Origin of the sequence: Pseudomonas sp. CFBP 8771, from assembly GCF_014841695.1 — a bacterium.
Classification (GTDB): domain Bacteria; phylum Pseudomonadota; class Gammaproteobacteria; order Pseudomonadales; family Pseudomonadaceae; genus Aquipseudomonas; species Aquipseudomonas baltica.
In genome coordinates, this window is the sequence record NZ_JACYUJ010000002.1 from 114,625 (window position 1) to 172,295 (window position 57,671).

General features: G+C 61.1%; 50 protein-coding genes, 5 tRNA genes and 1 pseudogene (2 of these 56 only partly in view). 29 read left to right on the top strand and 27 right to left on the bottom strand.

The annotated features are described in order from the left end of the window. Both fadD1 and fadD2 read right to left on the bottom strand, forming a co-directional pair. On the bottom strand, window positions 1-56 hold the 5' portion of the coding sequence (fadD1, locus tag IFT80_RS05045) for a long-chain-fatty-acid--CoA ligase FadD1 (protein WP_122479235.1). The gene continues 1,642 nt to the left of window position 1, outside the view; the window shows 56 of its 1,698 coding nt (coding positions 1-56); the start codon lies at window positions 54-56; its stop codon lies beyond the left edge, outside the window. A gap of 270 nt (window positions 57-326) precedes the next feature. Next, window positions 327-2,012, bottom strand: coding sequence for a long-chain-fatty-acid--CoA ligase FadD2 (gene fadD2 / locus IFT80_RS05050; RefSeq protein ID WP_192136913.1), 1,686 nt, complete (start codon window positions 2,010-2,012; stop codon window positions 327-329). Window positions 2,013-2,176: 164 nt separating this feature from the next. Between fadD2 and IFT80_RS05055 the strand changes: the two genes are divergently transcribed. Continuing rightward, window positions 2,177-2,647 carry a MaoC family dehydratase gene (locus tag IFT80_RS05055; RefSeq protein ID WP_043187336.1) on the top strand — a complete coding sequence of 157 codons (471 nt, stop codon included), beginning with the start codon at window positions 2,177-2,179 and terminating at the stop codon, window positions 2,645-2,647. A gap of 7 nt (window positions 2,648-2,654) precedes the next feature. Here the strand turns inward: IFT80_RS05055 and IFT80_RS05060 are convergent, their stop codons facing one another. Both IFT80_RS05060 and IFT80_RS05065 read right to left on the bottom strand, forming a co-directional pair. Further along, window positions 2,655-2,825 carry a hypothetical protein gene (locus IFT80_RS05060; RefSeq protein WP_192136914.1) on the bottom strand — a complete coding sequence of 57 codons (171 nt, stop codon included), beginning with the start codon at window positions 2,823-2,825 and terminating at the stop codon, window positions 2,655-2,657. Window positions 2,826-2,885: 60 nt separating this feature from the next. Further along, a complete protein-coding gene (locus IFT80_RS05065; RefSeq protein ID WP_122479237.1) occupies window positions 2,886-3,212 on the bottom strand; it encodes an aspartate-semialdehyde dehydrogenase in 327 nt (108 codons plus the stop codon). Between the two features lie 190 nt (window positions 3,213-3,402). Between IFT80_RS05065 and metG the strand changes: the two genes are divergently transcribed. From metG to IFT80_RS05085, 4 genes and pseudogenes are all read left to right on the top strand, one after another. Beyond that, a complete protein-coding gene (metG, locus tag IFT80_RS05070) occupies window positions 3,403-5,454 on the top strand; it encodes a methionine--tRNA ligase (protein ID WP_192136915.1) in 2,052 nt (683 codons plus the stop codon). Between the two features lie 107 nt (window positions 5,455-5,561). Further along, window positions 5,562-6,380, top strand: a pseudogene (locus IFT80_RS05075) (RnfABCDGE type electron transport complex subunit B); the annotation flags it as partial. Between the two features lie 34 nt (window positions 6,381-6,414). Continuing rightward, window positions 6,415-7,053 (top strand): endonuclease III, encoded by a 639-nt coding sequence (gene nth / locus IFT80_RS05080; RefSeq protein WP_122479240.1) that lies wholly within the window; start codon window positions 6,415-6,417, stop codon window positions 7,051-7,053. A 106-nt stretch (window positions 7,054-7,159) separates the two neighbouring features. After that, window positions 7,160-7,339 carry a PA3496 family putative envelope integrity protein gene (locus IFT80_RS05085; protein WP_192053803.1) on the top strand — a complete coding sequence of 60 codons (180 nt, stop codon included), beginning with the start codon at window positions 7,160-7,162 and terminating at the stop codon, window positions 7,337-7,339. A 21-nt stretch (window positions 7,340-7,360) separates the two neighbouring features. On the opposite strand, the gene IFT80_RS05090 is transcribed toward IFT80_RS05085, so the two are convergent. Beyond that, on the bottom strand, window positions 7,361-7,987 hold the full coding sequence (locus tag IFT80_RS05090; protein ID WP_122479241.1) for a response regulator transcription factor: 627 nt from the start codon (window positions 7,985-7,987) through the stop codon (window positions 7,361-7,363). A 470-nt stretch (window positions 7,988-8,457) separates the two neighbouring features. On the opposite strand from IFT80_RS05090, the gene IFT80_RS05095 reads away from it, so the two are divergent. Then, complete coding sequence (locus IFT80_RS05095; RefSeq protein ID WP_122479242.1) at window positions 8,458-9,006, top strand: hypothetical protein; 549 nt, start codon at window positions 8,458-8,460, stop codon at window positions 9,004-9,006. A 52-nt stretch (window positions 9,007-9,058) separates the two neighbouring features. Here the strand turns inward: IFT80_RS05095 and IFT80_RS05100 are convergent, their stop codons facing one another. Together IFT80_RS05100 and IFT80_RS05105 are read right to left on the bottom strand one after the other, a co-directional pair. After that, window positions 9,059-10,276: an argininosuccinate synthase gene (locus tag IFT80_RS05100; RefSeq protein WP_122479243.1), complete on the bottom strand. Its 1,218-nt coding sequence runs from the start codon at window positions 10,274-10,276 to the stop codon at window positions 9,059-9,061. A 96-nt stretch (window positions 10,277-10,372) separates the two neighbouring features. After that, window positions 10,373-11,296: an OmpA family protein gene (locus IFT80_RS05105; RefSeq protein ID WP_192057554.1), complete on the bottom strand. Its 924-nt coding sequence runs from the start codon at window positions 11,294-11,296 to the stop codon at window positions 10,373-10,375. Window positions 11,297-11,426: 130 nt separating this feature from the next. On the opposite strand from IFT80_RS05105, the gene pyrC reads away from it, so the two are divergent. The 4 genes from pyrC to bfr all read left to right on the top strand — a co-directional run bounded on the left by pyrC (window position 11,427) and on the right by bfr (window position 14,195). Then, on the top strand, window positions 11,427-12,473 hold the full coding sequence (gene pyrC, locus IFT80_RS05110; RefSeq protein WP_192136917.1) for a dihydroorotase: 1,047 nt from the start codon (window positions 11,427-11,429) through the stop codon (window positions 12,471-12,473). Further along, complete coding sequence (rnt, locus tag IFT80_RS05115; protein ID WP_122479246.1) at window positions 12,470-13,144, top strand: ribonuclease T; 675 nt, start codon at window positions 12,470-12,472, stop codon at window positions 13,142-13,144. Before pyrC ends, rnt begins: the two co-directional genes overlap by 4 nt. Window positions 13,145-13,297: 153 nt before the next feature. Then, window positions 13,298-13,519: a bacterioferritin-associated ferredoxin gene (locus tag IFT80_RS05120; RefSeq protein ID WP_122479247.1), complete on the top strand. Its 222-nt coding sequence runs from the start codon at window positions 13,298-13,300 to the stop codon at window positions 13,517-13,519. A gap of 199 nt (window positions 13,520-13,718) precedes the next feature. Continuing rightward, the gene (gene bfr / locus IFT80_RS05125) at window positions 13,719-14,195 is read left to right on the top strand and encodes a bacterioferritin (protein ID WP_122479248.1); all 477 of its coding nucleotides are present in this window, start codon (window positions 13,719-13,721) and stop codon (window positions 14,193-14,195) included. Between the two features lie 102 nt (window positions 14,196-14,297). On the opposite strand, the gene grxD is transcribed toward bfr, so the two are convergent. Then, the gene (gene grxD, locus IFT80_RS05130; protein WP_043187303.1) at window positions 14,298-14,639 is read right to left on the bottom strand and encodes a Grx4 family monothiol glutaredoxin; all 342 of its coding nucleotides are present in this window, start codon (window positions 14,637-14,639) and stop codon (window positions 14,298-14,300) included. A 134-nt stretch (window positions 14,640-14,773) separates the two neighbouring features. Further along, window positions 14,774-15,067, bottom strand: a complete 294-nt coding sequence (locus IFT80_RS05135) for a hypothetical protein (protein ID WP_122479249.1) — start codon at window positions 15,065-15,067, stop codon at window positions 14,774-14,776. A gap of 279 nt (window positions 15,068-15,346) precedes the next feature. Between IFT80_RS05135 and argF the strand changes: the two genes are divergently transcribed. Both argF and IFT80_RS05145 read left to right on the top strand, forming a co-directional pair. After that, a complete protein-coding gene (gene argF / locus IFT80_RS05140) occupies window positions 15,347-16,267 on the top strand; it encodes an ornithine carbamoyltransferase (protein WP_192136918.1) in 921 nt (306 codons plus the stop codon). Then, a complete protein-coding gene (locus IFT80_RS05145; protein ID WP_192136919.1) occupies window positions 16,264-17,349 on the top strand; it encodes an ABC transporter ATP-binding protein in 1,086 nt (361 codons plus the stop codon). The genes argF and IFT80_RS05145 overlap by 4 nt, the downstream gene beginning before the upstream one ends. Window positions 17,350-17,419: 70 nt before the next feature. Here IFT80_RS05145 and IFT80_RS05150 read toward each other — a convergent pair whose 3' ends face one another. From IFT80_RS05150 to uvrB, 9 genes are all read right to left on the bottom strand, one after another. Continuing rightward, window positions 17,420-17,866 (bottom strand): Hsp20 family protein, encoded by a 447-nt coding sequence (locus tag IFT80_RS05150; RefSeq protein WP_122713242.1) that lies wholly within the window; start codon window positions 17,864-17,866, stop codon window positions 17,420-17,422. A 151-nt stretch (window positions 17,867-18,017) separates the two neighbouring features. Further along, the gene (locus tag IFT80_RS05155; protein ID WP_122479253.1) at window positions 18,018-18,962 is read right to left on the bottom strand and encodes a tRNA dihydrouridine synthase; all 945 of its coding nucleotides are present in this window, start codon (window positions 18,960-18,962) and stop codon (window positions 18,018-18,020) included. A 118-nt stretch (window positions 18,963-19,080) separates the two neighbouring features. After that, on the bottom strand, window positions 19,081-19,518 hold the full coding sequence (locus tag IFT80_RS05160; RefSeq protein WP_192136920.1) for an acyl-CoA thioesterase: 438 nt from the start codon (window positions 19,516-19,518) through the stop codon (window positions 19,081-19,083). A 122-nt stretch (window positions 19,519-19,640) separates the two neighbouring features. After that, window positions 19,641-19,716 (bottom strand) — tRNA-Glu (locus IFT80_RS05165). A 43-nt stretch (window positions 19,717-19,759) separates the two neighbouring features. Continuing rightward, window positions 19,760-19,835 (bottom strand) — tRNA-Ala (locus IFT80_RS05170). 53 nt (window positions 19,836-19,888) lie between these two features. Continuing rightward, window positions 19,889-19,964 (bottom strand) — tRNA-Glu (locus IFT80_RS05175). Between the two features lie 69 nt (window positions 19,965-20,033). After that, window positions 20,034-20,109 (bottom strand) — tRNA-Ala (locus tag IFT80_RS05180). Window positions 20,110-20,351: 242 nt separating this feature from the next. Beyond that, window positions 20,352-21,830: a glutamate--tRNA ligase gene (gltX, locus tag IFT80_RS05185; protein WP_192057558.1), complete on the bottom strand. Its 1,479-nt coding sequence runs from the start codon at window positions 21,828-21,830 to the stop codon at window positions 20,352-20,354. A 219-nt stretch (window positions 21,831-22,049) separates the two neighbouring features. After that, complete coding sequence (gene uvrB, locus IFT80_RS05190) at window positions 22,050-24,065, bottom strand: excinuclease ABC subunit UvrB (RefSeq protein ID WP_122479256.1); 2,016 nt, start codon at window positions 24,063-24,065, stop codon at window positions 22,050-22,052. Window positions 24,066-24,353: 288 nt separating this feature from the next. On the opposite strand from uvrB, the gene IFT80_RS05195 reads away from it, so the two are divergent. The 13 genes from IFT80_RS05195 to IFT80_RS05255 all read left to right on the top strand — a co-directional run bounded on the left by IFT80_RS05195 (window position 24,354) and on the right by IFT80_RS05255 (window position 38,322). Continuing rightward, window positions 24,354-25,550, top strand: a complete 1,197-nt coding sequence (locus IFT80_RS05195; RefSeq protein ID WP_192057559.1) for an amino acid aminotransferase — start codon at window positions 24,354-24,356, stop codon at window positions 25,548-25,550. Between the two features lie 60 nt (window positions 25,551-25,610). Beyond that, window positions 25,611-25,686 (top strand) — tRNA-Asn (locus IFT80_RS05200). Window positions 25,687-25,830: 144 nt separating this feature from the next. Then, window positions 25,831-26,841, top strand: a complete 1,011-nt coding sequence (locus IFT80_RS05205) for a ligase-associated DNA damage response exonuclease (protein WP_122479258.1) — start codon at window positions 25,831-25,833, stop codon at window positions 26,839-26,841. After that, complete coding sequence (locus IFT80_RS05210; protein WP_192136921.1) at window positions 26,838-28,547, top strand: ATP-dependent DNA ligase; 1,710 nt, start codon at window positions 26,838-26,840, stop codon at window positions 28,545-28,547. Before IFT80_RS05205 ends, IFT80_RS05210 begins: the two co-directional genes overlap by 4 nt. A gap of 256 nt (window positions 28,548-28,803) precedes the next feature. After that, window positions 28,804-29,586, top strand: a complete 783-nt coding sequence (locus tag IFT80_RS05215) for a transporter substrate-binding domain-containing protein (RefSeq protein WP_122479260.1) — start codon at window positions 28,804-28,806, stop codon at window positions 29,584-29,586. Window positions 29,587-29,655: 69 nt separating this feature from the next. Continuing rightward, window positions 29,656-30,384, top strand: coding sequence for an ABC transporter permease (locus tag IFT80_RS05220; protein ID WP_192053784.1), 729 nt, complete (start codon window positions 29,656-29,658; stop codon window positions 30,382-30,384). Further along, on the top strand, window positions 30,381-31,091 hold the full coding sequence (locus tag IFT80_RS05225; protein WP_122479262.1) for an ABC transporter permease: 711 nt from the start codon (window positions 30,381-30,383) through the stop codon (window positions 31,089-31,091). The genes IFT80_RS05220 and IFT80_RS05225 overlap by 4 nt, the downstream gene beginning before the upstream one ends. Window positions 31,092-31,100: 9 nt before the next feature. After that, window positions 31,101-32,216: a succinylglutamate desuccinylase/aspartoacylase family protein gene (locus tag IFT80_RS05230; protein ID WP_192136922.1), complete on the top strand. Its 1,116-nt coding sequence runs from the start codon at window positions 31,101-31,103 to the stop codon at window positions 32,214-32,216. Window positions 32,217-32,229: 13 nt separating this feature from the next. Then, window positions 32,230-32,994, top strand: coding sequence for an ABC transporter ATP-binding protein (locus IFT80_RS05235; RefSeq protein WP_192136923.1), 765 nt, complete (start codon window positions 32,230-32,232; stop codon window positions 32,992-32,994). A gap of 171 nt (window positions 32,995-33,165) precedes the next feature. Further along, window positions 33,166-34,938, top strand: coding sequence for an N-acetylglutaminylglutamine amidotransferase (locus tag IFT80_RS05240; RefSeq protein ID WP_192136924.1), 1,773 nt, complete (start codon window positions 33,166-33,168; stop codon window positions 34,936-34,938). A gap of 3 nt (window positions 34,939-34,941) precedes the next feature. Then, window positions 34,942-36,684, top strand: a complete 1,743-nt coding sequence (gene ngg / locus IFT80_RS05245) for an N-acetylglutaminylglutamine synthetase (protein WP_192136925.1) — start codon at window positions 34,942-34,944, stop codon at window positions 36,682-36,684. Between the two features lie 107 nt (window positions 36,685-36,791). Beyond that, the gene (locus IFT80_RS05250) at window positions 36,792-37,982 is read left to right on the top strand and encodes an osmoprotectant NAGGN system M42 family peptidase (RefSeq protein WP_122479267.1); all 1,191 of its coding nucleotides are present in this window, start codon (window positions 36,792-36,794) and stop codon (window positions 37,980-37,982) included. Window positions 37,983-38,094: 112 nt separating this feature from the next. Further along, window positions 38,095-38,322, top strand: a complete 228-nt coding sequence (locus IFT80_RS05255; RefSeq protein WP_122479268.1) for a YheU family protein — start codon at window positions 38,095-38,097, stop codon at window positions 38,320-38,322. Window positions 38,323-38,325: 3 nt separating this feature from the next. Here IFT80_RS05255 and csrA read toward each other — a convergent pair whose 3' ends face one another. Next, entirely contained in the window at window positions 38,326-38,523 is a 198-nt protein-coding gene (gene csrA, locus IFT80_RS05260; RefSeq protein ID WP_043187251.1) for a carbon storage regulator CsrA, read from the bottom strand. A 218-nt stretch (window positions 38,524-38,741) separates the two neighbouring features. Continuing rightward, window positions 38,742-39,074, bottom strand: coding sequence for a YnfA family protein (locus tag IFT80_RS05265; protein WP_122479269.1), 333 nt, complete (start codon window positions 39,072-39,074; stop codon window positions 38,742-38,744). Between the two features lie 168 nt (window positions 39,075-39,242). Between IFT80_RS05265 and IFT80_RS05270 the strand changes: the two genes are divergently transcribed. Further along, entirely contained in the window at window positions 39,243-39,401 is a 159-nt protein-coding gene (locus IFT80_RS05270) for a DUF3309 family protein (protein ID WP_122479270.1), read from the top strand. A gap of 101 nt (window positions 39,402-39,502) precedes the next feature. Here the strand turns inward: IFT80_RS05270 and IFT80_RS05275 are convergent, their stop codons facing one another. The 5 genes from IFT80_RS05275 to IFT80_RS05295 form a co-directional block, all read right to left on the bottom strand. Further along, complete coding sequence (locus IFT80_RS05275; RefSeq protein ID WP_185793918.1) at window positions 39,503-41,161, bottom strand: cation acetate symporter; 1,659 nt, start codon at window positions 41,159-41,161, stop codon at window positions 39,503-39,505. Further along, the gene (locus tag IFT80_RS05280) at window positions 41,158-41,469 is read right to left on the bottom strand and encodes a DUF485 domain-containing protein (protein WP_122479272.1); all 312 of its coding nucleotides are present in this window, start codon (window positions 41,467-41,469) and stop codon (window positions 41,158-41,160) included. Before IFT80_RS05280 ends, IFT80_RS05275 begins: the two co-directional genes overlap by 4 nt. Before the next feature lie 267 nt (window positions 41,470-41,736). Then, window positions 41,737-42,591 (bottom strand): glycine betaine ABC transporter substrate-binding protein, encoded by an 855-nt coding sequence (locus IFT80_RS05285; protein WP_122479273.1) that lies wholly within the window; start codon window positions 42,589-42,591, stop codon window positions 41,737-41,739. 154 nt (window positions 42,592-42,745) lie between these two features. Continuing rightward, window positions 42,746-43,525 carry an ABC transporter permease gene (locus IFT80_RS05290; protein ID WP_122479274.1) on the bottom strand — a complete coding sequence of 260 codons (780 nt, stop codon included), beginning with the start codon at window positions 43,523-43,525 and terminating at the stop codon, window positions 42,746-42,748. Continuing rightward, complete coding sequence (locus IFT80_RS05295) at window positions 43,522-44,454, bottom strand: ABC transporter ATP-binding protein (protein WP_122479275.1); 933 nt, start codon at window positions 44,452-44,454, stop codon at window positions 43,522-43,524. The genes IFT80_RS05290 and IFT80_RS05295 overlap by 4 nt, the downstream gene beginning before the upstream one ends. 383 nt (window positions 44,455-44,837) lie before the next feature. Here IFT80_RS05295 and IFT80_RS05300 point away from each other — a divergent pair, with 383 nt between their 5' ends. Beyond that, window positions 44,838-47,285, top strand: coding sequence for an acyl-CoA dehydrogenase (locus IFT80_RS05300; protein WP_192136926.1), 2,448 nt, complete (start codon window positions 44,838-44,840; stop codon window positions 47,283-47,285). Between the two features lie 72 nt (window positions 47,286-47,357). Further along, complete coding sequence (locus tag IFT80_RS05305; protein ID WP_192136927.1) at window positions 47,358-47,768, top strand: PA2817 family protein; 411 nt, start codon at window positions 47,358-47,360, stop codon at window positions 47,766-47,768. 77 nt (window positions 47,769-47,845) lie between these two features. On the opposite strand, the gene IFT80_RS05310 is transcribed toward IFT80_RS05305, so the two are convergent. After that, window positions 47,846-51,952, bottom strand: a complete 4,107-nt coding sequence (locus tag IFT80_RS05310; RefSeq protein ID WP_342214333.1) for a Tc toxin subunit A-related protein — start codon at window positions 51,950-51,952, stop codon at window positions 47,846-47,848. Between the two features lie 48 nt (window positions 51,953-52,000). Beyond that, window positions 52,001-57,238 carry a Tc toxin subunit A gene (locus IFT80_RS05315; protein WP_192136929.1) on the bottom strand — a complete coding sequence of 1,746 codons (5,238 nt, stop codon included), beginning with the start codon at window positions 57,236-57,238 and terminating at the stop codon, window positions 52,001-52,003. Between the two features lie 371 nt (window positions 57,239-57,609). Between IFT80_RS05315 and IFT80_RS05320 the strand changes: the two genes are divergently transcribed. Next, window positions 57,610-57,671, top strand: the start of a protein-coding gene (locus IFT80_RS05320) for an aliphatic sulfonate ABC transporter substrate-binding protein (protein ID WP_192136930.1). It continues 904 nt past the right edge of the window; the window shows 62 of its 966 coding nt (coding positions 1-62); its start codon is at window positions 57,610-57,612; its stop codon lies beyond the right edge, outside the window.

A 57,671-nucleotide genomic window follows, 5' to 3' on the forward strand; every position in this document is an offset into this window, starting at 1 on the left:
TCGATATCCGCCGCGATTCCAGCCGGATACTTATCCTTCCAGAAATTTTCGATCATGGAAGCCCACTCCTCCAGCGCCAGCGAATCTTCACCGCATTCGATGCGATTATTATTGATATGTCAGCACGACCGCTACAGGTCCGAATGCCGAAAAGCGCGCCGAGAGTAGCAGCTTTGCCATAAGGCGACTAGAGGCCGAAGGTGGCTCGCCGGTAACCATTGTGACCGGATCGTCAATTCCGGTCACACCCGATTTCACAGGACGCAGGCCAGCAGGCCTCAGCGTTCGCGGGCTGTGACACCAAGGCCTGGCGCCTGCATTGCGCGTCACTCGTCGCGCAGCTCACGCCGCAGGATCTTGCCCACGGGCGTCATCGGCAGGGCATCGCGCAGGACAATTTCCCGTGGCAGCTTGTAGCCGGTGAAATTGGCCTTGCAGTAGGCCATCAGCTCGGTCGTGGTCAGTTGCGGATCCCGAGCCACGACGAACAGCTTGACCGCCTCGCCTGAGCGCGCGTCCGCCACGCCAATGGCCGCGCAGTTGGCCACTTGCGGATGGGCCATGACCACGTCCTCGATCTCGTTGGGATAGACGTTGAAACCGGACACGATGATCAGGTCTTTCTTGCGATCGACGATGCGCACGTAGCCATCGGGATCTATGACGGCGATGTCGCCGGTCTTGAACCAGCCTTGCGCGTCCAGCGCCTCGGCGGTTGCCTCGGGCTGCTGCCAGTAGCCGCGCATCACCTGGGGCCCCTGGATGCACAGCTCGCCCCGCTCGCCCAACGGCAACTCGCAGCCCTGCTCGTCGATCACCTTCAACGCCGTGCCAACCACAGGAATACCCACGCTGCCGATGCGCGCGCTCTGGCCATACGGGTTGGTGCAGGCCACCGGCGATGTCTCGGTCAGGCCATAGCCTTCGACGATGCGGCAACCGGTAAGGCTTTCCCAGCGTTCGGCAGTGGCCTTGACCAAAGCCGTGCCGCCGGAGTTGGTCACTTTGAGGCGGGAGAAGTCCAGCGAACGGAACTGCGGGTGCTCCATCAATGCCACGAACAGCGTGTTCAGGCCCAGCAGCGCGGTGAACCGCCATTTTTTCAGCTCCTTGATGAAGGCACCGATATCGCGGGGGTTGCTGATCAGCACGTTATGGTTGCCGGTGACCATCATGCACAGGCAGTTCGCGGTGAACGCATACACGTGGTACAGCGGCAGCGGCGCGATCATCACCTCGTGGCCTTGCTGCAGGATCGTCTGCCCCTGTTCGTCGAGCTGATGGAAACACGCCCGTACCTGCTGCATGTTGGCGACCAGATTGCCATGGGTGAGCATGGCGCCCTTGGCCAGGCCAGTGGTGCCGCCGGTGTACTGCAGCACCGCGAGGTCCTCGAGGGTCGGCGCTACCGGACGTGGCGCAAGCTCTGCGCCTCGCGCCAGAACCGTCTTGAACGACGCCGCCTGGGGTAGATGGTAGGCAGGCACGCGCTTCTTCACCTTGCTCACCAGCGTGTTGACCAGCCAACCCTTGGCAGTGGGCATCAGATCGCCCAGGCGGGCTTCGATCAGGTAGTGCAGCGTGGTGTCCGGCAGCACCTGTTCGACCTTGTCGCCGAACAGGTTGAGGTAGACCAGCGCCCGCGCGCCGGAATCGCGGAACTGATGGCGCATTTCCCGCACGGTATATAGAGGGTTGGTATTGACCACGACCAGGCCCGCGCGCAGCGCGCCGAACACCGCGATCGGGTACTGCAGGACATTGGGCAACTGCACGGCGATGCGGTCGCCGGGGACCAGATCGGTGTGCTGCTGCAACCAGCTGGCAAACGCGCTGCAGTGCCGGTCGAGCTCGGCGTAGGTCAGGGTAACGCCCATGTTGCTGAAGGCCGGACGATCGGCAAAGGTGCTGCAGGAGCGGTCGAACACATCGACAATGGACGTGAATTCATCGACGGGGAGCGTGTGGGGCACGCCCGGTGGGCGCTTGTCGTTCCAGAAATCAGGATGCATTATTATTGTCCTCTGATTCGAAGCCCGCCCGGCCATTGCGCCTGCGGTATGCTGCCGACGTTAGCAGCTGCCGCAACCCACGCAAATGCGCACGACCCCGCTGTTAACATCGTGAATCTATTTGACGCGGCCACGACCGTCGCCAAGCCAAGGACCCACCGCTCATGACCCAAGTCACCAATACCCCGTACGAAGCGCTCGAGGTCGGCCAGACCGCCAGCTTCAGCAAGACCGTGCAGGAACGCGACATCCAGCTGTTCGCCGCCATGTCGGGCGACCACAACCCGGTGCACCTCGACGCAGAATTCGCCGCCAGCAGCATGTTCAAGGAACGCATCGCCCATGGCATGTTCAGTGGTGCGCTGATCAGCGCCGCAGTGGCATGCGAGCTGCCAGGGCCCGGCACCATCTACCTGGGCCAGCAGATGAGCTTCCAGAAGCCGGTGAAACTGGGCGACACCCTGACCGTGCGCCTGGAAATCCTCGAGAAACTGCCCAAGTTCCGCGTCCGCATTGCCACTCGCGTGTTCAATCAGCGCGATGAACTGGTGGTCGACGGCGAGGCGGAAATTCTTGCGCCACGCAAGCAGCAGACCGTGACCCTGGTCAGCCCGCCACCCATCAGCATCGGCTGAAGGGCCTTCAGCGCTTCTTAGGCTTCTTGGCTTTCTTCCCGGCCTTGGCCTTGGCCTGGGCCAGTGGCAGCGCCTGTTCGAATGCCTGACGCATTTCGTTGAGGCGCTTGTCCTTGAGGTCATGGATGCGCTTGCCGCGTTCGCTGGCAAAATCGATCAGGTTGTCGTCTTGGCTCATGGCAGTGTCGGGTCGGATGGCGAAAGGATGGTCCATGATGCAGCGCGCGAACGGCTCTGACTAGACCTGGATATCGACCCACAGCCCCTGGCGCGGCGGGTCCTCGACCAAAGGCGCCACCGGAACCGTATTGTCGGCGTTGAGCGAGTCACCCGGCACCGGCGTGTGCTCGTCGGGGTCTGGCTGCCGGCCCTCACGCTGGCGTCGTCGCTGCTCCTCGCGCAGGAGCAGGGCGGTCTGGTCGGCATCGTGATGGCGCAGGTCGATGGCGGTTTCGTTCGAGCCGGGCTGGGCTGGCGCGACCGGCGCGATGCTGGGCGTGGACTTGACCGGGTCCAGTTGCGAGGTCACCGGCACGACGCTGATCGGGATCAGGGGCGGAATCATGAGGGAAGTCTCCTAATCTCAGGTTGTCGGCCGTCCTCGCAGCGACTTGAGGCATTTTGTCGCACTGGCATGATCGCACTGACGCGGACGGATCACCGAACGCTGCTCGCAAGCCCTGACAACAGGTGAAAAAATCCCTTGGCCCCTTTATAGTGTTCGGTCTTCGTTTCACTTCCAGTAGCCGAGCCCCATGTCCGAGCCACGCAAGATTCTCGTCACCAGCGCCCTGCCCTATGCCAACGGTTCCATCCACCTTGGCCATATGCTGGAGTACATCCAGACCGATATGTGGGTGCGCTTCCAGAAGCATCGCGGCAATCAGTGCGTCTATGTCTGTGCAGATGACGCCCATGGCTCGGCCATCATGCTGCGCGCGGAAAAGGAAGGCATCACGCCGGAACAGCTGATCGCCAACGTCAAGGCCGAGCACAGCGCCGACTTCGCCGACTTCCTGGTGGACTTCGACAATTTCCACTCCACCCACTGTGAAGAAAACCGCGAGCTGTCGAGCGAGATCTACCTGAAACTGCGCGAAGCCGGTCATATTGCCCAGCGTTCGGTCACCCAGTACTTCGACCCGCAGAAGCAGATGTTCCTGGCCGACCGCTTCATCAAGGGCACCTGTCCCAAGTGCGCGGCAGCCGACCAGTACGGCGACAACTGCGAAAAGTGCGGCGCCACCTACGCACCCACCGAGCTCAAGGATCCGAAGTCGGCGATCTCGGGTGCCACGCCCGTACTCAAGGATTCCCAGCACTTCTTCTTCAAGTTGCCTGACTTCCAGCAGATGCTCGAAGGCTGGACTCGCAGCGGCACCTTGCAGGACGCAGTGGCCAACAAGATCGCCGAGTGGCTCGATGCCGGCCTGCAGGAGTGGGACATTTCCCGCGACGCGCCGTATTTCGGCTTCGAGATTCCCGGCGAGCCAGGCAAGTATTTCTACGTGTGGCTGGATGCGCCGATCGGCTACATGGCCAGCTTCAAGAACCTCTGCGCCCGCCGCCCCGAACTCGACTTCGATGCGTACTGGGGCAAGGATTCGACGGCCGAGCTGTACCACTTCATCGGCAAGGACATCATCAACTTCCATGCGCTGTTCTGGCCAGCCATGCTCGAAGGCGCCGGCTACCGCAAGCCGACCGCGCTGAACGTGCACGGCTTCCTCACGGTCAATGGCGAGAAGATGTCCAAGTCGCGCGGCACCTTCATCAAGGCCCGTACCTACCTGGATCACCTGGCACCCGAATACCTGCGCTACTACTTCGCATCGAAGCTGGGCCGTGGCGTGGACGACCTGGACGTCAACCTCGATGACTTCGTGCAGAAGGTCAACTCCGACCTGGTGGGCAAGGTGGTCAACATCGCCAGCCGCTGCGCCGGTTTCGTCCACAAGGGCAACGACGGCGTGCTGGTCACAGCCAATGCCGCGCCGGAGCTGACCCAGGCGTTCCTCGATGCGACGCCAAGCATCGCCGAAGCCTATGAAGTGCGTGACTTCGCACGTGCCATGCGCGAAATCATGGCACTGGCCGACCGTGCCAACGCCTGGATTGCCGAGAAAGCGCCCTGGTCGCTGGCCAAGCAGGAAGGCCGCGGCGACGAGGTGCAGGCCGTCTGTGCGGTGGGCATCAACCTGTTCCGTCAGCTGATCATCTTCCTCAAGCCGGTATTGCCCGAGCTGGCCCGCGAAGCCGAACGCTTCCTCAATGTCGAACCCCTGAGCTGGGACGACCATGCCACATGGCTCGCCGACCATCGACTCAACCCGTTCCAGGCCTTGATGACCCGTATCGACCCGGTCAAGGTGCAGGCGATGACCGATGCCTCCAAGCAAGACCTCGCCGCTGCCCAGGATCCTGTCGCACCTGCGCCCGCCACCGGCAACGGCGAGCTGACCAAGGAACCACTGGCCGCCGAGATCGACTTCGACGCCTTTGCCGCGGTCGACTTGCGCGTCGCGCTGATCCTCAAGGCCGAAGCGGTGGAAGGCGCGGACAAGCTGCTGCGTTTGACCCTGGACATCGGCGATGAACAGCGCAACGTCTTCTCCGGGATCAAGAGTGCCTATCCTGACCCGGCCGCGCTGGAAGGTCGATTGACCATGATGATTGCCAATCTCAAGCCTCGCAAGATGCGCTTCGGCATCTCCGAAGGCATGGTCATGGCAGCGGGCCCTGGCGGCGAGGAAATCTACCTGCTCAGCCCCGACAGCGGCGCCAAGCCCGGCCAGCGCATCAAATAGGTCCGCGGCTCGCGCACCCTGCCCGTCATCTTCAGCGCATGACGACGGGCCAGGCTGCTGCCAACGTCACCCTTGCCATCTGCCCTCATCCGCACTCCGGCCGGCCCATGACCCTGATCCAACGCATCGACGCATTGCTGCCGCAGACTCAATGCGGCAAATGTGGCCATGCCGGCTGCAAGCCCTACGCGGCCGGTATTGCCGCCGGTGAACCGATCAACCGTTGCCCGCCAGGGGGTGATGCGACCATCGTCGCCCTGGCGCAGTTGCTGCAGTTGCCGGTACTGGCACCGGACCCGGAACGCGGCACGGCACCCGCCCAGGTCGCCTACATACGCGAGGCGGAATGCATCGGCTGTACCAAATGCATTCAAGCCTGCCCGGTGGACGCCATTCTCGGCGCGGCCAAGTTGATGCACAGCGTACTGGCAGACGAATGCACGGGTTGCGACCTGTGCGTGGCGCCCTGCCCCGTCGACTGCATCGAGATGCGCCCGGCGCCGACATCGGCTTTCACGTCGCTGGCGAGCGACCCTTCGTGCGGTCCCGAACAGCAACGCGCTCGGCTGCGAAAGCGCGATCAGGCCCGACAACGCTACCAGGCCCGCAACGAGCGCTTGCAAAGGATCGAGACTGCCCGACAGGCCGAGCGAGCGCCAAGGCCCCTGCGTTCAGCGACCGTTGCGCTAGCGCAGGGCCCAGCCCTGTCGGCACTCGAACGGATCAAGGCAGCGAAGGCGGCCAAGGCCAGCGGTGGCGATAGCGCCCTGAAACAGGCGAAGATTGCCGTGGCCATGACCCGCGCACAGCTGGTGAAAACCCGGAAGGCTTTCGTGACCCCGCCAACATTCGAGCAATTCCTCGTGCTCGACACTTTGGGCCGCGAGCATGAGGCCGCCGAACGTCAGCTCGCCGCACTGCAAACACTCTAGCTCGGCCTGCCAAGGATCTATTCACCCGATGAACGCGACGAAACGCCAGGAAATCTTCCGTCGGCTGCACGAAGACAATCCAGAGCCCAAGACGGAACTGGCCTATGGGTCTGCCTTCGAGCTGCTGATCGCCGTCATTCTCTCTGCACAATCCACTGACGTGGGCGTGAACAAGGCCACCGCGAAATTATTCCCCGTCGCACCGACTCCCCAGGCGATGCATGCGCTGGGCGTCGAAGGGCTGTCGAGCTACATCAAGACCATTGGCCTGTACAACAGCAAGGCGCGCAATGTCATCGAAACCTGCCGCCTGCTCGTGGAACGGCACGACGGCCAGGTGCCGCAGACCCGCGAAGCTCTCGAAGCGCTGCCTGGCGTTGGACGCAAGACCGCCAACGTGGTGCTCAATACGGCGTTTCGGCAACTGACCATGGCCGTCGACACTCACATATTTCGTGTCAGCAACCGCACCGGGATCGCGCCGGGGAAAAACGTGGTCGAGGTCGAGCAGAAACTGATGAAGTTCGTGCCCCGCGCGTACCTGCTCGACTCGCACCACTGGCTGATCCTGCACGGACGCTACGTTTGTCAGGCGCGAAAGCCCCGCTGTGGTAGCTGTCGCATCGAAGACCTGTGTGAATACAAGCACAAGACCAGCGACGATTGAGGTTGCCTGTAAGAGCTCAGCTCTCGATTGAAAAAATCTTTTTTACGCCGTCTTCGAATATCGCTATAAGGTCCGCCATTGGCAGCACATGCCTGGAGCTGACATCATGAGTACCGATAACGAAGTGCTGGAAACGGAAGACGACTTCACCACCGTAGAAAGTGAAGAAGCCGAGCCCGTCGTCGAGCCCGTCAAGAGCAATCTGAGCAAGCGCCGTACGATCGATAACCTGCTCGAGGAAAAACGTCTGCAACGGCAGTTGGCTGACTACGATTTCGATATATAGGCCACATGGCTTGCCTGCAGATCAGGCCAACCCATTGCGCTGAGCCAACTCGATCAGGTCGACGAGCGAGCGAGCATTGAGTTTCTGCAGCAGGCGCGTCTTGTAGGTACTCACGGTCTTGTTGCTGAGGAACATGCCGTCGGCGATCTGCTTGTTCGACTTGCCCTTGGCCAATTGCTGCAACACCATCATTTCTCGCCCGGACAGGCGATCCACCATATCGGCTTCCGAGGCATTGCCCAGGCTCGCTCGCACCGAGTGCAACGCCTGATTGGGGAAATAGCTGTAGCCGGACAACACGGCCTTGATCGCACTGAGCAGTTCGGTGAGGTCCTGCTGTTTGCACACGTAGCCCGCCGCACCTGCCTGCATGCAACGCATGGAGAAATGCCCCGGTGCCTGCGAAGTCAGCACCAGCACCTTGAGCTGAGGCTCGCTGACCGTGAGCCGACCGATGACTTCCAATCCGTCGAGCTTGGGAATACCGATATCGAGAATGACGATGTCCGGGGCGTGGTCACGGGCCAGTTGCAACGCGTCGACGCCGTTGTCGGTCTCGGCCACTACCTCGTAGCCGTGGCGCTCCATCAGCAACCGCACGGCGAGGCGGATGACCGGATGGTCGTCCACGATCAGCACTTTATTCATGGGAAGATCCAATTTTCGCTGTTCGAATTCTAGAGCCCGCACATTACCCCAGACAACTGCCGCCTTGGACGATAGAGAATCTGGGCAGGCAATAACTAAGACACTTCCTACAACACCCGACGAATATTCCTACATATTAAGCCGGTGAAAATTTTTGTACAGTGTTTGGCGGCATCGAGCTCTGCTTATAAAACCAAGGAGCAGGAGCATTGCATAATTGACCAGCCGCTTCAATTGAGCCGTGCGCCTCGAACCGGCCAAGCTGTTGCAGGATAAATACCGGCAATCGATCTACACAACTTCAGCTGGAAAACACCGGGCCAGAGCCTTGGCGACCGCGTGCAGCGGCGCATGCCCGCGCGCACCACGACAGCGGCAGGCAGATAACTATGCATCCTGCGCGGCCCGGCGACCCTACTACTATCGTTGGCCCAGCAACTACCGGCCGGACACGGCCCTGCGAGGCACACGTGGCTAACAAGAAGATCACCCGTCCCAATCCGCTGGGCGTCATCGCGCTGTTCACGGCCATGGTCGAGGCATCGGCCTTGGCGAGCCTGCCGTTTCTGGACGACACCAGCCAGACCATCTATATATGGTTTCTGGTAGGCTTTCCAACTTTCCTGGCCATTCTTTTCTTTGCAACGCTCAACTTCAATCGACGTGCACTTTACTCGCCCTCGGACTTCGAGAGTTCAGCGTATTTTCTTGAAAGTCTCGACAACGAAGTGGACGCTTATAAATACCGAGCCGATAACCGGGTACGCCTGGCGCACAATGATCTGCATATCATCGACACCAGCACGTTGCCCACGCGCACCCGCGTGGCAGCCCATCTGGAACGGCTGGCTGATATTCTGGAAACGCGCAAGCACGTCCGACCGTTATTGATCGTGCTGGTGGGCCAGGCTGCACCGCCACCCTTGCCCAGTGCACTGGTCACGCGCCTGACCGGACTGCATTGCCAAGTGGCGGCGCTGCAGCCCGGTCGTTTGAAGTGGACGGTACTGCTGAGCTGATCGATAAAAAAACCCCGGTCGAAACCGGGGTTGCAGACACGCCTGCGCTGTATCAGAACAGCGTGCGGCCCTTGTTGGCGGCAATACGCATGCGCAGAGCGTTGAGCTTGATGAAGCCTGCGGCATCAGCCTGATTGTAGGCGCCGCCATCTTCCTCGAAGGTCGCGATGTTGGCGTCGAACAGCGAATCGTCGGACTTGCGACCGGTAACGATCACATTGCCCTTGTACAGCTTGAGTCGGACCACACCGTTCACGTTGACCTGCGAGGCGTCGATCATCTGTTGCAGCATCAGACGTTCAGGACTCCACCAGTAGCCGGTGTAGATCAAGCTGGCGTACTTGGGCATCAGCTCGTCCTTGAGGTGGGCCACTTCGCGATCCAGGGTGATGGATTCGATCGCACGGTGGGCGCGCAGCATGATGGTGCCGCCCGGAGTTTCGTAGCAACCACGGGACTTCATCCCCACGTAGCGGTTCTCGACGATATCCAGGCGGCCGATGCCGTGCTCGCCGCCGATGCGGTTCAGCGTCGCCAGCACGGTCGCGGGGGTCATGTCGACGCCATCCAGCGCAACGATGTCACCATTGCGGAAGGTCAGCTCCAGGTACTGTGGGGTGTCCGGGGCGTTCTCCGGCGAGACGGTCCAACGCCACATATCTTCTTCGTGCTCGGTCCAGGTGTCTTCCAGCACACCGCCCTCGTAGGAAATGTGCAGCAGGTTGGCGTCCATCGAGTACGGCGATTTCTTCTTGCCGTGGCGCTCGATCGGAATGTTGTGCTTTTCGGCGTAGTCCATCAGCTTTTCACGGGAGAGCAGATCCCATTCACGCCATGGTGCGATGACCTTGACGCCGGGCTTGAGTGCATAGGCGCCCAGTTCGAAGCGCACCTGGTCGTTGCCCTTGCCGGTGGCGCCGTGGGAAATGGCATCAGCACCGGTTTCATTGGCGATTTCGATCAGGCGCTTGGCGATCAGCGGACGAGCGATGGACGTACCCAACAGGTACTCGCCTTCGTAAACGGTGTTGGCGCGAAACATCGGGAACACGAAGTCACGCACGAATTCTTCGCGCAGATCGTCGATGTAGATTTCTTTCACGCCCATGGCCTGTGCCTTGGCGCGGGCCGGTTCGACCTCTTCGCCCTGACCCAGGTCGGCAGTGAAGGTCACCACTTCACAGTTATAAGTATCCTGCAGCCACTTGAGGATCACCGAAGTGTCCAGGCCGCCGGAATACGCCAGAACGACCTTGTTTACGTCCGCCATGCCATCACTCCACGGGTTCTACGGAAAGCCGTCGATTCTACCGCCCAAGGCCGCGAATTTACAGGGGCGCGACAGCTTTGGTTGAACAAGCGACAATCACAAAGGCTTGGCAGGGGGTTTTTCCGTGGCCAGAACGGCGGGCGAATCGGTAGCTGGGGTGACGTTCGGGGCCGCTTCGGCTCGGCTCAACTCAATGCTCACACGGCGGTTGCGCGCCCGATTGGCAGCTGTGTTGTTGGTCACCAGCGGGTAGCTTTCGCCATGGAAGCGCAAGGTGATCTGGCTGTCGCTCAAGCCATGGGCCAGCAGGTATTCCTGCACGGCCATGGCCCGACGCCTGGACAGATCGCGATTGACCAGGCGGTTGCCGCTGTTGTCCGAGTGCCCGTCGAGCTGAACGTGATTGACGCTCGGATCGGCCTTCATGAAAGCCAGCAGCTTGTCCAGGCGCGCCTTGGCCGCCCCATCGAGCTCGAGGTTGCGGGGAAAGCCTACTTCGCTCAGGCGGATCTGGTCGTAGTTCATCGGCATCAACTTTGCTGCACAGGCCTGGTACTCGCCGAAAGCCTGGCCGAAACGCGCCGAGAGCAGGCGGATCTCCACCGGCTGGCCGCCTCCGGACTGGCTGCGTACCAGGGTCATGCGACCCTCAAGCAGGCCATTGATCAAGCCGCTGGCCTGGCTTTGCGAGCTGGTGAGCAGGGCTTCGCCATGGCCCAGGCGTACGCTGCCCAGATTGATGTCGCCGCGACCGGGCTGCCACGGTGCCGCAGCCGCAATCAGCGTGGCAGAACCCGTGCCCAGCAGGCGGCTGGCGGAAGTCAGGCGAAACACGGCCTGCTCGCCGGCACGGCGGACGAATTCGGCCGAACCGAAATTGGTCACCGGCTGGCCCAGGCGGCATTCGAACTGGTCACCCGCGACCTTCCACTCGACGTTCTCCAGACGGGTCTGGAAATTCATCGCCAGGGCCGGAAGGCTGGCAAACACACTGAGCAGGGCAATATAACGCTGGCGCACGACAGGCTCCACGGGGTCGAACAGGGTACTTCCAAGGTATCGGACATGGCCTGCAAAACTTGATAGCGGATGCCGTGCACGGCGTTTTCCGGTAGCATTCGCGGCGAGTTCGAACCGCCTGGAATCCCCAATGTCCGACCGCCTGACCCTTCTGCGTCCCGACGACTGGCACATTCATCTTCGTGATGGTGCCGTGCTGCCGCATACCGTGGCCGATGTATCGCGAATCTTCGCCCGCGCCATCGTCATGCCCAACCTGGTACCGCCGGTGCGCACCGCCGCCGAAGCCGATGCCTATCGCCAGCGCATCCTTGCCGCACGCCCTGCAGGCAGCGCCTTCGAACCGCTGATGACCTTGTACCTGACCGATCGCACCAGCGCTGCCGACATCCGCGCCGCCAAGGCCAGCGGCTTCGTCAAGGCGGCCAAGATGTACCCGGCCGGCGCCACTACCAATTCCGATTCCGGGGTGACCAGCCTGGACAACATCACCGAGGCGCTCGAAGCCCTCAACGATGCCGGCATGCCGCTGCTGATCCACGGCGAGGTCACCCGTGGTGATGTCGACGTGTTCGACCGCGAAAAGATCTTCATCGACGAGCACATGCGCCGGCTGGTAGAGCGCTTTCCCGCGCTCAAGGTGGTGTTCGAGCACATCACCACGGCCGAGGCCGCCGAATTCGTCAAGGCCGCGCCGGCCAATGTCGCGGCGACCATCACCCCGCAGCACCTGCTGTACAACCGCAACCACATGCTGGTGGGCGGCATCCGCCCGCACTTCTATTGCCTGCCGATTCTCAAGCGCAATACGCACCAGGTTGCCTTGCTCGACGCAGCCACCAGCGGCAGCACCAAGTTCTTCCTGGGCACCGATTCGGCGCCCCACGCGCAGCATGCCAAGGAGGCGGCCTGTGGCTGCGCCGGCTGCTACAGCGCCTTCGCCGGTATCGAGCTGTACGCCGAGGCGTTCGAGCAGCGTGATGCGCTGGACAAGCTGGAAGGCTTCGCCAGCCTGCATGGCCCGGACTTCTACGGTCTGCCGCGCAACACCGACACCATTACCCTGGTCCGCGACGAGTGGACCGCCCCAACCAGCCTGCCATTCGGTGAGCAGGTAGTCATCCCGCTGCGCGCCGGTGAAAAACTGCGCTGGCGCCTGCTGGAGAAAGATGCGTGAGTGAAGACAACTACGACGACGAAGACACGGGCGGTTCGGGCACTGGCTCGCGCCATCCCATGGCCGCACGTTTTCGCGGCTACCTGCCGGTAGTCGTGGACGTGGAGACGGGCGGCTTCAACTGCGCCACCGACGCCCTGCTGGAAATCGCCGCAACGACCATCGGCATGGACGAGAAAGGCTTCGTCTTTGCCGACCATACCTACTTCTTCCGCGTCGAGCCGTTCGAGGGGGCCAACGTCGAGGCCGCTGCGCTGGAGTTCACCGGTATCAAGCTGGACCACCCCCTGCGCATGGCCGTCAGCGAAGAGACAGCGCTGACCGACATCTTCCGCGGCATCCGCAAGGCGCTGAAGGCCAACGGTTGCAAGCGCGCGATCCTGGTGGGCCACAACAGCAGTTTCGACCTCGGCTTTCTCAATGCCGCGGTTGCGCGTACCGAAATGAAACGCAACCCGTTCCATCCCTTTTCCAGCTTCGACACCGCTACCCTGGCAGGGCTTGCCTACGGTCAGACCGTCCTGGCCAAGGCGTGCCAGGCCGCCGATATCGATTTCGACGGGCGCGAGGCTCACTCGGCTCGCTACGACACGGAGAAGACCGCCGAGCTGTTCTGCGGCATCGTCAATCGCTGGAAGCAGATGGGCGGCTGGCAGGATTTCAACGATTGAACCGGTGCAGCAGGGAACGTCGAGAACGATCGACGACCCCTGCTGCAACCGTTCATCGCTTGTGCCAAACGTAGTCGCGAGTTGCTTTGACAAGCATTCTCATTAACATTAGGATCGTCCGCATTGAAACCAACACAGCGGCGGTTCTTACGTATGTATGTCTGTCTTTGCCAGGGTGTCACCGATGGTCAGATTCGCGATGCGATCTACGAAGGCTGCTGCAGCTTTCGTGACGTGCGTGAAACCCTCGGCGTGGCCACGCAGTGCGGTAAATGTGCCTGCCTAGCCAAGGAAGTGGTACGCGATACCCTGACTCAAATCCAGACCGCTCAAGCCTCTGCACTGCCCTACCCAGCAGAATTTACACCCGCGTAAAACCACCGTCTTTGAAGAAACCGGGCCCCGCCCGGTTTTTTTATGTCTGGAATACAACGACTTAGCAACAAACGCGGAACTCAGTCATTCTTATTCCGATTAATTTTCATATAGTATTCAATAACTTAGGTTTGACATGCTTAGTTCCTGAGGCCAAACTTCACGCCATTACTCCTATACCCGCGCAGGCTCTCTGATCATGAAAGGCGATATCAGCGTCATCCAGCATCTCAACAGGATCCTCGGAAACGAGCTGGTCGCCATCAACCAGTACTTCCTGCATGCCCGCATGTACGAAGACTGGGGCCTGAACAAGCTGGGCAAGCATGAATACAAGGCGTCGATCGACGCAATGAAGTACGCCGACAAGTTGATCAAGCGCGTGCTGTTCCTCGAGGGCATCCCCAACCTGCAGGAACTGGGCAAGATTCTGATCGGTGAACACGCCGGTGAAATGCTGGTCTGCGATCTCAAGATCGAATACAAGGGCCTGGGCGATCTGAAAGGCGCCATCGCTCATTGCGAAACCGCTGGCGACTTCGGCAGCCGCGAAATGCTCGAAGACATCCTTGAAGGCAAGGAAGAACAGATCGACTGGCTGGAGACTCAACTGAGCCTGATCGACAAGGTCGGGATCGAGAACTACCTGCAGTCGAGCATGGGCGAAGAAAGCTGAGTCTTCCCAGCCCTGACGCGACACCATGAAAAAGCCCCGCGCTGTGTGAACAGGCGGGGCTTTTTCATGGCTGGCTGGCACCAAGGCCAGCCAGCAAGCGGATCAGGCGTCGGCTTTGGGCTGTGCGGCCTTGGCCGAAGCGTCCTTGACCAGCGTCTGCAATTCACCGTTGGCGGCCATTTCGGCCACGATGTCGCTACCGCCTACCAGCTCACCGGCCACCCACAGCTGCGGGAAAGTCGGCCAGTTGGCGTACTTGGGCAGGTTTGCACGGATTTCCGGGTTCTGCAGGATGTCGACGTAGGCGAACTTTTCGCCACAGGCCATGATCGCCTGCGAAGCCTTGGCCGAGAAACCGCACTGGGGCGCATTCGGCGAGCCTTTCATGTAAAGCAGGATTGTGTTGTTGGCAATCTGCTCTTTGATCGTTTCGATAATATCCATGGAGCACCTCGCTCGGCTTGTATATCCGACTCAGTCGTCGGCACGGTGAGGCATTGTAACGGAAAGCCGAGCGCTACGCTCGGGCTCTTGCGCTGACCGTTGCTCAGAGCGAAGGCGTTGCCAAGTGTGCCGAACTAGTTCAGCGGCAGCGAAGGTGGCAGTGCCTGCAGCTGGATTTCCAGGACAGTTTCGACTTCTTCCTGGGCGACATGCACACCGGTCAATTCGCCGATGAGGCGCCAGTGGTCGTCCAGGCCGGTGCTGATGGTCGCCATGCGATCGATCATGTGCTTGCCGGCCGAGCGTGTGACCTCGTCGGAACTGCGCAGCAGTTCGAACGACATCGAGGTCATGGATGCCGTCAGGTGGGTCAGGGTGCGCGCGGTCAGGCCGAGCAGCTCCAGCAGTTGTTGTTCTTTCGATTCCATTCCGCAAACTCCGTGTGTTTCCCAAGACGCATTTATAACCCACGCCCGATGTTTAGGAAACGTCAGATGGTCGGGCGAAACATCCAGCTATCGAAACCCTGTGAAACTTGTTGGCCCCGTTCAAAACTGCAGTGGCTGTTGGTAAAAGGCGACAGTTCCTTATAGGATGGCGCCTTCCCTTATTTCGTCGCCCCGTGCGGCTTTCGCCGCAGGTCTCACTCGTTTTTCCGAAAAACCTGTTTTCGAGTACCTGCGGTCCGTGGCAAAAGGTAGTCAATGATGAGCGCAAGGCACTTTCTCTCCCTTATGGATTGCACGCCCGAAGAGCTAATCAGCATCATTCGTCGAGGCATCGAGCTCAAGGACCTGCGCCAGCGCAGCGTGCTTTTCGAACCCTTGAAGAACCGCGTACTGGGCATGATCTTCGAGAAGTCGTCGACGCGTACCCGCCTGTCCTTCGAAGCCGGCATGATCCAGCTCGGCGGCCAGGCGATTTTCCTGTCCCCGCGCGATACACAGCTGGGCCGTGGCGAGTCCATCGGCGACTGTGCCATCGTCATGTCGCGCATGCTCGATGCGGTGATGATCCGCACCTACGCCCACCAGACACTGACCGAGTTCGCCGCCAACTCGCGGGTACCGGTGATCAACGGCCTGTCCGATGACCTGCATCCGTGCCAGTTGCTTGCCGACATGCAGACGTTCCTGGAACACCGTGGTGCCATTCAAGGCAAGACCGTGGCCTGGATCGGCGATGGCAACAACATGTGCCACAGCTATATAGAAGCGGCCATCCAGTTCGACTTCCAACTGCGCATTGCCTGCCCCGAAGGCTTCGAGCCCGACTCGCGATTCCTCGCCATGGCGCCGGACCGCGTCAGCGTGGTCCGCGATCCGCGCGAAGCCGTACGTGGCGCGCATCTGGTCAGCACCGACGTCTGGACCTCCATGGGCCAGGAAGAAGAAACCGCCCGCCGCCTGAAGCTTTTCAAGCCCTATCAGGTCAACCGCGAGCTGCTCGACCTTGCCGCCGACGACGCGTTGTTCATGCATTGCCTGCCTGCACATCGCGGCGAGGAAATCAGCCACGACGTACTCGACGACCCTCGCGCCGTGGCCTGGGACCAGGCCGAGAACCGCCTGCATGCGCAGAAGGCGCTGCTGGAATTTCTGCTCGCTCCAGGGTATCGCCCTGAATGAGCACCGCACTGCTGCTCGAACTGCGCAACCTGGCCTGCGGCTATGGCGCCCAACGCGTGGTGCAGAACCTCAATCTGCACTTGAATGCAGGCGACATCGGTTGCCTGCTCGGTTCCTCTGGATGCGGCAAGACCACGACCCTGCGCGCCATCGCCGGTTTCGAGCCGGTTCATGAAGGCGAGATCACGCTCGATGGCGAAATCATTTCCAAGGCCGGGCACACCCTGGCCCCGGAGAAACGTCGGATCGGCATGGTCTTTCAGGACTACGCGCTGTTTCCCCACCTGACCGTGGCCCAGAACATCGCCTTCGGCATTCGCAAGCATCCGCGCCAGGCACAGGTCATCGGCGACATGCTCGAACTGGTCAACCTGGGTGGCCTGGATGCGCGCTATCCCCATGAACTGTCGGGTGGCCAGCAACAGCGTGTCGCGCTGGCCCGAGCATTGGCGCCGGAGCCGCAGCTGCTGTTGCTGGACGAACCCTTCTCTAACCTCGACGTCGAGCTGCGCCGTCGCTTGAGTCACGAAGTGCGGGACATTCTCAAGCGCCGCGGTACCAGCGCGATCCTGGTCACCCATGATCAGGAAGAAGCCTTCGCCGTCAGCGATCATGTGGGCGTATTCAAGGAGGGTCGGCTGGAGCAGTGGGATACGCCGTACAACCTGTACCATGAACCCGCTACGCCGTTCGTGGCCAGCTTCATCGGCCAGGGCTATTTCATACGTGGTCAACTGCTGGATCCGGAGACGGTGGGTACCGAGCTGGGTGTTCTGCGTGGCAACCGCGCCTATACATGGCCTGCCGGTAGCGCCGTCGATCTGCTGCTGCGTCCCGACGACATCGTGCACGCGCCCGACAGCTCGCTCAAGGCACGCATCGTCGGCAAGAGCTTCCAGGGCGCCGCTACCCTGTATCGCCTGCAGCTACCGACCGGCAGCCAACTTGAAGCCGTATTCCCCAGTCACCTGGACTATCAGCCAGGGGCCGAAGTTGGTATTCAGGTCGCCGCCGACCATCTGGTGTTGTTTCCTGCAGCAGGCAGTGTGCCGGTGCTGGCCGGCACGCGCCGACAGGCCTGACAACCCGAAGAATTTCAGGCAATAAAAAAGGGCGCCCCACCAGGCGCCCTTTCTTCTACGGCTTCAAGCGTTACTGCAGACGAGTCTGCGCGGATCCATTGATGGGGATCCGCTTGGCCTTGGCCTCTTCAGGCACGACACGCAGCAGGTCGATATTGAGCAACCCGTTGTTCAACGCTGCGGCCTTGACCTCGATATGGTCGGCCAGGCGGAACGACAGCTTGAACGCGCGCTGGGCAATGCCCTGGTGCAGGTAGGTCACTGCACTGGTATCGGCGTCGCGCTTGCCACCACTGACGGTCAGTACGCCCTTCTCGACCTGCAGCTCCAGGTCTTCTTCCTGGAAGCCTGCGGCAGCGATGACGATACGGTACTGATCATCGGCATGCTTTTCGACGTTGTAGGGTGGGTAGCTGCTGGCCGACTCGTTGCGTGCGGCAGACTCGAACAGGTCATTGAACCGATCGAAGCCCACGGAGTGGCGGAACAGCGGAGCAAGGGAAAATGCAGTAGCCATGTGTCTCTCCTGAATTTCAGCGAGTGGTTGTCTCCGCGACCCGAATTCGGCATCGCGTACCCCATAGATAGGGACCACCCAAGGGCTTTCAAGAGTTCGCACGAAAAAAATTTAACGGCGCAGCCATTTTTTCGTGCGGTAAGGCGGCCCGCTAGCCCGGCTGCAGCAGCCGTTCCACGGCGTCGCAATCCTGCTCGCGACGCACGAGGGTGAACAGCTCGGTCGCTTCGGGGTAGGTGCGGGTCAGCATGGCCAGCCACTGCTTGAGTCGGCCCGGTGCCTGGCGTGGTGTCAGTTGCGCACGGGCCTGGCGCCAGAATTCGCGGATCAATGGCAGCAGCTCGGACCAGGTCATGTCAGGCAGCTCGATGCCTTGCCGGGCCGCGACGATCTGCCGAGCCAGGTCGGGCCTGGACACCAGGCCCCGACCGAGCATGAAGTCTTGCGCGCCACTGACCTCGCGGCAGCGCCGCCAGTCGGCCACGGTCCAGATGTCGCCGTTGGCATAGACCGGCACCTTCACCACGTCCTGCACCTTGGCGACCCACTCCCAGTGCGCAGGCGGCTTGTAGCCATCGACCTTGGTCCGCGCGTGCACCACCAGCACATCCGCCCCGCCCTCGGCCAAGGCCGTGGCGCATTCGATGGCGCTGTCTGGGGTATCGAAACCCAGGCGCATCTTGGCCGTCACGGGAATGTGCGCAGGGACGGTGGCGCGCACTTCGCGCAGGATGCGGTGGAGCAACTCGGGCTCCTTGAGCAGCACCGCGCCGCCACGGGACTTGTTCACCGTCTTGGCCGGGCAGCCGAAATTCAGATCGATCACGGGCGCGCCGAGGGTGCAGGCGAACGCAGCGTTGTCGGCGAGGGCCGAGGGGTCGGAGCCAAGCAGTTGCACGCGCAGCGGCACCCCGGCACGGGTCTTGGCGCCGGTGAGCAGCTCGGGGCCGAACTTGTGATAGTAGGCGGCGGTGAGCACGCGCTCATTGACACGGATGAACTCGGTGACGCACCAGTCGATGCCGCCGACCTGGGTGAGGACGTCGCGCAGGATATCGTCGACCAACCCTTCCATGGGCGCCAAAGCTAATTGCATGGGGTAGTTCTCGGGCAGAGGCGTGAAAGGGAGCGGATTCTAGCAGAAAGCCTGCACATCGACGGCAGCGCTGCTACCCGATGGTGCCAACGCTTGATGGCTCTAGGACTCCAGGGCTCTAGGGCACGATAGCTATCGCCGAGCCGTACCCTTCCAGAAACTGCGGCGGCATGCGTTTGGGCTTGCCGCTGGACAGCTCGATGCACACGAAGGTAGTGCGGGCCCGCAGCAGCACCGCACCATCGCGCGGACGCAGCAGCTGGAATTGGCGTGTCATTTTCAGGCGGCGGTCCCAGTCGAGGATCCAGGTACCCAGGTGCAGCTCATCGCCTTCGTGGGCACTGGCCAGGTAGTCGATCTCATGGCGCACCACGGCCATGGCGCGATCCAACTGGCGGTAGGTTGCCAGATCCAGACCCAGGTGCTGCGAGTGCTGCCAGGCACAGCGCTCGAGCCAGGTCACGTAGACTGCGTTGTTGGCATGCCCGAGGCCGTCGATGTCGTCGGACTGGACCTGGAGCTGGATAACGAAGGGGGTGGGCCGATCCCAGTTCATGGGCGCTCCTGAAGAATTGGGCGGTGGCGATTCAGGAATGGGCGATTATTGCGAGGGCAGAAAAACAAAAGGCTCATTCAATAATCGAATGAGCCTTATAAGTCCCGCAGAGCGGGTAATCGTGGCGTCCCCTAGGGGACTCGAACCCCTGTTACCGCCGTGAAAGGGCGGTGTCCTAGGCCACTAGACGAAGGGGACGCAAAACCTTCAGTCAAGCCCGCTGACGCAGGCTCCGGCAAATTGGTGGAGCTAAACGGGATCGAACCGTTGACCTCTTGCATGCCATGCAAGCGCTCTCCCAGCTGAGCTATAGCCCCGAATTTATCGCCCTGCGGCGGAATGCCGACTTCACTCGGCATTTCTGTACAACTGGCGTCCCCTAGGGGACTCGAACCCCTGTTACCGCCGTGAAAGGGCGGTGTCCTAGGCCACTAGACGAAGGGGACATACCTTCTACCAAGATCAGTCTGGAACTGATCGGCTCGTTATCAGCACGTGACATCGAACCTGGAATTTGGTGGAGCTAAACGGGATCGAACCGTTGACCTCTTGCATGCCATGCAAGCGCTCTCCCAGCTGAGCTATAGCCCCAAACAGTGTGTTGCTGTGTGGACGGGGCGCATATTAAGACGACCTCGCCAGGGTGTCAAACTTATTTTCAGAATTATTCTGAAGTTTTTTATCGCGATTACAGGGACTTACCGGTTTTGCTGGGTTTGGGCGAGGAGCGACGCGGCTTGCGCCGCTGCTACAGGGATCGCGGTGCATCGGATGCACGTGCGGTGTGCCGGGCCCGCGATCTTCTGTAGCAGCGGCGCGAGCCGCGTCGGGGGTCAGGCGATTGCAGCCAGGAGCTTCTCCCACTCCTTGTTTTCTTTCTTGGAGACGCCGCCGAGCAGGTCGAGGGCCTGACGCAAGCGGAAACGGGTCAGATCCGGGCCGAGGATTTCCATGGCATCCAGGACCGACACCGAGCTGGCTTGCCCGGTGATTGCGGCGAACATCAGCGGCATGGCGTCGCGCAGTTTCAAACCAAGCGACTCGACCACGGCCTGGATGGTCGCGGTGATGCGTTCCTTGTCCCACTGGCGCAGGCTTTCCAGCTTCCACAGGATCAACTGCATCAGCTGCCGCACCTGGTCCGCAGAGAGTTTCTTGCTTTCGAACAGGCGCGCGTCCAGCTGCAGCCCGCCGGCGAAGAAGAAGCCGCCCAGCGGAACGATCTGACTGAAGGTTTCCACCCTGCCCTGCACGTGGGGAGCGATCTTCATCATGTAGTCAGGGTTGAAAGCCCACTGTTGCACCCGTGCGGCGAACTGCTCCACCGGCAGCTCGCGCAACCACTGGCCGTTGAGCCACGAGAGCTTCTCGATATCGAAGATCGGACCGCCCAGGGATACACGGGAAAGATCGAAGTGCTCGACCATTTCAGTCAGGGAGAACTTTTCGCGCTCGTCGGGCATCGACCAGCCCATGCGGCCCAGGTAGTTGAGCATGGCTTCAGGCATGAAGCCCATGCGCTCGTAGAACGTGACCGAGGTCGGATTCTTGCGCTTGGACAGCTTGCTCTTGTCAGGATTACGCAGCAGCGGCATGTAGCACAGTGCCGGTTGCTCCCAGCCGAAGTATTCGTAGAGCTTCATCAGTTTGGGCGCCGAGGGCAGCCATTCTTCACCGCGCAGCACGTGGGTGATGCCCATCAGGTGGTCATCGACCACGTTGGCCAGGAAGTAGGTGGGCAGACCGTCGGTTTTCATCAGGACCTGCATGTCCATGCGGTCCCACGGGATTTCGACATCGCCGCGCAGCATGTCCGGGACCACGCAGACGCCCTCGGTAGGGACCTTCATGCGGATGACGTGGGGCTCGCCTGCTGCCAGGCGACGCTGGACTTCCTCGGCCGATAGCAACAGGGCACGACCGTCGTAGCGCGGGGTTTCGCCCCGGGCGGTTTGTTCTGCGCGCATCTGGTCGAGTTCTTCGGCCGTGCAGAAGCAGGGGAACGCGTGACCCATGTCGACCAGTTGCTGGGCGTACTGCTTGTAGATGTCGCCCCGCTCGCTTTGCCGGTAAGGGCCGTGAGGGCCGCCTACGTCCGGGCCTTCGCTCCACTCGATGCCCAGCCAGCGCAGGGCGTCGAAGATCTGCTGCTCGGATTCGCGGGTGGAGCGCAACTGGTCGGTGTCTTCGATGCGCAGGATGAATTCGCCGCCATGCTGTTTGGCAAAGCAATAGTTGAACAGGGCGATGTAGGCCGTGCCGACATGGGGGTCGCCGGTGGGCGATGGGGCGATACGCGTACGAACGGTCATGAAGGGTCTCGAGCAGGTTGAATCGAAACGCCGATGTTAGCAGGGCTTGGGGGCAAGGCTCCAGAATCGTGTGGCGACGGGCATGGGTGCTCGGCTAGGAACGCAGTGCGGCCCTCGCGGGCAGAAGGCTCGGCCGCCCGCCCCGCTCCCACAAGGGGGCGGGCTGGTTGGTGCTTTTCTGTGGGAGCGGGTTCTACCCGCGAAGGGGGCGACGCGGTGTCAGACCTTGAGCAGGCGCTCGCGCAGCTTGCCGATTTCGTCGCGCATCTGTGCTGCCGCTTCGAACTCCAGGTCCCGCGCCAGCTGGTACATCTTCTCTTCCAGCTGCTTGATGCGCTTGGTGATCTCGCTCGGCGAGCGCAGCTCGTTCTCGTAGCGTGCGTTCTCCTCGGCAGCCTTGGCCATGCCCTTGCGCTTCTTGCTGCGCGAGCCGGGCACGGTGGCGCCTTCCATGATATCGGCGACATCTTTGATAACGCCCTTGGGCACGATGCCATTGGCCTCGTTGAAGGCGATCTGCTTCTCGCGACGGCGCTCGGTTTCGCCGATGGCACGCTCCATCGAACCGGTCATGCGATCAGCATACAAAATGGCACGCCCATTGAGATTTCGCGCGGCACGGCCAATGGTCTGGATGAGCGAGCGGTCGGAGCGCAGGAAACCTTCCTTGTCGGCATCCAGAATCGCCACCAGCGAGACCTCGGGCATGTCCAGGCCTTCGCGCAGCAGGTTGATCCCCACGATCACGTCGAACGCGCCCAGGCGCAGGTCGCGAATGATCTCGACCCGCTCCACGGTATCAATGTCCGAGTGCAGGTAGCGCACGCGCACGTCATGGTCGGCCAGGTAATCGGTAAGGTCCTCGGCCATGCGCTTGGTCAGCACGGTAACCAGAATGCGATCGTCGGTTGCGACGCGCTTGCGGATCTCGGACAGCAAGTCGTCCACCTGGGTCAACGCGGGCCGCACTTCCACCTGGGGGTCTACCAGACCGGTCGGACGCACCACCTGCTCGATGATGCGGCCGGCGTGCTCGGCCTCGTAGTTGCCGGGGGTAGCAGAGACGAAAATGGTCTGCGGGCTCACCCCCTCCCACTCGTCGAAACGCATCGGCCGGTTATCCAGCGCCGACGGCAGGCGGAAGCCGTACTCGACCAGGGTTTCCTTGCGCGAGCGGTCGCCCTTGTACATCGCACCCACCTGCGGAACGCTGACGTGAGACTCGTCGATCACCAGCAGGGCGTCGGCTGGCAAATAATCGTACAACGTGGGCGGAGCGGCGCCCGAAGGGCGGCCGGAGAGGTAGCGCGAATAGTTTTCGATGCCGTTGCAATAGCCCAGCTCGAGGATCATCTCGAGATCGAAGCGGGTCCGTTGCTCCAGCCGCTGGGCTTCCACCAGCTTGTTCTTGTCGCGAAAGTAGTCAAGGCGCTCCTTGAGCTCTTCCTTGATGCCTTCCACAGCGCCGAGCAGGGTCTCGCGCGGAGTAACGTAATGGCTCTTGGGGTAGAAGGTGAAGCGCGGCAGTTTGCGCGTGACCTCGCCGGTCAGCGGGTCGAACGCGGCGATGTTCTCGACCTCGTCATCGAACAGCTCGATACGGATGGCTTCAAGATCGGACTCGGCCGGGAACACGTCGATGACGTCGCCGCGCACACGGAACGTGGCGCGGGCGAAGTCCATTTCGTTGCGGGTGTATTGCAGGTCGGCCAGACGGCGCAGCAGCGCGCGCTGGTCGAGCTTGTCGCCGCGGTCCACGTGCAGGACCATTTTCAGATAGGTTTCAGGGCTGCCCAGACCGTAGATGCACGACACCGTGGTGACGATGATGGCGTCCTTGCGCTCTAGCAGTGCCTTGGTGGCGGAAAGGCGCATCTGCTCGATGTGATCATTGATCGAGGAATCCTTCTCGATGAAGGTGTCCGACGAAGGCACGTAGGCTTCGGGCTGATAGTAGTCGTAATAGGAGACGAAATACTCGACGGCGTTGTTCGGGAAAAACGCCTTGAACTCGCCGTACAGCTGAGCTGCCAGGGTCTTGTTGGGCGCCAGCACCAGTGTCGGACGCTGCACCTGGGCAATCACGTTGGCAATGCTGAACGTCTTGCCCGATCCGGTTACCCCCAGCAATGTCTGGTGCGCCAGCCCTGCCTCGATACCCTCCACCATCAGGCGAATGGCTTCCGGCTGATCGCCAGCAGGCTCGAAACGGGTAACGAGTTGGAACTCGGACATGCCACACCTCATGAGTCGCACCAGCCGGACATTTTCCGACTGTATTTATAGACAGTACTTAACCCTAGTTTGCGGCTGTTCCTACGAGTTTCAAGGGCAAGGCCCAAGACCTACGGTAAACGCGGGACCAATGGTCGAAAATAAATCGGCAAAAACAGGTAAAACCAGGTGCAACCTGTCGCCCCGTCAGCCAAGCGTCTTTATACTGACATCCCACTCGTGCACCGCTTCGCGCAGCATGGATGAAGCGTGCACCCTTCCTTACTCCCGATCAGAGCTACGGTAAAAATGAGCCTGTTTTCCGCTGTCGAATTGGCACCCCGCGATCCTATCCTGGGCCTCAACGAAGCATTCAACGCCGACACCCGCACCGACAAGGTGAACCTGGGTGTGGGCGTGTACTGCAACGAAGAGGGGCGAATTCCCCTGCTGCGCGCGGTGATCGAAGCCGAAGCGCAGCGCGTTGCACAGCACGCGGCCCGTGGCTATCTGCCCATCGATGGCATCGCTGCCTACGACAAGGCCGTACAGACCTTGATATTCGGTGCCCAGTCGCCCCTGCTGACAGCAGGCCGCGTCGTGACCACCCAGGCCGTCGGTGGCACCGGTGCCCTGAAGATCGGCGCCGACTTCCTCAAGCAACTGTCGCCCGATGCGGTCGTCGCGATCAGTGATCCCAGCTGGGAAAACCACCGTGCGCTGTTCGAAGCTGCAGGCTTCGGTGTCCGGAACTACCGTTACTATGATGCGACCAGCAACGACGTGAACCGTTCAGGCATGCTCGAAGACCTCGACGCCTTGCCCGCAGGCTCCATCGTCGTGCTGCATGCATGCTGTCACAACCCCACCGGTGTCGACCTCAACGCGGCGGACTGGGTCAACGTGTTGGATGTGGTCAAGCGCAAGGGCCACGTGCCGTTCCTCGACATGGCTTATCAGGGCTTTGGCGACGGCATCGAGGAAGACGCGGCGGCCGTGCGCCTGTTCGCCGAGTCGGGCTTGAGCTTCTTCGTTTCCAGTTCGTTTTCCAAGTCGTTCTCGCTGTATGGCGAGCGGGTGGGCGCGCTGTCGATCGTCACCCAGTCGAGCGACGAGCGCGCGCGCGTGCTGTCGCAGATCAAGCGGGTCATTCGTACCAACTACTCCAACCCGCCGACCCATGGTGCGATGATCGTAGCCAACGTGCTCAACAGCCCCGAACTGCGAGCCATGTGGGAAGCCGAGCTGGGCGAGATGCGCCAGCGCATTCGCGGCATGCGCCTGCAAATGGTCGAGGGCCTGGCTGCCCACGGCGCGAACCGTGACTTCACCTTCGTCGCTCGCCAGGCGGGGATGTTTTCGTATTCCGGGCTGAGCGCCGAGCAGGTCGGTCGCCTGCGCAGCGAGTTCGGCATCTACGCGCTGGATACCGGGCGCATCTGCGTGGCCGCCTTGAACCAAAGCAATATCGACGGCGTGATCAAGGCCATCGTCAAGGTGCTGTAACAACCTTGCTAAGGGGAAAGCTTGACTTCCCCTTAGCAATCAGTAACATACGCAGCAGATTCCGCGATAGCTCAGTTGGTAGAGCAAATGACTGTTAATCATTGGGTCCCTGGTTCGAGTCCAGGTCGTGGAGCCAGATTCTGAAACAAGCCCCTCATCGCAGGGGCTTTTTCATGCCTGCGTCACGGGCCACGCGCAGCGCTCGTCAAGGCGCATGCCTTCGAACTTTCCCCTGCCCCACCCCCTCATAACAACACACCCATTACCTGGCCGACCTGCCATGGATCTTGTCGTCGCTCGTCCCGAAGGTCTGTATTGCACCGCCGGGGATTTCTATATCGATCCATGGAAGCCCGTCGAGCGCGCGGTGATCACCCATGGTCACGGCGACCACGCGCACACGGGCAACCAACACTACCTGGCCGCAGCCCCCGGCGAAGGCATCCTGCGCACTCGCCTGGGCCAGGACATAAATCTGCAATTGCTCGAGTACGGCGAAGTCCTGCAACACAACGGTGTGACCTTGAGTTTCCATCCTGCCGGACACGTACTGGGCTCGGCCCAGGTCCGCCTGGAATACAAAGGTGAGGTGTGGGTAGCCTCGGGCGACTACAAGGTCGAGCCAGATGGCACGTGCGCGCCCTTCGAGCCGGTGCGCTGCCATACCTTCATCACCGAATCGACCTTCGGCCTGCCGATCTATCGCTGGCAGCCGCAAGCGGAGATCTTCGAAGAAGTGAACCAGTGGTGGCGAGCCAACGCCGAGCAAGGCAAGGCCAGCGTGTTGTTCGCCTACGCCTTCGGCAAGGCCCAGCGCTTGCTGCATGGCATCGACGCCGGCATCGGACCGATTCTGGCCCACGGCTCGGTCGAACCGCTGAACCGCGTCTACCGCGATGCCGGTGTCTATATTCCGGAAACCCAATACGCCGGGGACTTCAAGAAAACCGACCCGGCACTGCGCAACGCGTTGATCATCGCCCCGCCCTCGGCCGGAGGCAGTACCTGGATGCGTCGCTTTGGTGAGTACAGCGACGCCTTCGCCAGTGGCTGGATGCGTCTGCGCGGCACCCGTCGCCGCCGTGGTGTGGATCGAGGCTTCGTGCTGTCCGACCACGCCGACTGGCCAGGCCTGCTCTGGGCCATCGAGCAGACCGGAGCCGAGCGGGTCATGGTCACCCACGGCTCGGTAGAGGTGCTGGTGCGCTATCTGCGCGACATCGGCCTGGACGCACAGGGGTTCACCACTGAGTACGGCAATGAAGAGGAACCTCAGGAGGTCGCGTCTTGAAAGCTTTCGCGCAGTTGTATGCCAATCTCGACGAAACCACCTCGACCAATGCCAAGCGCCAGTTTCTGGAAGATTACTTCCGTCAGGCGCAACCGGCCGATGCTGCCTGGGCGGTGTACTTCCTTTCCGGTGGCCGTCCACGGCAGCTGGTGCCGACCAAGATCCTGCGCGAGCTGGCGATCAAACTGGCGAACGTGCCCGAGTGGCTGTTCGAAGAAAGCTATCAAGCCGTAGGTGACCTGGCCGAGACCTTCTCGCTGTTGCTGCCCGAAGCTGAGCAAAGCAGCGACGAAGGCCTGGCCTGGTGGCTGGAAAACGCCCTGTTGCCCCTGCGCGGGCTGCCGCCCGAGGAGCTCCACGCGCGCTTGCCGCCGCTGTGGGCGCAGCTGGATCGGGCCAGCTTGATGCTGTGCCTGAAGCTGATCACCGGCAGCTTTCGCGTCGGTGTGTCGAAGCTGTTGGTCACCCGCGCGCTGGCGCAGATGGCCGGTATCGACAGCAAGCGCGTCGCCCAGCGCCTGGTGGGCTACACCGATCTGTCGCACCGTCCGGTCGCCGAAAGTTACCTCAAGCTCATCGCCCAGGAATCGGCGGACGAACATGCCCAACGAGGTGGCCAGCCCTACCCGTTTTTCCTCGCCCACTCTCTGCAGCAACCGGTCGATCAGTTCGACACCTTGCTGGGCCCCAGCAGCGACTGGCAGGTGGAATGGAAGTGGGATGGGATTCGCGCCCAGCTGGTCAAGCGCGAGGGGCGCTTGTGGATCTGGTCGCGCGGCGAGGAACTGGTATCGGATCGCTTCCCGGAGCTGCACTCACTGACCGCGAGCCTGCCTGACGGTACGGTCATCGACGGTGAGATCGTGGTCTGGAAGACTCCGCCAGCAACCGATATGGCACCTGAACATTTCAGCCTGGACGAGTCATCGAGTGCGTCGGCCGATGCACCCGCCGTGCAGCCGTTCGCCCTGCTGCAGCAGCGCATCGGCCGTAAAACCTTGAGCAAGAAAATCCTTGAGGAGATTCCGGTGGTGGTGCTCGCCTACGATCTGCTCGAATGGGCAGGGGAAGACTGGCGCAACCGCCCGCAGCACGAACGTCGCACCCGGATGGAACAGGTCATCGCGCAGGCCGCCGACCCCGTGCTGCGCCCCTCGCCGGTATTGACCGGCGACGACTGGCAAGACCTCGGCCGACAGCGCGAAGCGTCGCGCGCGCTGGGTGTGGAAGGCATGATGCTCAAGGCGCGCGACTCGCTGTATGGCGTTGGCCGCACCAAGGACATGGGCACCTGGTGGAAATGGAAGGTCGACCCGTTCAGCGTCGACGCGGTATTGATCTATGCCCAGGCCGGCCATGGGCGCCGGGCGAGCCTGTACAGCGATTACACGTTCGCCGTGTGGGATGGCCCACCGGAAGCGTCCGAGCGAACGCTGGTGCCCTTCGCCAAGGCCTATTCCGGATTGACCGATGAAGAAATGCGCAAGGTCGACGCGATCGTTCGCAAGACCACCGTGGAGAAGTTCGGCCCGGTGCGCAGCGTGACCCCGACGCTGGTCTTCGAATTGGGCTTCGAGGGCATTGCCTTGTCCAAGCGCCACAAAAGCGGTATTGCGGTGCGCTTCCCGCGCATGTTGCGCTGGCGCCACGACAAACCGGTGGCTGAAGCGGACAGCCTGGCGACCCTGCAGGACCTGTTGGCCTGACCCTTCTGAATGCACCGTCGAGGTGCATTTTTTTGCCGTGGATTATTTCAGGGCATTGCTGTACCAATGACGCGCAGCGCGGACATCCAGGGGGACTCGGGCCATGGCGAAACTTGCTGCCACGCGACACAACCTTGCTCAGAGCGGTCTGCACTGGGACTATGGTGCGGAAATTGCTATCAAAATGATGTCTGGCACTTGCCGGTAACGCACATCGCCCTCACCAACGCATTCAACTGGTTTTAAGGACTGCACGATGAAAAAAGCATTGCTGACCCTTTCTGCTCTGGCCCTGGCGTTTTCGGCCGGCAGCGCAATGGCCAAGGAATACAAGGAGTTGCGCTTCGGGGTCGATCCTTCCTACGCACCGTTCGAATCCAAGGCCGCCGACGGCAGCCTGGTGGGTTTCGACATTGATCTGGGCAATGCCATCTGCAAGGAACTGAAAGTGACCTGCAAGTGGGTCGAAAGCGACTTCGACGGCATGATTCCCGGGCTCAAGGCGAAGAAATTCGATGGCGTGATTTCCTCGATGACCGTCACCCCGGCGCGGGAGAAAGTCATCGACTTCTCCAACGAACTGTTCTCGGGCCCGACTTCGTTGGTGTTCAAGAAAGGTGCAGGCCTGAGCACCGACCTGGCGTCGCTCAAGGGCAAGACCGTCGGCTACGAGCAGGGCACCATCCAGGAAGCCTACGCCAAGGCCGTGCTCGACAAGGCTGGGGTGAAAACCCAGGCCTATCAGAATCAGGACCAAGTGTACGCCGACTTGATCTCGGGTCGTCTCGACGCATCCATCCAAGACATGCTGCAGGCCGAGCTGGGCTTCCTGAAGTCGCCACAGGGTGCTGGCTATGAAGTCAGCGACGCTATCGACAGCGAGCTGTTGCCGGCCAAGACGGCCGTGGGTATCGCCAAAGGTAACAAGGAACTCAAGGCGTTCATCGATAAAGGTATCAAAGCGTTACATGATGATGGCACCTACAGCGAAATCCAGAAGAAACACTTCGGTGAGCTGAACCTGTACAGCGGTAAATAAACCCCCGCGATGACAGCGCCCATTCCTGCTCGGGGATGGGCGTTTTTTTGATCGGCAAAGGCCAGATTCATGTTCGATGACCTTTTGCAGTACCTCGGGTTGTCTGCGTTCAGCTTGAAGGGCTTCGGCCCGTTGCTGCTCGAGGGCACCTGGATGACCATCAAGCTTTCCCTGCTCTCGCTGCTGGTCAGCGTGGTGCTGGGCCTGCTCGGCGCCAGCGCCAAGCTGTCCGGCGCTGCGGCGCTGCGCGTGCCTGCGCAGCTCTACACCACCCTGATTCGCGGCGTGCCCGACCTGGTGCTGATGCTGCTGATTTTCTACAGCCTGCAAACCTGGCTGACCGGTATTACCGAAGCGCTGGAATGGGACTACATCGAAATCGATCCTTTCGCCGCTGGGGTCATCACCCTGGGTTTCATCTACGGCGCCTATTTCACCGAGACCTTTCGCGGTGCCATGCTGGCAGTACCGCGCGGGCAACTCGAAGCGGCCACGGCCTATGGCCTCAAGCGCTCACAGCGCTTTCGCTATGTCGTGTTTCCGCAGATGATGCGCTACGCCCTGCCCGGTATCGGCAATAACTGGATGGTCATGCTCAAGGCCACGGCGCTGGTGTCGATCATCGGCCTGGCCGATCTGGTGAAGGCCGCCCAGGACGCGGGCAAGAGCACTTATCAGTTGTTCTACTTCCTGGTGTTGGCCGCGCTCATCTACCTGTTGATCACCAGTGCCTCCAACATCGCCCTGCGCTGGCTTGAACGACGCTACAGCGCGGGCACCCGGGAGGCCCTGCGATGATCGAGCTTCTTCAAGAATACTGGCGACCGTTCCTCTACTCCGACGGGCAGAACATCACCGGCCTGGCGATGACCCTGTGGCTGCTCACTGCCGCCCTGGTGATCGGCTTCGTGTTCTCGGTGCCGCTGTCGATCGCACGGGTCTCGAATCGGCGCTGGGTACGCTGGCCAGTGCAGTTCTACACGTACCTGTTCCGCGGCACCCCGCTCTATATCCAGCTGCTGATCTGCTACACCGGCATCTACAGCCTGGAGGCGGTGCGTGGGCAGCCTCTGCTCAACGACTTCTTCCGCGACGCGATGAACTGCACGGTGCTGGCATTCGCGCTGAACACCTGCGCGTACACCACGGAAATCTTCGCCGGGGCCATCCGCAGCATGAACCACGGCGAGGTCGAGGCGGCCAAAGCCTACGGCCTCAGCGGTTGGAAGCTGTATGCCTACGTGATCATGCCGTCCGCCCTGCGCCGTTCGTTGCCCTACTACAGCAACGAAGTGATCCTCATGTTGCACTCGACCACGGTGGCGTTCACCGCCACCATCCCGGACATTCTCAAGGTCGCGCGTGACGCCAATTCGGCGACCTTCCTGACCTTCCAATCCTTCGGTATCGCCGCGCTGATCTACCTGACCGTCACCTTCGCTCTGGTTGGACTGTTTCGCCTGGCCGAACGCCGCTGGCTGGCCTTTCTCGGCCCGACGCACTAGGACCTGAACATGCAACACGACATTCATGAACTGCTGGCCCCGCTACCGGGCACCGCGCGCCAGATACACAGCTTCAGCTACGGCCCAACCGGTGCCGGCAAGGTCTATATCCAAGCCTCGCTGCATGCCGACGAGCTGCCGGGGATGCTCGTCGCCTGGCACCTGCGTCAGCGCCTGGCCGAACTGGAAAGCGCCGGGCAACTGCGCTGGCAGGTCGTGGTGGTGCCCATCGCCAACCCGGCCGGACTCGACCAGATCGTCATGGACACCCCCATGGGCCGCTACGAGCTGGAGACCGGCGAGAACTTCAATCGCCGTTTCGTCGACCTGGCCGATCAGGTCGGGTGCGCCGTCGAGAGCCTGCTGGGTGAGGACATCGCGCGCAATACCGCGTTGATCCGCACGCATCTGCGCGATGGGCTGAACCGGCTGCAGCCCGCCACCGCCCTGCAGTCGCAGCGCCTGACCCTGCAGCGCCTGGCGTGCGACGCCGATATGGTGCTGGACCTGCACTGCGACTTCGAAGCCGTGCAGCATCTGTACACCACGCCCGAGGCCTGGCCGCAGGTAGAGCCGCTGGCGCGCTATCTGGGCGCCCAGGCCAATCTGTTGGCCACCGATTCGGGCGGGCAGTCGTTCGACGAGTGCTTCAGCCTGTTGTGGTGGCAGCTGCAGCAACGTTTCGGCGAGCGCTTCCCGATCGCCATGGGCAGCTTTTCGGTCACTGTCGAATTGCGCGGCCAGGGCGACGTCAACCATCCGATGGCCAGCGGCGACTGCCAGGCCATCCTCGACTACCTGGCCAGTGTCGGTGCCATCGACCGCCAGCCGGCCGAGCTGCCGGCGTTGCTCGCCGCAGCAACGCCGCTTGCTGCCGTAGAACCGGTTACAGCGCCGGTGGGTGGGCTGCTGGTGTACAGCGCGGTGCCCGGACAGTACCTGGAAGCCGACCAGTTGATCGCCGAGATCATCGATCCGCTGAGCAATACGGTTACCCCGGTGCGCAATCGGCAGCCTGGCCTGATGTACGCCCGCTCGCTGCGGCGCATGGCCACCGCTGGCATGCTGGTGGCCCATGTCGCGGGTACCCAGGCCTGCCGCAGCGGCTATCTACTTCAACCTTGAGGACGTGTTGCGCATGTACAAACTGACCATCGACGGCCTGCACAAGAGCTATGGCGACAACAAGGTGCTCAAGGGCGTCTCGCTCAAGGCCAGCACGGGTGACGTGATCAGCCTGATCGGCGCCAGCGGCTCGGGCAAGAGCACCTTTTTGCGCTGCATCAATTTTCTCGAGCAGCCCGACGACGGCGCCATGAGCCTGGATGGCAAGCCGATCCAGATGATCAGCGACCACGGCGGCATGCGGGTTGCCGACGCCGAAGAATTGCAGCGCCTGCGCACGCGCCTGGCCATGGTGTTCCAGCACTTCAACCTGTGGAGCCACATGACCGTGCTCGACAACATCACCATGGCGCCACGCCGGGTGCTGGGCATCGACAAGGACGAAGCGCGGGCCCGCGCGTTGCGCTACCTGGACAAGGTAGGCTTGCCTGAGCGGGTTGCCAGCCAGTATCCAGCGTTCCTCTCCGGCGGCCAGCAGCAACGCGTGGCCATCGCTCGCGCACTGGCCATGGAACCGGAGGTCATGCTGTTCGACGAACCTACCTCGGCGCTCGACCCGGAGCTGGTGGGTGAGGTGCTGAAGGTGATCAAGGGCCTGGCCGAGGAAGGCCGGACCATGATCATGGTCACCCACGAGATGAGCTTCGCCCGCGAAGTGTCGAACCAGGTGCTGTTCCTGCATCAGGGGCTGGTCGAGGAAGAAGGCCCGCCCTCCCAGGTGCTGGCCAATCCGAAAAGCGAACGCCTCCGGCAGTTTCTCAGCGGTAATCTCAAGTAGCCTTCAAGCGCCGCCGACCTGTGGGAGCGGGTTCTACCCGCGAATGCGTCTTCGGACACTTCTCCTCCTTATAACCGATCGTTCTAAAACTCTCGCTACCCGCCTCGGTCAGTTTCATACCTGGCCGAACTTCACTCGGCCATTCCCCAACGGAAAAACCGGTAAGGACTTATGTGCGGATTAGCTGGTGAGTTGCGCTTCGACTTTCAACCTGCGGACCTTGCGGCCGTGGAACGCATTACCCATGAACTGGCCCCACGCGGGCCGGACGCCTGGGGTTTTCAGGCGCAAGGGCCGATTGCCCTGGGCCATCGCCGCCTGAAGATCATGGACCTGTCGGACGGCTCCGCGCAGCCGATGACCGACGCCCAGCTGGGCCTGAGCCTGGCGTTCAACGGTGCCATCTACAACTTTCCCGAATTGCGTAGCGAGCTGGAAGCGCTGGGCTACAGCTTCTATTCGGGCGGCGACACCGAGGTGTTGCTCAAGGGCTATCATGCCTGGGGCGAAAAACTGCTGCCCAAGCTCAACGGCATGTTCGCCTTTGCCATCTGGGAGCGCGACACGCAACGTCTGTTCATTGCCCGCGACCGTCTGGGCGTCAAGCCGTTGTACCTGTCGCGCACCGACAAGCGCCTGCGCTTCGCTTCGGCCCTGCCGGCGTTGCTCAAGGGTGGCGACATCAGCCCGATTCTCGACCCGGTGGCGTTGAACCACTACCTGAACTTCCACGCCGTAGTGCCTGCGCCACGGACGTTGATCGCGGGCATCGAAAAACTGCCGCCAGCGACGTGGATGCGCATCGATGCCAACGGCAAGACCGAACAGCAAACGTGGTGGACCTTGCCCTATGGGCCCCATGCCGACGAAGCCAACCTGACCCTGGAAGACTGGCGCGACCGTGTGCTGGAAAGCACCCGCGAAGCGGTTGCCATTCGCCAGCGGGCCGCCGTGGATGTGGGCGTGCTGCTGTCCGGCGGCGTCGATTCGAGCATGCTGGTAGGTCTGTTGCGCGAAGTGGGCGTGAAGGATCTGTCGACCTTCTCCATCGGCTTTCAAGATGCCGGCGGCGAACGTGGCGACGAGTTCCAGTATTCCGACCTGATCGCCAAACACTACGGTACTCAGCACCACCAGCTGCGCATCGAGGAGCGAGAGATCATCGAGCAGCTGCCCGCCGCGTTCCGCGCGATGAGCGAGCCGATGGTCAGCCACGACTGCATCGCCTTCTACCTGCTCTCGCGGGAAGTTGCCAAGCATTGCAAGGTCGTACAGAGCGGCCAGGGCGCCGACGAACTGTTCGCAGGCTACCACTGGTACCCACAAGTGGACGGCGCCAGCGATCCGTACCAGGCCTATCGCGATGCGTTCTTCGACCGTAGCTACGACGATTACGCCGCAACCGTGACCCCAAATTGGCTGACCGCCAACGATGCTGCCGGTGACTTCGTGCGCGAGCACTTCGCCATGCCCGGAGCCGATGCAGCGGTGGACAAGGCCTTGCGCCTGGACAGCACAGTGATGCTGGTCGACGACCCGGTCAAACGCGTCGACAACATGACCATGGCCTGGGGCCTGGAAGCGCGCACGCCGTTCCTGGACTATCGACTGGTCGAACTTTCCGCGCGGGTTCCAGGCAAGTTCAAGCTGCCCGATGGTGGCAAGCAGGTGCTCAAGGAAGCCGCGCGGCTGGTGATTCCGAGCGAGGTCATCGACCGCAAGAAAGGCTATTTCCCGGTGCCTGGCCTCAAGCATCTCGAAGGGGACACACTCAACTGGGTGCGCGACCTGCTGTTGGACCCCAGCCAGGACCGCGGCTTGTTCAACCCGAACATGCTCGACCGTCTGCTGACCGATCCGCAAGGCCAGCTCACGCCACTGCGCGGCTCCAAGCTCTGGCAGCTGGCGGCGTTGAACCTGTGGCTCAGCGAACAAGGACTCTGATCGATGAAAGCTCATGCCACGGCATTCAACCAGCGCTTGCAGCGCGGCCAGTCGCCGTCCTACGAGCGCTTGCAGGCGCGGCTGGCCGAAGAAGGCCATAGCGACGACCTGCAACAACGACCGTTGCACTGCGGCTGGGGCCGCGTGCTGATCGGGCATACCTACCCCGACGCGGACGCCCTGGCTGCCGAGCTGCTCAACGAACAACCGGGTGAGCGGGACATCGCTCTGTACGTTGCCGCGCCGCAGCAGGTGTTGGCCAAGGCGCCTCAACAACTGTTCCTCGATCCGTCCGATACCCTGCGCCTGTGGTTCAGCGATTATCGACCCGCGCAGCGGGTGTTTCGTGGGTTCCGTATTCGTCGGGCGCAGAGCGATGGCGATTGGCAGGCCATCAACCAGCTTTATCTCAAGCGCAAGATGCTGCCCATCGACCAGAGCCTGCTGACCCCACGACATCAGGGCGGGCCGGTGTACTGGCTGGCCGAAGATGAAGACACCGGCCATGTGATCGGCAGTGTCATGGGCCTCAACCATGCCAAAGCCTTTCGAGATCCGGAAAAAGGCAGCAGCCTGTGGTGCCTGGCCGTCGACCCACGTTGCACACGTCCAGGTGTGGGCGAAGTGCTGGTGCGGCATCTGGTCGAGCACTTCATGAGCCGCGGCCTGGCCTACCTCGATCTGTCGGTGATGCACGACAACCGCCTGGCCAAGAACCTCTACGCCAAGCTGGGCTTTCGCAACCTGCCCACCTTCGCCATCAAGCGCAAGAACGGCATCAACCAGAAACTGTTCCTGGGCCCCGGTCCGCAGGCCGATTTCAACCCCTACGCGCGGATCATCGTCGACGAGGCGTTTCGCAGGGGCATCGATGTGCAGGTGGACGACGCCGAGGCTGGTCTGTTCACGCTGGCGCACGGTGGCCGGCGCATCCGTTGCCGCGAATCATTGTGCGACCTGACCAGCTCGGTGAGCATGACCCTGTGCCAGGACAAGAGCCTGACCCACAAGGTGCTCCGGGCCGCTGGCCTGAGCTTGCCGGCGCAGCAGCTGGCGGGCAGTGCCGACGACAACCAGGACTTCCTCGACGAACATGGCCGGGTGGTGGTCAAGCCGCTCGACGGTGAGCAAGGCAACGGTGTGGCCGTGGACCTGAGCACACTCGACGAGGTGCAGCAGGCCATCGAGCATGCTCGCCAGTTCGATAGCCGGGTCCTGCTTGAAAGCTTCCATGAAGGGGTTGACCTGCGCATCGTGGTCATCGGCTACGAAGTGGTTGCGGCAGCCATCCGCCGGCCGGCGCAGATCATTGGAGACGGGCACACCGACATCGGCACGCTGATCGATGTGCAGAGCCGCCGTCGCCAGGCGGCCACTGGCGGCGAGAGCCGGATTCCGCTGGACCAGGAAACCCTGCGCACCGTGCAGGCCGCCGGTTTTGATATGCACAGCATTCCGCCCAGCGGCCAGACGCTGACAGTGCGCAGAGCGGCCAACCTGCACACTGGCGGGCATCTGGAGGACGTCACGCAGATTCTCCACCCGGTACTGGCCGACGCAGCGGTGCGTGCCGCTCGCGCGCTGGACATACCGGTGGTGGGTCTGGACCTGTTGGTTCCGGCCGCCGACCAGCCGGAGTACGTGTTCATCGAAGCCAACGAGCGCGTGGGCCTGGCCAACCACGAACCGCAACCGACGGCAGAGCGCTTCGTCGATCTGCTGTTTCCCCACAGCGGCCCCAGGTAAAAGCCCGCATGGAGCCTGCCGCGGCGACCCGCACAGGCTCCGCGCTGAAACGCTACCGGGATCGTGACGAAGCGGTCCCCATAACCCTATCCACCTCAGGAGTTTCCATGACAGCCAAAATTCCCGAACCGGATATCCAGTACTTGCAGAAAGTGCTGCTGGAAATGCTCGCCATTCCCAGCCCTACCGGGTTCACCGATACCATCGTGCGCTACGTCGCCGAACGTCTCGAAGAGCTGGGCATCCCTTTTGAAATGACACGCCGCGGTACCATTCGCGCGACTCTCAAGGGCAAGCAGAATTCACCGGACCGCGCTGTGTCTGCGCATCTGGACACCATTGGCGCCAGCGTACGGGCGGTGCAGGACAACGGTCGCCTGTCACTGGCGCCGGTAGGCTGCTGGTCGAGCCGCTTTGCCGAAGGCAGCCGTGTGAGCGTTTTCACCGACAGCGGCGTGATCCGCGGCAGCGTGCTGCCCCTGATGGCCTCCGGGCATGCGTTCAATACCGCCGTCGACCAGATGCCAGTGACCTGGGACCATGTCGAGTTGCGCCTGGATGCCTACTGCGCGACGCGTGCCGACTGCGAGTCGCTAGGGGTGAACATCGGCGACTATGTGGCGTTCGATCCACTGCCCGAATTTACCGACAGCGGCCACATCAGTGCCCGCCATCTGGACGACAAGGCAGGTGTTGCCGCGCTGCTGGCATCGCTCAAGGCCATCGTCGAGAGCGACTACGAGCCTCTGATCGATTGCCATCCATTGTTCACCATCACCGAGGAAACCGGCTCTGGCGCAGCGGCGGCTCTGCCGTGGGACGTCAGTGAGTTCGTCGGCATCGACATCGCACCTGTCGCACCCGGCCAGCATTCGAGCGAGCACGCCGTGAGCGTGGCCATGATGGACTCCGGTGGCCCCTACGACTATCACCTGTCGCGGCATCTGTTGCGGCTCGCCGACGAGAACGAACTGCCGGTGCGGCGCGACCTGTTTCGCTATTACTTCAGCGACGCTCATTCGGCCGTCACGGCGGGCCACGATATTCGCACCGCGCTGCTGGCGTTCGGCTGCGACGCAACCCATGGCTATGAACGCACGCACATCGACAGCCTCAGCGCGCTGAGCCGCATTCTTACGGCCTACATGCTGAGCCCACCGGTGTTCGCCAGCGATGCGAAGCCGAACAACGGCTCGCTCGAGCGTTTCAGTCATCAGCTGGAGCACGACGCGCAGATGGAATCGGACACCCGCGTACCTGCGGTCGAAGACGTGCTGGGGCAGAAATCCAGCCATTGATCGGCCCGATCCAACCGGACCACCGCCGCCCCGCCCCTCGCCGCTGCCTGGCTTGGGGCCTCCGGCAGGCGCGGCACTGTTACAATGCCGGCCTACCCTGTGAGCGCCGAACATGCTGATTCCCTACGACCACCTCGAAGCCGACACCCTGACCCGCCTGATCGAAGATTTCGTGACCCGCGACGGAACCGACAACGGCGATGAAACACCTTTGCAGACGCGGGTCGAACGCGTGCGTCATGCACTGGCCAAGAAACAGGCGTTCATCGTTTTCGATCCGGAGAGCCAGCAGTGCACGCTGATGCTCAAGCACGACATAGCGCCCGAGCTGTTCGACTGAGCGTCACACCACCGGCACCTCCTTGGCATGCTTGCCGTGCTTCTCCTGGATTCGCCGATAGACCTCGGCACGGTGCACTTCCACGTCCTTGGGCGCCTGGATGCCGAAGCGCACGGTGTTGCCCCGCACGTCCAGCACCTTGATCCAGACGTCGTCGCCGATCGAGATCAGCTCGCCTACATGTCGCGTCAATACCAGCATGGCTTTGTTCCCTCAAATGAATGCTTCTTGAGGGTGGACCCTGTTTTCGACCATCACAAGGCAAGCAGAGCAATACAGTTTAAGCCTACGAAAGTTAGTAAATTCCCTGTCAGATATTTCGCACTTGCAGCAGGCAAGCCGTCACTTAGTTGTACCGATCCATACACTTCAGGCTTTCTTTGTATGGATATTTACAATCTTGGCCACACTCGCCACTCCTAGCCCTGTTGCAGCTTCGGCCCCCACAGGATGATGCTCGCCCCCAGCACGCACAACGTTGCGCCGAGCCAGTCGAAGGTCTGCGGCCGAACTTTCTCGACCACCGCCAGCCACCCCAGCGAAGCGACGATGTAGATGCCACCGTAGGCTGCATACGCACGGCCGGCATAGGCGGCTTCCACGCGCGTGAGCAACAGCGCGAAACAGGTCAGGCTCAGCACGCCTGCCAATGCCCACAGCGCGCTCTTGCCCATCCGCAGCCACAGGTAGAAGGCATAGCAGCCGGCGATCTCGAAAAGGGCGGCCAGCAAAAACCACGCATAATTGAGCACTCGAACTCTCCAGGGCGAATATCAACCCGCGAGAATACGCCAGCCCAGACCCAGCTCCGAAACATTTTTAAATCTTTGGGACTTTTTACGGCAGGTCACAGTCCGAGCTATTAGGCGGACGAGTGCTACTGGCTCGCTGACGAATCATCTCATTGTCCAAATAAGGAAATCGCCATGGGCACCATACTGATCATCGTTCTGATTCTGCTGTTGATTGGCGGATTGCCAGTATTCCCGCACTCCAGAAGTTGGGGTTATGGCCCGTCGGGTATCATCGGTACTGTACTGGTCATCCTGCTGATCCTGGTATTGCTCGGCAAGATATAATCTTGCCGATGTGCAGCCTGCACCGGGCCGCACAGCAGAAATGAAAAAATCCGATGCCCTCGCAGGCATCGGATTTTTTTGCTTGCAGCGTAGTGCAGGTATCAGTGAGAGACTGCCCCGCTGGAACCCAGACCGGTTTGCGAACGCACGAACTGCGGGTAGAACAGCGCACGCTCTTCGTCAGCGGCTGCCGACTTGTCGGTGATCGAGAAGAACCAGATACCGATGAAGGCGATGGCCATCGAGAACAGTGCTGGGTACTCGTAGGGATAGATCGGTTTGTCGTGATGCAGAATCTGCACCCAGATGGTCGGGCCGAGGATCATCAGCGTCACGGCGCTGATCAAGCCCATCCAGCCACCGATCATGGCGCCGCGAGTGGTCAGGTTCTTCCAATACATCGAGAGCAGCAGGACCGGGAAGTTGCAGCTGGCCGCGATCGAGAACGCCAGGCCCACCATGAAGGCGATGTTCTGGCTTTCGAACGCGATACCCAGGCCGATCGCCAGGACACCGAGACAGACGGTGGTGATCTTGGAAACGCGGATCTCGTCCTTGTCGTTGGTCTTGCCTTTCTTGATGACGCTGGCGTACAGGTCGTGGGACACCGCCGAAGCACCGGCCAGGGTCAGGCCGGCCACCACAGCCAGGATGGTGGCGAAGGCCACGGCCGAGATGAAGCCGAGGAAGATGCTGCCGCCGACCGCATCGGCAAGGTGCACCGCGGCCATGTTGTTACCACCGAGCAAGGCACCGGCTGCGTCCTTGAACGCCGGATTGGTGCTGACCAGCAGAATCGCGCCGAAACCGATGATGAAGGTCAGGATGTAGAAGTAGCCGATGAAGCCCGTTGCGTAGAGCACCGACTTGCGAGCTTCCTTGGCATCGGAAACGGTGAAGAAGCGCATCAGGATGTGCGGCAGGCCAGCCGTACCGAACATCAGCGCCAGGCCCAGCGAGAAGGCCGAGATCGGATCCTTCACCAGCCCACCGGGGCTCATGATGGCTTCACCCTTGGCGTGCACCTTGATGGCTTCGGAGAACAGCACGTTGAAGTCGAAGTTGACGTGTTTCATCACCATCAGGGCCATGAAGGACGCACCGGACAGCAGCAATACCGCCTTGATGATCTGTACCCAGGTGGTCGCCAGCATGCCGCCGAACAGCACGTACAGGCACATCAGGATACCCACCAGAACCACGGCCACGGCGTAGTCGAGGCCGAACAGCAGCTGGATCAGCTTGCCGGCACCTACCATCTGCGCGATCAGGTAGAACGCCACCACCACCAGCGAACCACAGGCCGACAGGGTACGGATTTCTTTCTGCTTCAGGCGATAGGACGCCACGTCGGCAAAAGTGTACTTGCCCAGGTTGCGCAGACGCTCGGCGATCAGGAACAGGATGATCGGCCAGCCCACCAGGAAGCCGATGGAGTAGATCAGGCCATCGTAGCCGGAGGTGAACACCAGCGCGGAAATCCCCAGGAAGGACGCCGCCGACATGTAGTCGCCGGCAATTGCCAGGCCGTTCTGGAAACCGGTGATCTTGCCGCCGGCGGCGTAGTAGTCCGCGGCTGACTTGTTGCGCTTGGAGGCCCAATAGGTGATGCACAGGGTGGCACCGACGAACAGCACGAACATGATGATCGCCGCCACGTTGAGCGGCTGCTTCTGCACCGCGCCGGTCAGTGCATCGGCCGCCATCACGCTTGGAGCCAGGGCGAATGCGCCCATTGTTGCCAATAGACGCCGCATCATTGCTTGGCCTCCTGCAGGATCAGGCGATTCAGGTCATCGAACTCGCCATTGGCGCGCTTGACATAGATACCGGTCAACACGAAGGCGGAGAGAATCAGGCCGACACCGATAGGAATGCCCCAGGTGATCGACGATTCAGGACTGATCTTCGCGCCCAGGATGTGCGGGCCGTAGGCAATCAAGAGGATGAAGGCCGAATACAGTCCAAGCATGATTGCTGAAAGTATCCAGGCGAACTTCTCTCTTTTTCTCACCAGCTCCTTGAAGCGTGGGCTGTTTTGAATCGAGAGGTAAATGCTGTCGTTCATTGTTTTTGTCCTCGCAGCATAGATGGATAGAACGTATTCCACTTTAGGCTGCTCTGGAGCGCACTCCAGACGACCTTAGTAGTAGATCGGGGCCTGGAAATGAAAAAAGGTCGCCCATGGGCGACCTTTTCACAATTCGACGTAGGAGCGGTCCGTGGCCGCGAATGGTGCAGTGCTGTATCTGGTGCTCCGCGGTGCCTGATTCGCGGCCGATGACCGCTCCTACGGGCGGCCCGCGTGCAAGGCAGCCCGTTTGGGGTCACTTGGTTACTTGGCGGTCCACTCGGCGACGCGGTCAGGGTGCTTGTCGACCCAGGCCTTGGCGGCGGCATCAGGCTTGGCACCGTCCTGGATGGCCAGCATGACTTCACCGATCTCGTCCTTGGACGACCACTGGAACTTCTTCAGGAAGGCAGCCACTTCCGGTGCTTTCTTGTCCAGGCCCTTGCTGCCGATGCTGTTGACGGTTTCCGCAGCGCCGTACACGCCTTTAGGGTCTTCCAGGAAGCGCAGTTTCCACTTGGCGAACATCCAGTGCGGCACCCAACCGGTCACGGCAATGGATTCGTTGGCCTTCTCGGCACGGGTCAGCTCCGAAATCATGCCGGCGCCGGAGCTGGACTGAAGCTTGTAGGTGGACAGGCCGTAGTCCTTGATCGCCTGATCGGTCTTGAGCATCACACCCGAGCCCGCGTCGATGCCCACGATGCGATTCTTGAAGGTCTCGTCGGTCTTGAGGTCGTCGATGGTCTTGGCCTTGACGTATTCAGGCACGATCAGGCCGATCTTGGCGTCCTTGAAGTTGGGGCCGTAGTCGACCACCTTGTCCTTGTTCTTGGCCCAGTACTCGCCGTGGGTCACCGGCAGCCAGGCAGAAAGCATCGCGTCGAGTTTGCCGGTGGCCACGCCCTGCCACATGATCCCGGTGGCCACTGCCTGCAGCTTCACGTCATAGCCCAGCTTCTGCTTGATGACCTCGGCGGCGACATGGGTGGTGGCAACGCTGTCCGACCATCCGTCGACGTAGCCGATGGTGACTTCCTTGGCGGCAGCGCTGGCCCAGCTACATCCCATGGCCAGAACCAGAGCAGCACTGGCTCCGAGAACTTTCTTCATGTTCATTCTGCTTCCCCGATAAGGCTGCGCGCGACGAATGCCGCACGGCATATGTTGGCGTCCTGATCATCGACTTCGCGCGCCGATGATCATGCTCCACCTACGACCTTGAACCGTCGAGAAACGACATGGCCGGGCCTTGCGGTCCGGCCGGGGGAACTCAGCTGCGCATGCCGCGACCACTGACCAGCAACTTCACGCAGGCGAAGTACAGCACCACCGTGGCCACCAGCATGAATGCCACCGCTACGCCGATGCTGATGTCCGAGACGCCGAGGATGCCGTAGCGGAAGGCGTTGACCATGTGCAGCACCGGATTGGCCAGGGACACGGTCTGCCAGAACGGCGGCAGCAGGCTGATCGAATAGAACACCCCACCCAGGTAGGTCAAGGGTGTGAGGACGAAGGTCGGCACGATGGAGATGTCGTCGAAGTTGCGCGCGAACACCGCGTTGACGAAGCCCAGCATGGAAAAGATCGTGGCGGTCAGCAGCACCACCAGCACGGTGATGCCCAGGTGATGCACCTGCAGATCGGTGAAGAACAACGACAGTGCGGTGACGATGATCCCGACCATCAAGCCGCGCAACACCCCACCCGCGACATAGCCGATCAGAATGGTGTGCGGCGACAGTGGCGAAACCATCAGCTCTTCGATGGAGCGCTGGAACTTGGCGCCGAAGAAACTCGAGACCACGTTGCCGTAGGAGTTGGTGATCACCGACATCATGATCAGCCCCGGCACGATGTACTCCATATAGCTGAAGCCACCCATGCCACCAATCTGCTTGCCGATCAGGTTACCGAAGATGACGAAGTACAGCACCATGGTGATGGCTGGCGGCAGCAGGGTCTGCGGCCAGATCCGCGTGAAGCGCCGCACTTCGCGGTAGACAATGGTGTTGAGAGCGACCACATTGGCCTGGAATTCGGAACTCATACCGCAACCTTCCTCAGATTCTTCTCCACCAGAGACACGAACAACTCCTCCAGGCGATTGGTCTTGTTGCGCAGGCTCAACACCGGAATGTTCAACAGCGCCAGCTGGCCGAACAGCGAGGTGATGCCGATCTCCTTGTCGACCTGCACTTCCAGCGTCTGCGGATTGACCAGCGTGCAGGGGTAGCCTTGCAGCTGCGGCGCCGCGTTGAGCGGCTGGCCCAGATCGAGCAGAAAGGTCTCCACGTGCAGGGTGCCGAGCAGTTCACGCATGCTGGTGTTCTGGACGATGGTGCCGTGGTCAATGATGCCGATGTTGCGGCACAGCTGCTCGGCCTCTTCCAGGTAATGGGTGGTGAGGATGATGGTGATGCCTTTTTCGTTCAGCTCGGTGAGGAAGCCCCACATCGAACGCCGCAGTTCGATGTCGACGCCGGCGGTGGGTTCATCGAGAATCAGCAGGCGCGGCTCGTGGATCAGCGCCCGTGCGATCATCAAGCGCCGCTTCATGCCGCCCGACAGCGACCGCGACGGCGTATCGCGCTTGTCCCACAGCCCCAGCTGGGTCAGGTACTGTTCGGCACGCTGCTTGGCGACCTTGGCCGGAATCCCGTAGTAGCCGGCCTGGGTCACGACGATGTCGAAGGTCTTCTCGAACTGGTTGAAGTTGAACTCCTGAGGCACCACGCCAATGCTGCGCTTGAGCGCTGCCGGCTGGCGGTCCAGGTCGTTGCCGAAGATGTTGACCGTGCCGCTGGTCTTGTTGACCAGGGTGGAAAGAATACCGATGGTGGTCGATTTGCCTGCGCCGTTGGGGCCCAGCAGTGCGAAGAAGTCGCCTTCCGCTACGTCGAGGTCGATGCCGCTGAGGGCCTGAAACCCGTTGCCGTAGGTCTTGGTCAACTGTCGAATGGACAGAGCAGAACTCATAAGGGGTCTATACGCCGTGTTGAGAGTGGTGATGAAGTAAGGGCGACTGCGATGATTTGCAACCAGATGTGTAACAGCTGACTCCATGATGGGCGCGGTGACCGCCCCCGTAAAGTGACTGTTGTCGATAGTGCACATCAGTCCCACGCGTGCCGCGAGCGCCCATGCAGATAGGGCCACAGCGGCCAGCGAACGTTCCGGGCAACTACCTGCGGCCTTCTGCGCCGCGAACTCCCCTACCCTGCAACGGTCACTATCCAGGCAAGTACCGGATCTGTCCCACACGAAGCTTACGTGCCTGGCCACCGTTTTCCCGTCTGCCGCCCCGTGTCGACGGCAACTGCAGGTGGTTCGTCCCGCCTGGCTTACACGGAGAAAACACTATGTTGTTGTTGTGGATCGTCGCCCTCGTGGTCGGCATCGCCTGGCTGGCTCATCGGCGCATTGCCGCCCTGCCCGCCATGGGTATCGTCGCCGTGTTTCTGGTGATCATGGGCGCGGCCAGTCACGCGCCTGGATGGTTGCTGACGCTGCTCTGGCTGTTGCTGATTGCCAGCGCGCTGCCATTGCTGCTGCCAGAGCTGCGCCGCAAGCATTTCAGCGCCCCGTTGTTTCGCTGGTTCAAGAAGACCCTGCCGCCGATGTCCGACACCGAGCGCGATGCGATCGACGCCGGCACGGTCTGGTGGGATGGCGAACTGTTCAGCGGCCGGCCCGACTGGAACATCTTGCTGGCCTACCCCAAGGTGCAGTTGAGCGCAGAAGAACAGGCGTTCATCGATGGCCCGACCGAGGAGCTCTGCGCCATGGTCAGCGACTGGCAGATCGGTCAGGACATGGACCTGCCGCCGGCCGCCTGGACCCACATCAAAGAGCATGGCTTTTTCGCCCTGATCATTCCAAAGGAATATGGCGGCAAGGGCTTTTCGGCCTACGCCCACTCCCAAGTGGCGATGAAGCTGGCCACTCGCAGTGGCGACCTCGCGTCTACCGTCATGGTGCCGAACTCGCTCGGCCCCGCTGAACTGCTGCTGCACTACGGCACCGACGAGCAGCGCAATCACTACCTGCCTCGCCTGGCACGCGGCGACGACATCCCCTGCTTCGCGCTCACCGGCCCCCTGGCAGGCTCGGATGCGGGCGCGATGCCCGACGTCGGTGTCATCTGCAAAGGCCAGTGGCAAGGTGAGGAAGTCATCGGCATCCGCCTGACCTGGGAAAAGCGCTACATCACCCTGGGTCCGATCGCCACCCTGCTTGGCCTGGCCTTCAAGGCCCACGACCCCGAGCACTTGCTGGGCGACAAGGAAAACCTGGGCATCAGCCTGGCGCTGATTCCGACCGACACACCGGGTGTGGAAATCGGTCGTCGCCACTTGCCACTCGGCGCTGCTTTCATGAACGGGCCGAATTCGGGCAAGGACGTGTTCATCCCCCTCGACTACCTCATCGGCGGCCAGCCGATGCTGGGCAAGGGCTGGATGATGCTGATGAATTGCCTGTCGGTGGGTCGTTCGATCTCCTTGCCGGCAGTTGGCACCGGTGCCGCCAAGTACACCAGCCTGGTCACAGGCCAATACGCGCAGATTCGCGAGCAGTTCAACGTCCCGCTGGCGGCCTTCGAAGGGATCCAGGAATCTCTCGCCAGGATTGGTGGCAACGTCTGGCTGATGGACAGCGCCCGCATGCTGACCGCCAATGCGGTAGACCTGGGGGAGAAACCCTCGGTGCTTTCGGCCATTCTCAAGTACCACCTGACCGAACGCGGCCGCGATTGCATCACCCACGCCATGGATGTCCACGGTGGCAAGGGCATCATCATGGGCCCCAACAACTACCTGGGTCGCAACTGGCAGGGCGCACCGATCTTCATCACCGTGGAGGGCGCGAACATTCTGTCGCGCAACCTGATGATCTTCGGCCAGGGTGCCATCCGCTGCCACCCGTTCGTGCTCAAGGAAATGGCCCTGGCTGGCCGCGAAGACCAGGATCAGGCACTGCTGGAGTTCGACGCGCTGCTGCTCAAGCACATCGGCTTCGCCGTCGGTAACGCGGCCAGTACCTTTGTCTTGAACCTGGGCCTGGGCCACTTCGAACAGGCGCCGGGTGACCGTCTTGCCCAAGGCTATTTCCGCGCCCTGAACCGGCAGGCAGCTGCCTTTGCCCTGCTGGCGGACCTGAGCATGATGCTGCTCGGTGGCGAGCTCAAGCGTCGCGAGCGGCTGTCGGCGCGTCTGGGCGATGTGCTCAGCTACCTGTACCTGAGTTCTGCAGCGCTCAAGCGCTATCACGACCAGAACTCGCCCGAGCATCTGCGGCCGCTGTTGTGCTGGGCCATGGAAGAAAGCCTGGGCCAGGCCGAGCACGCGCTGGATGCCATCTTGAAAAACTTCCCCAACAAGGCGCTCGGGTATCTGCTGCGTGGCGTAGTCTTCCCGTTCGGTCGGCGACACACCGGGCCTTCCGACAAGCTGGAAGCCGAAGTGGCGGCCATCACCGGTCGCCACAAAGGCGACCCGGCGCTGGAAGAACTGCTGGCCGGCTGCTACCGCCCACAGGGCGCGGACGATCCGGTCGGCGCGCTGCAAGTGGCGTTCGACCTGCTGCGCGACAGCCAGCCGCTGCACAGGAAACTGCAACAGGCCTACAAGGCGCGGCAATTCAGCGCTACACCCGGCCAGTCGCTGATCGATGCAGCCCTGCACGCCGGCGTGCTGCAACCCGCCGAGGCGCAGACCCTGCACCAGGCAGAAGCTGCGCGGCGCAAGGTGATCGACGTCGACGACTTCAGCAAGGGAGAGCTGCTGCCCACTGCAGACAAGGTCCGCTGAGGATCTGCGAAAAGACAGCCGGCGCGTGGAGCTTTATACTCCCGCGCCCGTTTCGCTCAAGAGGACCCCACCATGGCCATTAACCATCTCGAATACCACCTTGTCCTGCTCGACCATCTGCGCAGCATCCTCGTGGCTCTGGGCGAGGCGGAGCAGGTCCCTGAGGAAAGCCACGCGCTGTTTCTCGAGCGCTTCGATGAGCTGCGCGCGCAACTGCCGGTCGACCCGGTGGAAAGCCAGTACCTGGGCCAGGACATCATGTGCCAGGTGATCACCCGCTACCCGCAGATTGCCCACCTGGTGCCGCGCGACCTGCTGTGGTTCTTCGCCGGCGACTGCCTGCACTACATGCCCGACGAAGAAATCGCGCTGTACCAAGCGCTTGAAGAGCGCCGTTTCGAAGCCGAGGAGAATGACGAACCGTTCGACTGGAATCAGGAGAAGCAGCTGATGGCGATGTCGGGGCAGGAAGCTCGCCACTGACTGGACGCCGGATGCATAACGACAAAGGGGTCGCTCATCGAGCGACCCCTTTGTCGTTTCAGCCAGGTGGGATCAGATCACATCTGATCCAGCAGACCCTCCACTTGACTGGCGAACCCTGGCCCACCATCCACTGCGGTGTAGCGCAGGTTGACGATGATGTCAGTCAAGGTATCGAGCATTGCGCTTTGAGGCGCACGATCGTGGCGAGGGAATTTCAATTGCCAGCTGGAAACCGCGCCAGTTCCCTCGAACGGCAGGTAGCGCTCGTCGTTGAAGTCGAGCATGAACAGGCCGTGATCGTCCATGCCAGAGGACAGGGCGATGCTTTGGCTGGCACGGGGGTTGAACAGGATATGCTGGGTGTTCGCATCCGGCAGGCCGTACAGCGAATTCATCGCCCGCAGGTCGGCCTTGGTCACGGTTTTGCTGGACACTTGGGTCAACACGCCATGGATCTGCTGATAGGGCCCGACCACAACCGGCAGTGATACCGAGACGCTGACCAACTGCCGCAGGTAATGCCCCGGGTAATCGCCGTCGAACAACGAGCAGTGAAGGTCGAACGTCAGTTCCCCGCGCTCCTTGAGCTGGGTCAGCGCCATCTCCCAGCGCTCTTCGCTGCCTATCTTCTCGAACAGAGACTTGAGGGAAACGGTCTTGGTCAGTTCCAGACGCCGTTCATTGCGTTTCAGGTAGGCCGCCTCCATGCGCAGCAGTTGCAGCTTCAGCGCGTCGCCGGCGGTGAGGCCGAAGTAGTTTTCGAACCACACGTTGGGCTGGATGAATCGAGTCTGGAAATCACCCAGCTCATACTGCCAGCAGGCTTCCAGATTCAGGCTCAACGCGACAACCGCATCGTACGCCTGGAAGTAAAAGGTCGACAGCTGACTGAGCAGCCATTGGTACAGGCCGGCATTGGTGCTGCGGGTTTTCAGAAATGCATAGTAGTCCTGCGACTGCTGTTCGCTGCGTACGGCATGGGCTAGTTGCTCACGAGCGGATTCTATCTGCAGCTTCTGGGCATTGATCTGCTTGTCCACCGCCGACAGCTCGGCCGACGCCTGGTCGCGCTGAAACTCCCACTCGACCAGGCGACGCCGGTATTGCTCGTTGATGGAAAGCATCTCGCCATTGATACGCATGGAATCGGCTGCCATTCCGGCAACCACGGCCACAGCCTGGACGGCCGAACCGGCACGGGTGTGTCCACCGCCCACAGCCGTTACGATCACCGAGCCCATATTCACCGCGCCGGCGACACGTTCCAGGGCCTGAGTGCCTGCGCTGGCGATGGCGGACTTCAAGTTCAGGTCCTTGGCCCGCTCCTCTGCCGACGAAACGTTCTCTTCGGCCAGCTTTGAGTAGTAGTCGAAGCGCTGCTTGATGACCTGGCGACTGCTGGTCAATGCCACCAGACCTGCGTCAGCTTGGTCGATCGCCAATTCCTGCAGCTTGATCCCGAACTGCGACAGCTCCAGGACGTGGGACTGTTGCAGTTCTTCCTGCTCGGCACGATCCTTGAGCTCACGGTAAGTGCGTACCTGCTCGCCGAAACGAATCAGGGTCTCCACCGCATTCTGCACCCGCGGCAGCAGCGCGCGGAAGCGATACGGCGGAATCGGCGCCATGCCACCGACACTGCGCTGTACCAGCCCACTGGCGCTGTTCTGCGCGCGCAGCAGCATTTTCGGGTCCACCGGCGGAGCATAGAGCGGCAACAGCAGCGGCTTGCCGTCGATGGTCAGATTGTTGCGCAGGTTCTCGAGTCGCCGCGCAATGTCGTCCCAGATATCCAGCAGCTGGGTGTTGACCGGCAGGCGGAAACGTTCGGAGTCGAGCAGTTCGAACCACGGCCGATCCTCGCCCTGTATGGCGGGTAGCGAGCGTGCGCTCAGTGGATGTTCGTAGCGTGCGAACGTTTGCCCGTTCATTTCAGCAGCCACGCCCAGGCTGACAGGTTCCCAGCGACCGACCATCCGGTTGTCCGGTTTGTTACCCATCAACGAGAGCGCACGCACGTACATCAGCTTCGCCTCGTTCAAACTGTCGCGGGTCAGGCGACGGTACAGGGAATCGCCATAGGCCATGAGGTTGCGCACATACAAGGTAAAGATCGCCTTGCGGTAGTGCTCTGGATGTGAATAGCAGATCGCGTCGGGATCGGTGATACCGACCACTTCATAGTCACCACTGCTGGCCTCCTCTAGAGGGCGCACCGACCAGTACAAGGGGCTGGGCGGCTGGGTGGGCTTGATCTTGGCTTGCGGGTTGAAGATGTAGTGGAGCCACTCTTCGGCACCGAAGAAATCGAACTCGTTGTGCAGACGTTGGGCGACCGCATGGGGCACATGGAAAAACAGCTCCCAGAAATATCGTCCGTTGGCGCCATGGAAGTCCATGTAGCTCACCGCAGTGCTACCCGGAAGCGGCGGTTCCTGCATATGCTGGGTGGACCAGTTGAGTACGGCATCTACCGACACGTTTGCCTTGGCAACCAGGTCTCGGGCAAACAGCGTATTGAGGCGGACGTATTGCAGTCCAGTCAGCCGCAGCGCGGTCAAGTCGAGAAACTGCCCTCCAGTCGCCTCGTGACGCAGTTTGGGACGAGCCTCGGGCAAGGCATTGAGCGTGACCACATAATGATCCCGCGAAGGTGTGCTCGCCACGTCGCCAAAGCTGATGTCGATCGTGGACGGAATGTCCCCAGGTTGTGCGCCAAACACAAACATGACATCCGGCGTCCAGGCATTGCCGTTCAGGGCGATGTCGCGGAACTCTGCCCCCGCCTTTTGCACCCCGCTGACATAACAGCTCAAAATTAAATGGGCGTTATGCGGGCGTTCTGTCGTGGCGTTGATGAAGGCTTTAGTGACTTGACCACGAACGCGCAGGCAGTAGCGCCCTTGTTTATCGATGCAGAACCACGTCACCAACCGCATCCACCCACTCAAAGCGCCAACTTTATGATAAGCCTCTTCATAGCCTTGAGTCACTGCAGGGTGGGTCCAGCGGTCGCTGGCCAGCGGATGTTGCAACGAATTATCTGCGTTGGAGAAATGCTGCAAGGCATTGAGCATTTTTCCCAGATAACCGCTGACGCCAGTGTGGTTCACGACATCGTGAAACAGCACATTGAACCGCGCATCGAAAATCAATCCTTCATAATCAGGCTGGTCTGCATCGGTCACGCCATATGCAAAGACAATTTTCTTGTCGTCTGGATCGGCCTCGCTGACAAAGGCCACGAAATAGTCGGCGTCTGGATCGTATTTACGCTTATCCATGAGCACCGTGACCATGGCTGGCGACCAACTGCCATCAATCATTTGGTAGGCAACGTTCAGACTGTAACTTGGCACGGACTCGTGGGTACCTACCACGTCGTCGCCGTCGGGGCGTTCGCGCATCTTTTCTTGCTGGCTGATCCACGCGACATACAAACGACCGTCCAGTAGTAGCGGCCTGATGTGCAGGATCTCGCTTCCCGAAGGGATGTTTACCGGCAACCACTCGCTCCAGGCAGTGGGGCTCAGGTAATCGTCACCTTCGGCCTGGCCGGTGGCCTCGCCAAAACGTACCTGGGCCTTGCGCCAGAAATACTGATAGGGCTCGACGTTCTGCCGCCCCAGAAAGTAGTAATCGGCATTACGAAAGTCCACGCCATCAATATAGCCGGCCACCACGTTCAGATTGCTCAAGTGTTCGAACTTGTTCAAGTAGTGCCGCAATGCGTGCTGCACGGAATCTTTGGACGGACGACTCTGATTGATGTCGTTGGTTAATTCCGTGAATGCCTGCGTCTGATTGAGACGTAGTGTGGGTTCGATGTAGTTCTCGGGGTAATCCTGCAACATCTGATTACCCGCCCAGATAGCGTACTCACTCTTGCTTTCGCGCCAGAGTTGCTGCGCCTGCTTGTCGAAAATTCCACGATAGCCAGGCTCCATCCCATTGTAGATGGCATGAATGTATTGCTGAAGACTGGCCATGCCCATGGCGATACGGCTGGTATCGACAGGGGCATTGACCTGGTTGTCGATAAGCAGGTATTCGTACAAGTCCTCAGGGGTTTCCAGACGGCGAGCGCCGGGCACGGGGTGTTCCGGAACTATTTGGCCTAGGTAATAGGCGACCAGTGCGTCGCGGTGTGCGGAAAATAGAGCAGCAGTGAACTCGGTCACGATAATATCTCGATAATAAGGGCAATACAATTGATCAACCAGACACTTTTATTCCGGAATGATCTTCATGATTTCGTAGCCTACGAAATTGTCCATCACGCTGTACGGACTGGTTTGAGTCTCGGACAGCATCAATTCCATGTAGCCATCCGGGCCGCAGGTTCCAGGTGTCGAGACGACCCTATAGCCAGCAGGAGTTATAGCCAGCACGGGTTCGTTACCGTACAGAACCCTGACCGTCATCGGCACTTCGGCGCGTTTGGGAACATAAGCAATGTTTCCTTCGAACCGTACGCGTGAATCACTGCTACTGGCCACAGTTCTGAACGCCGCCGGCAGATTTCGCCGGTCTTCGGGGATAACAAAGTTCACATGATCAACAGTGTTCATTCCGTCCCTGAACACCGCGCAGGTATCCGGGCGTACAGTAAGCGTGTTATCCCAGCGGTTATTACTGGTATAGATTCCTCTGTAAGCACAGCCCCCAGCACTGTTTGGTAATAGAGGTCTTTCCGGGGGGTTTCCATCCGTTTGCCTGAAGTGCACCGTGCCGCCTATCAGCGGACGTCCACTTTGCGAGTTCAGCTGGACACTGAGCCCGTGGGTATTTAGGTAGTCATGCTGCCTCCAAGCTTGAAAGATGCCAAGTGTCACGATCTCCTTCACATGCACTTCTCGGGTTTCAATGACACCCAAATTGCTCTCGAATCTCAAGACAAGCACGTTATCCGCTGCACCACCTTCTTTGAAATCGGCGTACTCCCCATTGAAATCAAAATGCATGTGCCCTTGCTCATCGGCATAGGCTTTCTCGCCCGCTGCAGGTGAAATGACAATTCCTTGCATGTCGGCAGCGCCGCCAACCAAGCTCCATTGCACCCATGCACGATCATCGCCGATATCCCCACGGACAGCACGTACGCTCAATGCTCCCTGCCCACCACGCCCCATGACGAACGAGCTGCCATCAGAATGATTCAACAGATCACCCGTTTCACCCAGCGACGACACTTGTAAAGATTCGTGAGCGTGCATGACTGCGACTGCGAAATCAGCCGCGTTGTTTACCCCAATGGTTCGCGCTGTCACCACTTTCTGGCCGTGATCACCCGCCGCGAAGCGATATTCGAATGCGGTCCAACCTTGACTATCGGTGTAGCTGGTTCCGAGCTCCCTACTGCCTTGGTGCCACGTCACGGGGTAGCGGCTCAATGCTGGCTCCAGGCGTACACGGAACTGCGCTGGGCGTGACTGGCCGATGCCGAAAATCTGCTCCAATGGTGCATGTTCGACCAGTCTTGGCAGCTCGAAGATAGGCGTCGCAGCACTGGCGAGGGGGCGCAATTGGGTGTCCGACACAGTGGCATCAACGCTCACTATCACGGACCCTGCCTGGGCTGCGGTGAAATTGATGCGGGCAATACCCTGCCCATCGGTGATGCTCGTAGCTTGCTGATCAAAGCCGCCGACGGTGCAACCCCAAGTCACTGTGGCGCCGATTACAGGCGTTTCATCCAGGTTGATAATGCGGCAAGTGACCTCTACCGGCTGGGTCGCCGCGATGGCGCTCGCGAAGCGTATGTATTGAAAGTAAGGCTGTTCCAGGAACCTGACGGGTTGAAACGCGTGCTCGTTACCGTTGAACTCGAACACCGCTACCACGCTGGCCGGACCCGACGGCTTGCTGTGCAACGTCGCATACGCCAGGCCTTCGCTATTGGTGCGCGTCTGCGGACGCTGGAATTGACCTAGGTCCGTCTCCCACTGCACCACACGATCGCGACCCACGTTGCCATGCATATCCACGAGTTCCACCGCAAACTCGATTTCTTCACGGTCACCCGCCAGCGCCTCGGCAGGATTCGGGTAATGGGGCACCTCGATGAAGTCAAGGGTGCTTTCATCGCAATCGATCCGCACCAGCGGCGCCTGGATCTGCCGGTCCAGGCCGTAGGTGGCGGTGACCTGAGCGGTGCCCATCTCATCGCCAGCCATCAGGGTCGCGGTCATTTCGCCATTGGCGTCGGTTTCCGTCATCGCGGGGAATTGCAGTTCGCCCAGGCTGGTACGCCAGGCGACTCGAATACCACCCATCGGCTGGCCCAGGAAGTTTCTGACGGTAATGGTGAAGCGTGCGACCTCGTCGGTCCTGGCCACCAACAGCTCACGGTCGACAATGATCCATGAAGACTCGCTTTGCCCCAGTTCACCTTCCACTTGTTTGCCTTCACCTGACAGGCTGGCGGTCAAGCTGGCCAAGGCACCCTCGCCAGCGGCCCGGTAGTCGTTGCGCGAACTGTCGCTGCGCAGCCGACTCAAGCCGACCACTGCCGTGGTGCCCAATTGCAGCTCGTTACAGAACTCGCGAATACGGATCAGGTGATCCAGTTCCAGCACCGTCAGCAGAATCCCGTTGTCAGCCAACAGCGCGGCTGTTTGCAGAATGTCGCGAGTGCCGAAGCCGATAAATCCGGCGATCTTGCCCGCAGCATCTTCGCGCACAAGTTCGGCATCGGCATCGCTGAGCTCTTGGGGCAGGCTGTTCACCAGCTGTAGGTAGTCGAGCAACTCCTGCTCACCGCGACGGCTGAATTTCACCACTCGCTGGTACTGCACCAGGCTGTAGAGGTCTGCAAAGCCGATGTCGTCGATCGACCAGGTGGCGGATCTGGTTCGGCGAACTTGCGCCGGGCGGCCGAACCACTCAGGGTTACGCACAAAACTGCGCAAGGCCATGGCGCTGACGTTCAGCTGTTGCGCGATCGCTGCCCGGCGGGCCAGACGTGCCAGGATGGTCAGCACTTCATCGCCCACGGGCACCGCGACACCGGCGCCCCCCTCGATGGCGAACACCCGCAGTACTTCGGCAAGCAACTGATAGGTCGTGCCACGCGCCCACAGCAGCAGCTCGCGGCACTGCTCGGCAGTCACCTTCAAGGTGCTGGCCAGGCATTCCCAAACCAGGCTCTGCTGAGCGGCACGGGCGTCCATCACCACACTGAACAGTTTGATGCGCAGGTCGGAGATCGCTGTGACGCCATGGCGGCTCATCACGCGATCGATCAGCTCCAGCAGCCGCTCGGTATAGTAGGCTTCGTCCTCGTACTCGGGGGCCATGATGCTGCGATCAATGATCAGGCCGTCACCGGAAACGAGCGCTTCGAATTCAGCCAGCCAGTCAATCGCAGTTGGCGCATCACCCGCTGAATACTGCGGTGCACCTGCTTCGACGAAGGTCGCCTGGCTGACCAATACCGCTCCCATACGTGATTGAATCTGCTTGAGCAGATCGATCTCGTGCTCGGTCGCTGCCGCAACGGGAGTCAGTGGCATGACCTGCTGATACAACCAGTTGACCGACAACTGATGCGTGTTGCACCACTTGATCACATCGGCCAAGGACTGGATCACACTCAGGGTGTCAGTCGTTTCCGAGTGCTGATGCACGGCAAGCCGGGGCTGCGCCAGGCGGTTGATGTACTGGTTGGCGCTCTGGTTGATCAATTGCAGCAAGGCAATCGCCTCGATACTCGAAATGCCCAGATAGCGTGGCAGCTTCACCAGGCGGTAGAACGCCGAGACTACAGCGTGGGACCACCGCAAGCTGTTGATATCGAAGTCAGCCATGCTTTCGTTGCCCTGACTGTGGAGCCCCTGAGCGATGTAGCGAGCGATGTAGACGTAGGTTTCGAAACTGATGCCCAGCGCGCTGCACAGATGATCGACCTTGCGGTACTGATTCTCCGTTGCCGGGACGATTGGAAATACGCTGTCGTCCAGACACAACGGCGTTTCAAACAGGCCGCTGGCATTAAAAATGCGATCGAACTGCGGCGTGTCACTGCCGCACGCATACAGGCCTACGCCATGAACGAGCGCCGAAAAGTCTTCAGCGGTTACCTTGAAATCGCGCTGCAGTTGGCGAAACAGACCCAGCATGCGCAGGGTGTTTTCGGTGATCTGAAAAGCGTGCGGGGTCTTGCCGTGCTCGGTCTTGAAGGCTGCCGATAGCAGCAGATCGATGTCGGCGAAGCTCAGCTCCATCCAGCGCGACAGACGAATGATGCGTTGCAGGCGGTCGAAATGGCCATCGGTGTGGCCGATAAAACGGTGCATCGCCCCACCCTCACTGACCACGCCCAAGGTCGGCGCGGTACCCGCGTTGATGTAGCTGGAACCGACCACGGCAGGCGATGCCGGCGCCAACCCGGCCACATTGGGCGAAGCCACCGGTGCGCGCGTTTCAATGGACAGCAGGTCTTCCAGTTGCGCCTGGTTGATGCCCGTGCGCTTGCAGAAGGTAGGGATATCCACCAGCGGCTCGGCGTTGGCAACACCGTAGTGACGGTTGTAGAAGCTGGCCTGAGCCACGGCCATGGCTGCCTGGCGCTGGAGGCCTGGGGCCTTGCGGGCCAGGTTCGTCAGCGGAAAATAAGGCGCTTCCAGCAGCAGCGCGCGCTGCTCGGGGCCAAACGCGGCGTCCAGTTGCAGGGCATCGTCGGAGGCCGCCGAATGCAACCCTTGCTCCTTGAAATAGGGGAACTTGGGATCGAGTTGTCGAACCACGTCACCCAGTTGGTAGCGCTTGCGCTGCAGCACATGGTTGATCTGCGCCTGATACCGCTCATACGGCAACTGGAAAGGATAACGGGTGGCCAGCAGTACATCGTCTACCGCTTCTTCGCTGCGGTTGCGGCCGTCCAGAAACTCGCGCGCGGCGCGCTCGAGAATCTCATTGACGATCACTACAGTCGGCTCGACGCGCTCCAGGCTCACAGGGTCCAAGGTCAGGTCAACCAGATCGGGACGACGCTTGGCCAGCGTGATGGCTTCACCTTCGATGGCCAGAGGCTCGATGGTCTGGGTGGCAAGACGGTAAAGACTGGTCAGATAAGCCGCAGGCGAGGAGGTTGCCTCGATAGCGCCGGGCATGCAGTTGCTCGACCAACTGGGGGTGAACTGGCTTTCGAAGCTGGGGCCGTCGACCAGCGCACGGACGCCGCTACGGGCCATGGCCGCCGAAGCCGGCTCGCTGGCCTTGAGGCGTTGTTCGCGCATCTGTCGCGCTGCGAGCACGGCCACCGAGCTGGCGCGCTGATGCAAGGCTTGCGCTTGATCTACGTCAAAACCCTTGCCGAGCTTGATCAGGTCGTCGACGCTGCCTTGAGCGATCGCCATTGCCGTGCAGCCTTGAACCTTGGACAGGGTCTGGTGCTGTTCGGCATTGACGGCGATATTCTTCAAATGTGCGGATAGGGTACGTTCCGCCGGCGTTTCATCTTTCATGGCTATCTACCTTGGCTGTTCGGCGCAGGCCCGCGAACGGGCTGCGCAGTGAAGCCGCCACACTAGGTAATGTTTCCTTGGACGTCGCCTGACAGAAGTGATAGGTACGTGTATGTTTTTAAAAGAGAAATTTGTATATGCGAAGATGACAGGCGCCTACTGAGAACCTTTCGCATCGATAAAGAACCGGCGGGTGAAGTGCAGTGCGAATCAGTTTGGCCGGTGAGGCTGCATAAGCTGATAACTAAACGCCATTACCGTGCGTTGAACTGTTCTTCTATAGTCGCTTCACCGGATCACCGGCATGCCCTTCCCCGTTCTCTTCGAGCCGACCGCGCCCCGCGGATGCGTCGGAGACGAGACTTGAAACCATGTCCACCCTCTTCACCCCGCGGCACCTGCTTGCCGCCAGCCTCAGCGTTGCGCTCGGCGT

Bases quoted from the DNA above. Each gene is read 5' to 3' on its own strand.
- fadD2 (WP_192136913.1), bottom strand. From the start codon at position 2,012: ATGCATCCTGATTTCTGGAACGACAAGCGCCCACCGGGCGTGCCCCAC.
- IFT80_RS05055 (WP_043187336.1), top strand. From the start codon at position 2,177: ATGACCCAAGTCACCAATACCCCGTACGAAGCGCTCGAGGTCGGCCAG.
- IFT80_RS05060 (WP_192136914.1), bottom strand. From the start codon at position 2,825: ATGAGCCAAGACGACAACCTGATCGATTTTGCCAGCGAACGCGGCAAG.
- IFT80_RS05065 (WP_122479237.1), bottom strand. From the start codon at position 3,212: ATGATTCCGCCCCTGATCCCGATCAGCGTCGTGCCGGTGACCTCGCAA.
- metG (WP_192136915.1), top strand. From the start codon at position 3,403: ATGTCCGAGCCACGCAAGATTCTCGTCACCAGCGCCCTGCCCTATGCC.
- nth (WP_122479240.1), top strand. From the start codon at position 6,415: ATGAACGCGACGAAACGCCAGGAAATCTTCCGTCGGCTGCACGAAGAC.
- IFT80_RS05085 (WP_192053803.1), top strand. From the start codon at position 7,160: ATGAGTACCGATAACGAAGTGCTGGAAACGGAAGACGACTTCACCACC.
- IFT80_RS05090 (WP_122479241.1), bottom strand. From the start codon at position 7,987: ATGAATAAAGTGCTGATCGTGGACGACCATCCGGTCATCCGCCTCGCC.
- IFT80_RS05100 (WP_122479243.1), bottom strand. From the start codon at position 10,276: ATGGCGGACGTAAACAAGGTCGTTCTGGCGTATTCCGGCGGCCTGGAC.
- pyrC (WP_192136917.1), top strand. From the start codon at position 11,427: ATGTCCGACCGCCTGACCCTTCTGCGTCCCGACGACTGGCACATTCAT.
- IFT80_RS05120 (WP_122479247.1), top strand. From the start codon at position 13,298: ATGTATGTCTGTCTTTGCCAGGGTGTCACCGATGGTCAGATTCGCGAT.
- bfr (WP_122479248.1), top strand. From the start codon at position 13,719: ATGAAAGGCGATATCAGCGTCATCCAGCATCTCAACAGGATCCTCGGA.
- grxD (WP_043187303.1), bottom strand. From the start codon at position 14,639: ATGGATATTATCGAAACGATCAAAGAGCAGATTGCCAACAACACAATC.
- IFT80_RS05135 (WP_122479249.1), bottom strand. From the start codon at position 15,067: ATGGAATCGAAAGAACAACAACTGCTGGAGCTGCTCGGCCTGACCGCG.
- argF (WP_192136918.1), top strand. From the start codon at position 15,347: ATGAGCGCAAGGCACTTTCTCTCCCTTATGGATTGCACGCCCGAAGAG.
- IFT80_RS05145 (WP_192136919.1), top strand. From the start codon at position 16,264: ATGAGCACCGCACTGCTGCTCGAACTGCGCAACCTGGCCTGCGGCTAT.
- IFT80_RS05150 (WP_122713242.1), bottom strand. From the start codon at position 17,866: ATGGCTACTGCATTTTCCCTTGCTCCGCTGTTCCGCCACTCCGTGGGC.
- IFT80_RS05155 (WP_122479253.1), bottom strand. From the start codon at position 18,962: ATGCAATTAGCTTTGGCGCCCATGGAAGGGTTGGTCGACGATATCCTG.
- IFT80_RS05160 (WP_192136920.1), bottom strand. From the start codon at position 19,518: ATGAACTGGGATCGGCCCACCCCCTTCGTTATCCAGCTCCAGGTCCAG.
- gltX (WP_192057558.1), bottom strand. From the start codon at position 21,830: ATGACCGTTCGTACGCGTATCGCCCCATCGCCCACCGGCGACCCCCAT.
- uvrB (WP_122479256.1), bottom strand. From the start codon at position 24,065: ATGTCCGAGTTCCAACTCGTTACCCGTTTCGAGCCTGCTGGCGATCAG.
- IFT80_RS05195 (WP_192057559.1), top strand. From the start codon at position 24,354: ATGAGCCTGTTTTCCGCTGTCGAATTGGCACCCCGCGATCCTATCCTG.
- IFT80_RS05205 (WP_122479258.1), top strand. From the start codon at position 25,831: ATGGATCTTGTCGTCGCTCGTCCCGAAGGTCTGTATTGCACCGCCGGG.
- IFT80_RS05215 (WP_122479260.1), top strand. From the start codon at position 28,804: ATGAAAAAAGCATTGCTGACCCTTTCTGCTCTGGCCCTGGCGTTTTCG.
- IFT80_RS05220 (WP_192053784.1), top strand. From the start codon at position 29,656: ATGTTCGATGACCTTTTGCAGTACCTCGGGTTGTCTGCGTTCAGCTTG.
- IFT80_RS05225 (WP_122479262.1), top strand. From the start codon at position 30,381: ATGATCGAGCTTCTTCAAGAATACTGGCGACCGTTCCTCTACTCCGAC.
- IFT80_RS05230 (WP_192136922.1), top strand. From the start codon at position 31,101: ATGCAACACGACATTCATGAACTGCTGGCCCCGCTACCGGGCACCGCG.
- IFT80_RS05235 (WP_192136923.1), top strand. From the start codon at position 32,230: ATGTACAAACTGACCATCGACGGCCTGCACAAGAGCTATGGCGACAAC.
- IFT80_RS05240 (WP_192136924.1), top strand. From the start codon at position 33,166: ATGTGCGGATTAGCTGGTGAGTTGCGCTTCGACTTTCAACCTGCGGAC.
- ngg (WP_192136925.1), top strand. From the start codon at position 34,942: ATGAAAGCTCATGCCACGGCATTCAACCAGCGCTTGCAGCGCGGCCAG.
- IFT80_RS05250 (WP_122479267.1), top strand. From the start codon at position 36,792: ATGACAGCCAAAATTCCCGAACCGGATATCCAGTACTTGCAGAAAGTG.
- IFT80_RS05255 (WP_122479268.1), top strand. From the start codon at position 38,095: ATGCTGATTCCCTACGACCACCTCGAAGCCGACACCCTGACCCGCCTG.
- csrA (WP_043187251.1), bottom strand. From the start codon at position 38,523: ATGCTGGTATTGACGCGACATGTAGGCGAGCTGATCTCGATCGGCGAC.
- IFT80_RS05275 (WP_185793918.1), bottom strand. From the start codon at position 41,161: ATGATGCGGCGTCTATTGGCAACAATGGGCGCATTCGCCCTGGCTCCA.
- IFT80_RS05280 (WP_122479272.1), bottom strand. From the start codon at position 41,469: ATGAACGACAGCATTTACCTCTCGATTCAAAACAGCCCACGCTTCAAG.
- IFT80_RS05285 (WP_122479273.1), bottom strand. From the start codon at position 42,591: ATGAACATGAAGAAAGTTCTCGGAGCCAGTGCTGCTCTGGTTCTGGCC.
- IFT80_RS05290 (WP_122479274.1), bottom strand. From the start codon at position 43,525: ATGAGTTCCGAATTCCAGGCCAATGTGGTCGCTCTCAACACCATTGTC.
- IFT80_RS05295 (WP_122479275.1), bottom strand. From the start codon at position 44,454: ATGAGTTCTGCTCTGTCCATTCGACAGTTGACCAAGACCTACGGCAAC.
- IFT80_RS05300 (WP_192136926.1), top strand. From the start codon at position 44,838: ATGTTGTTGTTGTGGATCGTCGCCCTCGTGGTCGGCATCGCCTGGCTG.
- IFT80_RS05305 (WP_192136927.1), top strand. From the start codon at position 47,358: ATGGCCATTAACCATCTCGAATACCACCTTGTCCTGCTCGACCATCTG.
- IFT80_RS05315 (WP_192136929.1), bottom strand. From the start codon at position 57,238: ATGAAAGATGAAACGCCGGCGGAACGTACCCTATCCGCACATTTGAAG.